We start from the raw sequence: 56,234 nt of genomic DNA on the forward strand, positions 1-56,234 counted from the left end.
CACGCCGTGGCCCGCATTGGCGGCGCTGGTCGTCGCGCTGGCCGCCGTCGTGCCCGTCGCGCCCCAACTCAACGTGATGTTGCGCGGCGAGGCGGCGGCGCACGCGCTCGGCGTTCCCGTCGTGCCGTTGCGCTTGCGCGTCTATCTGACGGCCTCGCTCGCCGCGGCCGCGGCGGTGACGACCGCAGGCACGATCGGCTTTGTCGGCCTGGTCGTGCCGCATGCACTGCGGCTCTGTTGCGGCAACGACCAGCGCATGCTCTTGCCCGCATCGGCGCTGGCGGGCGGGACCGCGGTGATGGCGGCCGACCTCGTCGCGCGCACGGCTGTCGCGCCCGCGCAATTGCCGGTGGGCGTCGTCACGGTCTTGATCGGCGTGCCGGTGTTCCTGTGGATGCTGCTTGCGAGGCCGCGATGACGATGCGCACCGACGATGCAAGCCGCGCGCCGCGCGTGTCGGCGCAACATCTCACGCTGCGCGCCGGCACGCGCACGCTGCTCGAAGACTTCACGCATACGTTCTATCCCGGCGAAATCTGGTGCATCGCCGGACCGAACGGCGCAGGCAAGACGACGCTGATCTCGACGCTCGCAGGCGTGATGAAAAGCACGCACGGGCACGTCGAAATGGACGGCGTGCGCATTGCGGATTGGCCCGGCGTCGAGCTTGCGCGGCGACGCGCGCTGATGACGCAGAGCACGCGCGATGCGTTCAGCGCCCGCGTGCTCGATATCGTCTTGCTCAACCGCTTCCCGCATCTTGCGGGCTGGGGATGGGAGCGCGGCGGCGATCGCGCGGCGGCGCATGCGGCGCTCGACACGCTCGGCCTCGCGCCCCTGGCGGCACGCGATGTGCTGTCGCTTTCGGGCGGCGAGCGGCAGCGGGTGGCGCTTGCCGCCGTGCTGTGTCAGGATGCGCCGCTGCTGCTGCTCGACGAGCCGCTTGCGCATCTCGATCTTCATCATCAGATCGATTGTCTCGAGGTGCTCGTGCGCTGGGTCGAGGCGGCGCCGCGCACGGTCATGTTCTCGTGCCACGATCTGAACCTCGCGCGCCGCTTCGCTACGCACGCGTTGCTGATGGACGGCAACGGCGCGGCGCATGCGGGCCCGGTGCGCGATGTTCTGACGCCGCGGCTGGCAAGCCGCGCATTCGGCTACCCGCTCGTGCAGATCGAAGACGGAAGCGGGCACGAAGCACTGGTGCCCGCGCTGCGGACCGGACCCGGGAGCGCGTCGAAACCTTTGTAAGCAAGGACGCCGGGCATGCATGCGAAAGCGCGATGAATTATGTCGCGCAACAATCGCACGATCGATCGTGTGATGCGTAACAGTGGGCATCGACGGCGAAGCTCCGGCCCGTGCCGCATGCGGTTTTACCGAATTAACAATTGGCGCGACTCCCGGTAAGGTGACCCGGCGTGATACGAGCCGTTTCCGCGCGGGACTGCCGGCGAGTCGGCCATTTATACAGACAACACCATGAACGCATCCATTCCTCTTCCCATCGTCGAGCCGCTCGACAACGCCTTGCGCGCCGAGCTGCAGCACATCATCGACACCAAGACGAAGCCGCCCGGCAGCCTCGGCCAGCTCGAAGCGCTGGCGCGACAGATCGGTCTGATCCAGCAGACGACGCATCCGCGCGTCGAGCGTCCGGTGATGATCGTGTTCGCGGGCGATCACGGCATCGCGCATGAAGGCGTGAGTCCCTATCCGCAAGCCGTTACCGCGCAAATGGTCGCGAACTTTCTCGCCGGCGGCGCGGCGATCAACGTGTTCAGCCGGCTTGCCGGCCTCACGCTCGAGGTCGTCAATGCAGGCGTCGCGACGCCGCTCCCCGATGCGCCCGGTCTCGTGAACATTCCGGTCGCGCACGGCACGCGCAGCTTCGCGCAAGAGCCGGCGATGACCCTCGACGAAGCGCGCACCGCGCTCGCGGCAGGCGCCGCGCGCGTGCGCCATCATGCGGCGCTCGGCACCAACGTGATCGGCTTCGGCGAGATGGGGATCGCGAACACGTCGTCCGCGGCATGCGTGATGAGCCGGCTGTGCGGCGCGCCGATCGACGAATGCGTCGGCCGCGGCACCGGCCTCGACAACGCCGGGCTTGCGAAGAAGCGCAACGTGCTGGCGTCGGCGCTGGCCTATCACCGCGCAAGCAGCGATCCGGTCGACGTGCTCGCCACGTTCGGCGGCTTCGAGATCGCGATGATGGTGGGTGCGTATCTCGCGGCGGCGGAAGCGAAGATGACGATCCTCGTCGACGGCTTCATCGCGACCGCGGCGCTCGTCATCGCCGATTCGCTCGAGCCCGCGGTGCGCGAGTATTGCGTGTTCGCGCATGCGTCGAACGAAGCGGGGCATCGCCGCATGCTCGATCATTTCGGCGCGAAGCCGCTGCTGGCGCTCGACATGCGTCTCGGCGAAGGCACGGGCGCGGCGCTCGCGCTGCCCGTCGTGCGCGCGGCGGTGGCGTTTCTCAACGAGATGGCGAGCTTCGAATCGGCGGGCGTTGCCAACCGCGACGAGCGATGACGCATGAGGCCAATGCGCGAGCGCCGAAGCCGCCGGTGACTTCGCCGCTTGCCGAAGTCCGTTATTTCTTCACTGCGCTCGGCTATTTCACGCGCGTTCCCGTGCCCCGCTGGGTCGGCTTCGACGCGAGCTGGCTCGCCGCGGCGGCGCGCTACTTTCCGCTCGTCGGCGTGCTCGTCGGCGGCTTGGGGGCATTGACGTATCTGGTGGCGCTGCGCGTGTTTCCTTCGAGCATCGCGGTGCTGCTGTCGATGGCGGCGACGCTCGCCGTCACCGGCGCGTTCCACGAAGACGGTCTCGCCGATTGCTGCGACGCGTTCGGCGGCGGCTACACGCGCGAGGACGTGCTGCGCATCATGCATGATTCGCGCATCGGCGCCTTCGGTGCGATTGCGCTCGTCGTCGCGCTCGCGCTGAAGTGGCAGACGCAAGCCGCACTGCCGCCCTTGCGCGCGGCGTGGCTGATGATCGGGGCGCACGCGGCAAGCCGCGTCGCCGCCGTCAGCTATCTCGTCACGCTCGACTACGTGCGGCCCGAAGGCAAGGCGAAGCCGGTTGCGCAGCGGATGTCGCCGCTCGCGTTCGGATGCGCGGCGGCGTTCGGCCTGCCATGGCTCTTCTGGCCCGACTGGCGCGCGGGCTGCGCCGCGCTCGCGGCGCTCGTCGTGTTGCGCGTGCTGCTCGGCCGCTACTTCGTGCGGCGCATCGGCGGCTATACCGGCGATTGCCTCGGCTGCGCGCAGCAGGTCTTCGAACTCTCCGTCTACCTGGTCATGCTCGGATGGATCTCATCCTGATTCGCCACCCCGCGCCCGCGACCGATGCGGGTGTCTGCTACGGCAAGACCGATGTGGCGCTCGCCGAGGATGCGTCGGCGTCGGCCGTTGCGATGGCAGCGCGGCTCGCCGCTTTGCATGCGCCGCCTGCACGAGCGTTGTGGTCGAGTCCGCTCGTGCGCTGCTCGAGCGTGGCGGCGCGGCTGGCCCGGCACTTCGGCTGTGCCGAGACGCTCGACGCCCGTCTGCAGGAAATCGACTTCGGCACGTGGGAGCGCATGCGTTGGGACGAGATCGACCGCGCCGAGATCGATGCCTGGGCGGCCGATCTTCAGCATGCGCGCACGCATGGCGGGGAGAGCGTCGCGCAGTTCAACGCGAGGGTGCGCGAGTGGTTCGAGACGTGCGTCGCGCCGGCGGATGCATCGTGCCATGTGGTGACGCATGCGGGCGTGATGCGCGCGATCGCGTCGTTTGCGTTGCGCGTGCCGCACGAGCAGTGCCTGCAATGGGCGCTCGATATGGCGGGCATCGTCTGGCTGCGCCGTCACGCGGCATCGGGCGACTGGGCGCTTGTGCGCTGGAACGCTTGAGGCATTGCGCCGCCGGCCGTTCGTGGCCGCCCTGCGTTCAGCGCGCCGTGTCCTGCTGACGCCGCGAGCGCGCGAGCTCGAGGTCTTCGCACAGTTGAACTGCGCCTTGCGCGATACGCGGCGCAGGGCGGTCGATGAGGTCGCCGTCGATGGCGAAGAGGTTGTTGCGCGCGACCGCAGTCAGGTTCGGCCACTTGCGCCACTTGTCGAGGCCCGGCAGTGGCCTGGATGGCGCGGTGGCGCCGGCGCGCGCAGTCACGATCGCTTCCGGATTCGCCGCCAGCACCGCTTCGGTCGAGACTGTCGGCGCGAGGGGAGCGAGCTGCGCGAACACGTTGCGTCCGCCGCACAGCGCGATCACGTCGCTCACGATGTGATCGCCGTTGAGCGTGATGAGCGGCTCGTCCCAGACTTGATAGAACACGCTGACCGTGGGCCGCGCGGCGTAGCTTGCGCGCAGCTGAGCGATGTCCGCGCGATATTGGCCGGCCGCCGCGTTCGCGACTTGCGATGTGCCGAGCAGCGCGCCTAGCCGCACGAGATTCGTCGCGACGTCGTCGAGCTTGTGCGGCTCGCTCACGAACATCGGCACGTGGAGCTCGCGCAGCTTGTCGAGCTGCTGCTGCGCGTTGCCGTGCCGCCAGACGACGATCAGATCCGGCTTCAACGCGACGATGCGTTCGAGATCGAGCGCCCTGTTGTCGCCGACGCGCGGCACTTGTTTCGCTGCGGGCGGATAGTCGCTGTACGACACGGCGCCGACGAGCCTTGCGCCGCCGCCTGCCGCGTAGATCAATTCCGTCACGTGCGGTGCGAGGCTGATCACGCGCTGCGCGGGCGCGGCGAGCGTGACGGCGGTCCCGGCGTCGTCGGTGACGGTGGTGGCGGCGTGTGTATCGAGCGCGCATGTCAGCGCGAACGCGATGAGAAGCGGTTTGGCTGCGCGGCAGAGGGAGCCGAATCGAATCATGATCGCGAGCGGTCGTGGATTGCGTGCTCGATCTCGGCAACGCTTTCCCGAAGCGCGACGGCCAGACGCGCCCACTCTTCTTCGCTCGCCGGCAGGCCGAAGCGCACGCTCGACGGCGCCGCGAAGTAGCGCGTCCAGACGCCGCGCCGCGCGAGCGCCTCATGCAACGCGTGCGCGCGCGCATCGGCAAACCATGCGAAGAGCGGCGCCGCCTGCACCGCAAATCGTTGTGCACGCAACAGATCGGCGAGCCGCGCGCTTTCATCGGCGAGCCGCGCGCGCATCGTCCGCTGCCAGTCGCGATCGGCGAGTGCGGCCATCACGGCGTGCCGCGCCGGCCCGCTCACGGTCCACGCGCCCAGGGTGTCGCGCAGGGTCTCGATCAAGCCCGGTTCGGCCAGGACGAAGCCCGCGCGCACGCCGGCAAGCCCGAAAAACTTGCCGACTGAACGCAGCACGACGAGCCCGCGCGCGCCGGCGTGCGAGGCCAGCGATTCGCCCGGCGCGGCGTCGGCAAACGCTTCGTCGACGATCAGCGTGCCGCCGCGCCGGCTAAGCTGGGCGTGCCAATCGAGCAACCGGGCGGTGCTCAGGCGCTCCGCCGTCGGGTTGTTCGGGTTGACGGCGACGACGTGCGTGATGCTTGCGGGAAGCGTCGCGAGGCCGATGTCGAGCAGCGCCACGCGATGGCCGTTGCGCTCGAAAGCGGGCGCGTACTCTCCGTAGGTGAGCGGCGCGATCCCGGCGCTTTCGGCACTTGCGGCCGGCAACAGCGCGGGCAGGGCGCGAATCGCAGCCTGGCTGCCGGCGACGGGCAGCACGTTCTCGACGCCGGGCGCGCCGTAGTAGCGCGCCGCGCACTCGGCGAGCGCGTCGCCGTCGTCGGGCAGGCGGCGCCATGCGTCGGCGGGCACGGGCGGCACCGGATAGCCGTGCGGATTGATGCCGGTCGACAAGTCGAGCCAAGCGTCGTACGCGATGCCGTAGCGGAGTGCGGCTTCGTGCAGGTTGCCGCCGTGCGCGATGGCGCGCGCGGTGCGTTGGAGGTTGCCTTCAGCCATGGATCGATACGCCTAGCAGCGCCAGCACGATCAGCACCGCGAGCCAGAGAAAGAGCGTGCGCTGCACGAGCATCAGCGCGGCGCTGACGTGGGCGGGCGACGCCGGCCATCCTTCGCCCAGCGTCGGACGCTCCTCGATCGCGCCGTGATAGACCGCCGGCCCGCCGATCAGCACGTTCAGGCTGCCGGCGCCGGCGGCCATCACCGGGCCCGCGTTCGGGCTGTCCCACGAGCCCGCCTGATTGCGCCAGCAGCGCCACGCCGCGAACGTGTCGCCGAGCAGCGCGTAGCTCACCGCGGTGAGCCGGGCGGGAATCCAGTTCATGACGTCGTCGATGCGCGCGGCGGCCCAGCCGAAGCGCAGATAGCGCGTCGTGCGGTAGCCCCACATCGCGTCGAGCGTATTCGCGAGGCGGAACGCCAGTGCGCCCGGGCCTCCCGCGATGGCGAACCAGAACAGCGCGCCGAAGATCGCATCGTTGCCGTTCTCGAGCGCCGACTCGACGGCAGCGCGCGAGAGCGCGGCTGCGTCCGCGCTCCCGGTTTCGCGCGACACGATTCGCGCGGTCAGCTTGCGCGCTTCGGGCAGGTCCCGCGCGATGAGCGCGCGGGCGATCGGCTCGATGTGATCGCGCAGGCTGCGCGCGCCGAGCGCGAACCACAGCAGGGCGACGTGAACGAGGCAGGCGAGCGCGAACGGCAGCACGGCGGTGAGCCATGCAGCGAGCGCGACCGGCGGAACGACGGCCGCGCACCACGCGAGAAGGCCGAGCGGCCGGCCGCGGCGGCCTGTGTTCAGGCGCGCCTCGAGCCATTGCGCCGCGCGCCCGAAGCCGACGAGCGGATGCGCCGTGCGCGGCTCGCCGAGCCATTGGTCGAGCGCGACGCCGGCGACCGCGAGCGTGGCGGTGAGCGGCAGGGAGAGCGTCATGTCAGTACGCGCCGGGCCGCCCCATGCACAGCAAGCAGTGAGCGTGGGGGTTGTTTCATTTGGGGCTGCTCGCGGGTTTGACGACGAGCGGCAGGCCCGCGGCCATCAGCGTGACCTGCGTGGCGATGGCGGCGACGCGCTGGTTGAGGCGGCCCAGTTCGTCGACGTAGTGGCGCGTTTCTGCGCCGAGCGGCACGACGCCGAGTCCGATCTCGTTGCTGACGACGATGATTTTGCCGCGCGCATCGGCCAGCGCGGCTTCGAACTCGCTCAAGCGGGCTTCGCAGGCATCGCTCGAAAGCGCCGCGCCGTCGGGCGGACACAGCAGGCCCGCGAGCCACAGCGTCAGGCAATCGATGAGGACGCAACGATCGCCGCCGTCGGCGCGGCGCAGGGCGTCGGCGAGATCGTCGCCGGCCTCGATCAGTTGCCAATGCTCGGGACGCCGCGCGCGATGATGCTCGACGCGCCTCGCGAATTCGCCGTCCGCGATGTGCGCGGTCGCGACGTAGGTGACGGGCCGCGCGCTCGAGGCCGCGAGGCGTTCGGCGTAGGCGCTCTTGCCCGAGCGGGCGCCGCCGAGAACGAAGGTGAGGTCGGGCGAAATCATCGCGTGATTGTACCGGCGCGATGGGATAATGCGGGCTTCGATTCGCCTTGCGCTTCCTTCTTTCCGCTGCCTTCCCGATGTCCGCTCACCTGCCCGATCCGCTCGACCAAGTTCTTCCCGCGCCGCACGGCACGCTGATGATCCAGGGGACCACGTCGGACGCCGGCAAGAGCACGCTCGTGGCGGGCCTGTGCCGTCTCGCGCGGCGTGCGGGCGTGCGGGTGGCGCCGTTCAAGCCGCAGAACATGGCGCTCAACAGCGCGGTGACCGTCGACGGCGGCGAGATCGGCCGCGCGCAGGCGCTGCAGGCGATCGCCGCGGGCATCGACGCGCACACCGACCTCAATCCCGTGCTGCTCAAGCCGACGAGCGACAAGGGCGCGCAGGTGATCATCCACGGCAAGGCGCGCATGAATCTCGACGCGCGCGCCTATCACGACTACAAGCCGGTCGCGTTCGACGCAGTGCTGCAATCGTACGGGCGCTTGCGCGCGGGGTTCGATGCGGTCGTGGTCGAAGGGGCGGGGAGTCCGGCCGAGATCAACCTGCGCGACCGCGATATCGCGAACATGGGCTTTGCGGAGCGCGTCGACTGCCCGGTGGTGCTTGTCGCCGATATCGACAAGGGCGGGGTGTTCGCGCATCTGATCGGCACGCTGGCGTGCCTGTCGGAGACCGAGCGCAACCGCGTGCGCGGTTTCGTCATCAACAAGTTCCGCGGCGACGTGAGCCTTCTGAAGCCCGGGCTCGACTGGCTCGAGGCGCAAACCGGCAAGCCCGTGCTGGGCGTCGTGCCTTACCTTCACGGCCTCACGCTCGACGCCGAGGACATGCTGCCGCGCGAGCTGCACGCATCGTCGCTGACGGGCGGCGCGGCGCGCACCTTGCGCGTCGTCGTGCCGGCGCTGCCGCATGTCAGCAACCATACGGACTTCGACGCGCTGCGCGCGCACCCGCAAGTCGATTTCCGCTATGTGCGCGGCGGCGCGCTGCCGGCTGCGGATCTCGTGATCCTGCCTGGCTCGAAGAACGTGCAGGGCGATCTCGCGTGGCTGCGCTCGCACGGTTGGGACGACGCGCTCGAGCGCCACCTGCGCTACGGCGGGCGCGTGATCGGCATCTGCGGCGGGATGCAGATGCTCGGGCGCGAGGTGGCGGACCCGCACGGCATCGAAGGGCCGCCGGCAACGATGGCGGGCTTCGGCCTCCTCGATTACGCGACGACGCTCGCGCGCGAGAAGACCCTCGTGAACGTCGCGGGGCGCCTGGCGTTCGCGGAGGATGCGCCGGTTGCGGGCTACGAGATTCACATGGGCGAGACGCAGGGGCCGGCGCTCGCGGCGCCCGCATTGCGGCTGGCGTCGCCCGGCGATGACGGCGCCGGGCGCCCCGACGGCGCGCTTTCCGCTGACGGCCAAATCCTCGCGACCTACGTCCACGGGCTCTTCGACACGCCGCAGGCCTGCGCGGCGCTGCTCGCCTGGGCGGGGCTCGCCGACGCCGAAGCACTCGACTACCCGGCGCTGCGCGAAGCGTCGCTCGAGCGGCTGGCCGATACGCTCGCCGAGCATCTGGACTTGCCGCGCCTCTTCGCCGAGTTCCGGTAAGTCTTGAGTCGCGTTGCTTTCCGGCGTCGCGGCGGTCAATTCATTCCTATTGGGAAATAATTAAAGCGCCGCAGGCGATTTTTCGCCGCATCTGAATCGAATACAGTCCGTTCCAGCTGGTGGCGCTGCCGCCGACCTTCTTACCTCAAGGGAACCGACCATGAATTCGAACCGCTCGGCCGACTGGGCCGCCTTCATCCTCCGTATCGCGCTCGGCGTGCTGTATCTCGCGCACAGCCTGCAAAAGATCTTCGTTTTCACGCTGCCGGGCACGGCGCAATTCTTCCAGTCGCTGGGCCTGCCGGGGTGGCTCGGCTATGTGACGGCGTTCGTCGAACTGCTGGGCGGCATCGCGCTTCTGCTCGGCGTGCAGGTGCGCTGGGTGGCGATCGTGCTGCTGCCGTTCATGCTCGGCGCGATGTCGGCGCACCTGCACAACGGCTGGGGCTTCGCGTCGCCGAACGGCGGCTGGGAGTATCCGGCTTACTGGGCGGTGACGCTCGTGGTCCAGGCGCTGCTGGGCGGCGGGGCGTTCGCGGTGGCGTCGAAGCCGGCTGCCCGGGCAGCGACTGCCTGATCGTGGTCCGATGCAGTCTGGGGCGGCGTCTTGCCGGTCAGGCTGAGGCAACGGGATCTGGCGTAGGGCCAGATCCGGATCGCCAAATGTAAAAAGCGCGCGGAATCCGATTTCCGCGCGCTTTTTTCGTTTCAACCCGCGTCACCCCGCCAGGATCATCTGCGTGCACCGAAAGACTGCCATGGTGCGGCCGTTCGGATCGAACACCGTGGCGTCCCAAATCTGCGTGCTGCGGCCCAGATGGACGGCCGTCGCGACGGCCTTGATGGTGCCTTCGCGGCTCGTGCCGAGAAAGTTGCTCTTGAGCTCGATCGTCGTGAAGTTGCGGGCGTTCTCGGGCAGATGCGCAATGCATGCGTAACCGCAGCAGGTATCGGCGAGACCGATGACAGTTGCCGCGTGCAGGAAGCCGTTCGGCGCGAGCAGCTCGCTGCGCACGGTCAGCTCGCCGGTCAGCGTGCCTTGGGCGACGGCCGTGATGCGCACGCCGAGAAGGTCGGGGAGGGTGCCGCGCTGCCGCTCGTGCAGGCGCTCGATGGTCAATTCCGGACGCAATATGGACATCGGATGGGCTCTTGTTTAAAGGCCGTGGCCTGACCCTGACAGACGGGGGGCTTCGGCGGGGACGAATTTGCCGATATTATCGACAACTCCAAGCGGCTGCTGAAAGCGACTGATGCGGACGCACGGCAAACCGGCCGGCAGCGGCCCGCCCCGTCATCCGGAGCAGGCTGCGGCGTCGGCCTTCTTTCCGGGAGAGTTCATGGCGGTGATCGTGGTGGCGAATCCGAAGGGCGGCGTGGGCAAGAGCACGCTATCGACGAATCTGGCGGGTTATTTCGCGGCGAACGGCCAGTGGGTGGCGCTCGCGGACCTCGATCGGCAACTGTCGGCGCATGCGTGGCTGGACCTGCGGCCGGCCGGGATGCCGCCCATCGAGGAGTGGAAGATCGACCTCGATACGCCCGCCAAGCCGCCCCGCGGGCTCGAGCAGGCGGTGGTCGACACCCCGGCCGGCCTGCACGGCAACCGCTTCGACGTCGCGCTCGAGCTTGCGGACAAGGTCATCGTGCCGCTGCAGCCGTCGATGTTCGACATCCTGGCGACGCAGCAATTTCTCGAGCGGCTCGCGAAGGAAAAGGCCGTGCGGCGCGGGTCGATCGAGGTCGGCGTGGTGGGGATGCGCGTCGATGCGCGCACGCGCTCGGCGGAGCAGCTGCATCGATTCGTCGAAGGGTTGAAGCTGCCGGTGCTCGGCTTCGTGCGCGATACGCAGAACTACGTGCAGCTTGCCGCGCACGGCCTGACGCTCTGGGATGTGGCGAAGAGCCGGGTCGAGAAGGACTTGGAGCAGTGGGCGCCCATCATCGAGTGGGCGAGCAAGAAGTGAGGCGCGTGGCGGGTGCGTCGTCAGGTGGGACAGGCGCCCTGCCCGAAGGCGCCTGTGCTCGATCCGCCGCTCAGGTCCAGTTCTGGACCGGTACGTGATCCCGGCTTCCTTTGATCTTGTTGTTCTCGTCGACGAATACGAGGTTCGGCGTCCAGCCGGCCTTGAGCTCGGCTTCGTCGACCGTCGCGAAGGCCGCGATGATCACGAGGTCGCCCAATTGCGCGCGGCGCGCCGCCGAGCCGTTGAGCGAAATCATCCCGCTGCCGCGCTCGCCCTTGATGGCGTAGGTCGAGAAGCGCTCGCCGTTGTTGATGTTCCAGATGTCGATGCGCTCGTTCTCGACGATGTTCGCCGCTTCGAGCAGGTTTTCGTCGATTGCGCAGGAGCCTTCGTAATGGAGCTCGCAGTGCGTGACCGCGGCGCGGTGAATCTTCGATTTCAGCATATGGCGCTGCATGGTCTTTCCGTCAGATTTCGAGGTTGTCGATGAGGCGCGTCGCGCCGAGCTTCGCCGCCGCGAGCACGACGAGCGGCGCATCGGTTTCGTGCGCGGCCGGCGGCAGCAGGTTCGAGCGCTTGCGCACCGCGATGTAGTCGGGCTTCCAGCCGCGCGCGGCGAGGCTTGCCTGGGCTTGTGCCTCGATCGCCGCAAAGTCGCGGTTGCCCGCGAGCACTTCTTCGCGAACACGGCCGAGCGTGGCCGCGAGCATCGGCGCTTCGGCGCGCTCGGTTTCGCCGAGATAGCGGTTGCGCGAGCTGAGCGCGAGGCCGTCCGCGTCGCGTATGGTTTCGGCGGCGATGATGTCGGTCGGCAGCGCGAACTGGCTGCACATCTGCCGCACGATCATCAGCTGCTGGTAATCCTTCTTGCCGAACACCGCGACGCGCGGCTGCACGCACGACATCAACTTCATCACGACCGTGCACACGCCGGTAAAGAAGCCGGGCCGGAACTCGCCCTCGAGGATGTCGCCCAGGTCGTGCGGCGGATGCAGCCGGTATTCCTGCGGCTCCGGGTACATGTCACGCTCGGTCGGTGCGAACAGCACGTACACGTTTTCCTTCTGCAGCTTCTCGATGTCGGCTTCGAGCGTGCGCGGATATTTGTCGAAATCCTCGTTCGGCCCGAACTGCAGGCGGTTCACGAAGATGCTCGCGACGACCGGGTCGCCGTGCTGGCGCGCGAGCCGCATCAGCGACAGGTGCCCTTCGTGGAGATTGCCCATCGTCGGCACGAACGCCGTGCGATTCTGGCCGCGCAGCTGGTCGCGCAATTCTTGGATCGAGCTGATGACTTTCATAGTCGGCTGTGTGTTCGTCGAGCGGTGACGCGGGCGCTGCGCGCCTGCGGTTTTCGTCGTCCGTGCCGAGGCAGGGTTCGAAGCGCGGGATTGTAGTGGATTTTCGCGATCAGGCGGGTACGGGTAACTACGCGGGCAGGTACGCGAGGCGCACGTAGATCGGCGCGAACGGCTCGGCCTGCGTGATCTCGATCAGCGATTCGCGCGACAGCTCCAGCATCGCGATGAAATTGACGATCACCACGGGCACTCCGCGCAGGACGTCGAACAGCTCGGAAAACTCCACGAAGCGCACGTTCTGCAGGCGCCGCAGGATCACGCTCATGTGCTCGCGCACCGACAATTCCTCGCGCGAGATCTTGTGGTGCTGGACGAGCTTGGCCCGCTTGATGACGTCGGCCCAGGCGGCGCGCAGGTCGTTGGTGTCGACGTCGGGAAAGCGCGGCGTGATGCTTTGCTCGATGTAGACCTCGGCGCGCAGGAAATCGCGGCCGAGCTGCGGCAATTGGTCGAGACGCTGCGCGGCGAGCTTCATTCGCTCGTATTCGAGCAAACGCCGCACCAGCTCAGCGCGCGGGTCTTCCGCTTCGTCGCCGGTATCGGCCTTCTTCACCGGCAGCAGCATGCGCGACTTGATCTCGATCAGCATCGCCGCCATCAACAGGTACTCGGACGCGAGCTCGAGATTGGTCTTGCGCAACTGTTCGACGTAGCCGAGGTATTGCGCGGTCACATCCGCCATCGGGATGTCGAGCACGTTGAAGTTCTGCTTGCGAATCAGGTAGAGCAGCAGGTCGAGCGGGCCCTCGAAGGTTTCGAGGAAGACCTCCAGCGCATCCGGCGGGATGTAGAGGTCCTGAGGCAGCTTGAAGAGCGGTTCGCCGTACAGGCGTGCGAACGCGATGCCGTCGACGGTGTCGGGCGTCGTATCCGTGGGGGGCGAGGCGAGTGCGGCGCTCGACTCTTGTGCCCGACGGGCGTCGTCGGCAGTGGTCACGCTCAGAAGTTCTGGTAGTAGACGTAGGACGTCTGCTGGACGCGCGATTCCTGCTGCTCGGCACGTTCTTCGAGATCGATCGGCTGCTTGTCCCACAGCAGCGAACGGCCGCGGCGCTGTTCTTCTTCCAGCGTCGGCTTTTGTTGTTTCAGCTGGTTCAGGAATTGCGTGATGTCTGATTGATACATGGCTCGACGTTCTCGAAAATAGGGCGGCAAGCCCGTCAGGCCGCCGCCGCCGTTTGATCAGCCGCAATTTTACCGCAAGCGTGCCGCGCCCGACGCGTCATGCGGAACATCCGCTTTTTTGAGCCGTCAAAGGCGGGCGCGCGGCTTCCGGCGAGCCTGATCTTCCGCTGGCGAGGGGCGGCGGACGACGCGTAGACAAGGCGTCTGCGCTCGTGTGGTCAAATACACGGCTGCAGCCTGCCTTGCCGCAAGACCCGCAGCGTGACGCGCGGCGAAAGCGGCATTTAGGCTTTCCGGCCTCGCTGCCGCAGGTTTATCTACAGCCAGGGCCCGTGATTGGCATGAACGGGCGCTGATCCACCCAACACCATGGCCGGAGGTCCCGTTTGCCGGGGTATGTGTCCCACCCGACGCGCGGCGCGCGCGCAGCTACCGATCGCGCGGACGGCGCGAAGCCGGCGCGCCGAGCAGTGCGCGGCATGCTGCCGGCTGTCGTCGGCTGCCTGCTGATCGTTTTTGCGATGCCGGCGAGCGCGAAGTACGACGTCGATATCGACGCGCCGCGCTCGGTCAAGAAGCTGCTCAAGGAGCACCTGGATATCTCCCGCTTCGCCAAGCGAGACGACATCAGCGACGACCAGTTCACCTTCCTCGTCACCGCCACGCCGCAGCAGGTGCGCGACCTCGCCGCGACCGAAGGCTACTTTGCGCCGGTCGTGCGCACCGACGTGCGGACCACGGCCAAGGGCACGAAGGATGTGATGGTGAGCGTCGATCCGGGGCCGCGCATGATGGTGTCGTCGGTGACGCTGTCGTTCAAGGGGCCGGTGCTGACGGAAGACCCCAGGCAGGAGACCGCAACGCGCTTCGCCTTCTCCCTGCACGAGGGCGACCCGTTCACGCAATCGGACTGGGACGGCGCGAAGAACGCCGCGCTCAAGCAGCTGCAGTCGCGCCGCTACCTGGGCGCGAAGATCCAGCGCTCGGAGGCGCGGATCGATCCGCGCACGAAGAGCGCTGCGCTATCGGTCACGTTCGACAGCGGCCCGACGTTCACGCTCGGTCCGCTCGACGTCTCCGGCGTGCGCCGCTACCCGGGCGACATCGTCACCAAAGTGAACCCGCTCGGCGTCGGCGAGATCTACGATACGCAACGCATCGCCGAGCTGCAGCGGCAACTGCAGAACACGCCCTATTACGCGAGCGTCGCGATCGACGTCGACAGCGACGTCCAGAAGCCGCAGCAGACGTCCGTCCACGTGAAGGTCAGCGAGTATCCGTACAACAGCGTGCGCGGCGGCGTCGGCTATGCGACCGACACCGGCGCGCATGTGCAGGGCTCGTACACGTACCTCGATACGTTCGGCGCGGCGTGGCCGCTGTCGATCCAGGGGCGTCTCGACCAGATCCAGCAGTACGGGCAGATCACGCTCTCGATGCCGCCCGGGGCGCGCGCCTGGACCAACAGCGCGCTCGCGTCGTACACGAGCACGAACGTGTCCGGCACGACGATCTACAGTGCGCGCGCCGGCGTGCAGCGCTCGCGCACGAGCCAGAACATCGACTACACCTACTCGATCCTGTTCTACGACGACCGGCTCGACCAGAACGCCGTCGGCCCGCAGACGAGCCGGGCGCTCGTGCCCCAGTGGTCGTGGACGCGCCGCAATACCGACGACCCGCTGTTCCCGCGCGCGGGCAACTTGATCCATGCCGAGGCGGGCTTTGCGGTCAAGAACGCGCTGGCCGACCAGAGCTTCATCCGTGGCTACGCGCGCGCTCAGCAGTACCTGCCCGTTGGCAGGCGCGACCTGTTCGTGTTTCGCGCCGAAGCGGGCGGCGTGTTCACGAGCGGGCCGTCGAGCGGCGTCCCGGCATCGCTGCTGTTCCGCGCGGGCGGCTCGAACTCGGTGCGCGGCTACAGCTTTCAGAGCATCGGCAACAACGTCGACGGCTCGGTGCTGCCGACCAAGTACCTCATGACGGGCTCCGCCGAATACCAGCACTGGTTCAATCACGACTGGGGCGCGGCCACTTTCTTCGACATCGGCACGGCCACCGACACCTGGGGCGAGAAGGTCTTCTATCCCGGCCTCGGCTTCGGCGCGCGCTGGCGCAGTCCGGTCGGCCCGGTCAACGTGGACCTTGCTTACGGCCTGCGCGACAAGAGCGTGCGGCCGTACCTGACGCTCGGCATCGCCTTTTAACCAAGATCACCAAGCATGACGACGGACTCCCCCGCCAATCCGCCCGCGACGCCGCCTCCCGGCCCGCCTCCCGACGATCAGCCGGCGGGCGGCGCGCCGGGCTCGCCTGCGCCGCGCGGGACGCCGCCGAGGCGCCGGGTGCTGAAGGCGCTCGGGAGGACGGTGGTTTTCATCGTGTTTCTCGCCGTGCTCGCCATCGGCGCGCTGTACGGCGCGATCGCCACCGGGCGCGGCACGCGTCTCGCCTGGCAGGCGGCCGTGTCGGTGCTCGGCGGGCGGCTGGCCGGCACGTTCGACGGCGGCTCGCTCGCCACCGGCGTGCGTTTGTCGAACGTCCGGTGGCGCAGCAGCCTCGACGGCAAGGGCGACGAGATCCGGATCGACCGTATTGCGGGCAGTTGGGGGCTGACGCGCTCGCCGTGGCGCTTTACGGTCGGCTATCTGCGCGTCGGCACGATCGATGCGCGCCTCGCCCCGTCGCCGCCGAGCACCGAGCCGACCGTGCTGCCGCAGGACCTGCAACTGCCGATGCAGCTCGAGGTGCGCGATCTGCGCGTCGACAAGCTGGTGTTGCACGAGGGCACGTCGACGACGGAGTACGCCCGGCTGATTTTCCACGGACGCAGCGACGGGCGGCATCACGAGGCGTCGGTCGAGCGGCTCGACACGCCGTTCGGCGCCGTGACCGCGGAGGCCAAGCTGGATGGCGTGCGGCCGTTCGCGCTTTCCGGCAATGCGGGATATTCCGGCAAGGTCGCCGAGGAGCCCGTGCAGGTGCGCGCGCGCGTGTCCGGCACGCTCGAGGCGCTCGTCGCCGATCTGGACGCGACAGGGATGAAGCTGGCGGGGCAGGCGCGCGTCGAAGCCGCGCCGTTCTCCGATGTGCCGCTCACGCGTGCGACGCTCGCGTTCGATCACGTCAATCCGCAAGCCTTCAGCCAGGGCGCGCCGTTTGCCGATCTGGCGGTGCGGGCGGAGCTGGCGCCGGTGACGGGGCCGGAAGGGGCGAAGGCGGCGGGCAGCGGGACGGGTAGTGCTTCGAGCGCCTCGGGGGCCTCGCACGCTTCGACTGGCGCCTCGACTCATACCGCTGCGCCGAAACCGGCTTCCACGGCTTCCGCCGCAGGCTTCGCCGTCGCTGGCCGGGTTTCGATCGTCAACGCGAAAGCCGGCGGGATCGGCGAGCACCTGCTGCCGATCATTGACGCGCGCGCCGACGTCCGGCTCGACGCCCGCGAGCAGCGAATCTCGAACCTCAACGTGCGCCTCGTCAAGAACGCCACGCTCACCGGCGATGGCGCGTTCGCGGGCGGCAAAGGCAAGTTCGATTTGCGCGCGGCCGGGCTCGACCTCAACACGTTCGAGGCGAGCGTGCGGCCGACCGCGCTGGCCGGACCGATCGGCATCACGCTCGACGGCGCCAAGCAGGCCGTCGTGTTCGACCTCGCCGACCCGAAGGCCGCGCTGCGGGCGCAGGCGCACGTGGCCCAGGATCCGGCGCAGATCGCGTTCGACAACGTTCGCGTGAGCTCGGGCAACGGCCGCATCGATCTGTCGGGCACGCTCAAGCACGACGCGAATGCCAGCTACAGCGTGAAGGCCGCGCTGACCGATTTCGATCCGCTGTCGCTGATGGCGCCCGCGAAGCCCGCAGCCGCGGCGAAGCGTCCCATCGAAGCGCGCGTCAACGGCACCTTGAGCGCCACCGGCGCGCTCGGCCCGACGCTCACCACGAAGGCGCAGTTCAAGCTCGGCGACAGCGTCTACGACGGCATGCCGCTGACGGGCGCAGGCACCGTCCAGCTCGCCGGATCGCGGATCCTGCCGAGCAGCGTGAACCTGTCGATCGCGGGTAACCAGGTCGATCTGAACGGCAGCTTCGGCACGCCGCGCGACCGCTTGCAATTCCACGTCGACGCCCCGCAGCTCGACCGCCTCGGCTTCGGCCTGGCCGGTCTTGTGCGGGCGGACGGCGACATCACGGGCTCATTCGCGCATCCGAACGTCGCGCTCGCCTACAAGGCCGACGGCGTCGTGTTCGGCGAGAACCGCCTCGGCCATGCGGAAGGCCGCGCCGAGCTGCGCGACGGCGCCCGCGGCGCCATGGTGTTCACGGCCGACGCGCGCGATTTGAGCAGCAACGGCATCGAGCTGAAGACGCTCACCGCCCAGCTCACGGGCACGCGCGCGAAGCACGCGCTGCAAGCGGCGGCGGCCGGCACCGTGCACGGCCGCCCGGTCGGCCTGACGCTCGCCGCCGACGGCGGCCTGACCGAGACCCGCGAAGGCACGCGCTGGGACGGCACCGTCACGCGCCTGGCGAACAAGGGCATGCCCGCGCTGAATCTCGAAGCGCCGGTGACGGTGAGCGCGGGCCTTGAGCGCGCCGTGCTCGGCGCGACGCGGCTCACGCTCGAAGGCGCGGTGCTCGACTTGAAGTCGCTGGCGCTCGATCACGGCACGATCCGCTCGGCCGGGTCGCTCACGAACGTGTCGGTCGCGCGGCTTCTGGAAATCCAGCAGGAGCTGACCGGCCAGCGTCCGCCCGTCAGGACCGATCTCGTGTTCGACAGCGACTGGAACCTGAACGTCGGCCAGACGGCGAGCGGCTACTTCCAGATCAAGCGCCGCGGCGGCGACCTGACGCTCGATACCGGGCGCGGCGTGGCGGCGCTCGGCATCACCGATATCGCCGCGCGTGCCGAGTTCGGCGAGGGCCGGCGGCTTGCTGCCACGGTTCACGCGCAGGCGAGCCGCATCGGCATCGTCGAGGCGAACGTCGCCGTGCCGCTCACGCCGCGCGACGGCTTCCTCGCGATCGCCGAAGACGCGCCGCTCTCGGGCGCCGTGAACGCCGACGTGCCGTCGCTGACGACGACGGGTGGCCTGTTCGGCCCGAGCTACCTGCTTGCCGGCCATCTCGCGCTGAAGCTGACGGTCGCCGGCACGGCCAAGAAGCCGAGCCTGTCGGGGGCGCTCACGGGCGACGGCCTGTCCGCGACGCTCGTCGACCAGGGCGTGCAGCTGAAGAACGGCGTGATCCGCATCGTGCTCTCGGAGAATCTCGTCGACTTCCAGAACGTCGAGTTCCATGGCGGCGACGGCACGCTGCGCGCCACGGGGCGCGTGCGCCTCGATAGCGCCAGCGACGAGCCCGATCTCACGGCGAGCATCGTCGCCGACAAGCTCGATCTGTTCGCCTCGCCCGACCGGCGGCTGTCGCTCACCGGCAGCGCGACGGTGGCCAACGGCGGCACGGCGGGCATCGACATCAACGGCAAGTTCAAGGTCGACCGCGCGCTCTTCGACATGCCCGAGCAGGCGGCGCCGCATCTCGGCGACGACGTCGTGATCGTGCGCTCGGACGGCACCGTGCGCGGCCAAGCGCAGGAAGCCGACCCGACCAACAAGCCGGTGGGCCGCTTCGCGCCGCGCGCGAACGTCGACATCAACCTCGGCGACAACTTCCGCTTCCGCGGACAAGGCGCCGACCTCGGCTTGCGCGGCACGATCACGGCGCTGTCGGCGCCGAACATGCCGCTGCGCGCGGTCGGCAACGTGCGCGTGACCGAGGGCTCGACCTACACCTCCTTCGGCCGCAAGCTCGCGATCGAGAACGGCTTCTTCACCTTCAACGGGCCGGTCGCTAACCCCGGCATCAACATCCTCGCGATGCGGCGCAACCAGGAGGTCGAGGCCGGCGTGCAGGTGACGGGGACGATCCAGTCGCCGGTGGCGAAGCTCGTTTCGGAGCCGAACGTGCCGGACAACGAGAAGCTGTCGTGGCTGCTGTTCGGCCACGGCACCGACCAGGGCAACAACCTGGGCCAGCAGAGCACGATGACGACGGCGCTCGCGCTGCTCGGCAGCGCGACGGGCAAGCGCGTCGCGCAGACCTTCGGGCTCGACGAGTTCTCGGTCGGCCGCAGCGACGTGGGGTTGACCGATCCGCAGGTGGTGATGGTGTCGAAGGCGATCAGCGAGCGGCTCGTGCTCGGCTACGAGCAAGGGCTGCAAACGGCGAGCAATGCGTTCAAGGCGACGCTGAACCTGACGCGGTTCTGGTCGGTTTCCGCGTATGGCGGAACGTTCCAGGGGCTCGATCTGAACTATACGAAGCGGTTCGACAGTCTGTTTGGGGGGCGGTGAGGCGGGGCTGCGCCGCGCTTCCCGGCTTCGAAAACAAAAAAAGCACGCCGTTCAGAGCGTGCTTTTCTCGAAGGCGGCCCGGATGCGGCCGCCGATTTTCTGCCGCCGGACCGCCGGATCGCCGGATCGCCGGACTTACTTCACCCGCATCCCCGGTTTCGCCCCGCTATGCGGCTCGAGCACGTAAAGCCCCGGCTCGGCCTTCTCGTCCGCCGCCGACGCCGCGAGCACCATCCCTTCGGAGAGCCCGAACTTCATCTTGCGCGGCGCAAGGTTCGCGACCATCACGGTCAGCTTGCCGATCAAGTCTTCCGGACGATATGCCGACTTGATGCCCGAGAACACGTTGCGCGTCTTCTCTTCGCCGACGTCGAGCGTGAGCTGCAGCAGCTTGTCCGATCCTTCGACCGCCTTGCAGTCGATGATCTTCGCGACGCGCAGGTCGATCTTCGCGAAATCGTCGATCGAGATGCTGTCGGATTGATCGGCGCCGTCTTTCGCTTCGTTCGCTTTAGTGTCCTTGGCCTTCTTCCTGGCGTCCGCGGGGGCGGCGCTTGGCGTCGCTTGCAGCGAGTCGCGGTTGGCCGCGAGCAGCGCCTCGAGCTGCTTCGGATCGACGCGCGTCATCAAGTGCTGGTACGCGTTGATGCGGTGCTCGGCGGAGAGCGGTTTGCCGGCGTCGGCCCAGGTGAGCGGCTCGATGCCGAGAAACGCCTCGACGCCTCGCGCAAGCTGCGGCAGCACCGGCTTCAGCGCGAGCGACAGCAGGCGGAACGCCTCGATGCTGACACTGCACGTCTCGTGCAGCGCGACGGCATTGGCCGGGTCTTTCGCCTGGTCCCAGGGCTTGGCCGTGTCGACATACGCGTTGACGGCATCGGCGAGCTCCATCGTCTGGCGCAGCGCGCGGCCGTACTCGCGCGCTTCGTAGTGCGCCGCGATTTGAGGAATCGCCGTGCGCAGCGTGCCGAGCAGCGGGTGGTGCATCGCGCTCGCCTGGATGCGGCCGTCGAAGCGCTTGATGAGGAAACCCGCCGCGCGGCTCGCGATGTTCACGTACTTGCCTACGAGGTCGCTGTTCACGCGCGCCTGGAAGTCCTCGAGGCTGAGGTCGAGGTCTTCCATCGTGCTGTTGAGCTTCGCCGCGAAGTAGTAGCGCAGCCATTCGGGGTTCAAGCCGGTATCGATGTAGCTCTGCGCCGTGATGAAGGTGCCGCGCGACTTCGACATCTTCGCGCCGTCCACGGTCAAGAAGCCGTGCGCGAACACGTTGGTCGGGGTGCGGTGGCCGGAGAACTCCAGCATCGCGGGCCAGAACAGCGTGTGGAAGTAGAGGATGTCCTTGCCGATGAAGTGGTACTGCTCGGTGGTCGAGCCTTGCTTGATCCACGCGTTGAAATCCAGGCCGAGGCGGTCGGCGAGGTTCTTGAAGCTCGCGTAGTAGCCGACCGGCGCGTCGAGCCACACATAGAAGTACTTGCCGGGCGCGCCGGGGATCTCGAAGCCGAAGTAGGGCGCGTCGCGCGAGATGTCCCAGTCGGCGAGCTTCGCCTCGTCGGCCTCGCCGAGCCACTCGCGCATCTTGTTGGTCGCTTCCGGCTGCGCGAGGCCGCCTACCCAGCTGCGCAGGAAGTTCTCGCAGCGCGGGTCGGAGAGGCGGAAGAAGTAGTGTGTCGAGGTCTTGCGCACGGGCGTCGCGCCCGACACCACCGAGTACGGGTTCACCAGCTCGGTCGGCTGGTAGGTCGAGCCGCACACTTCGCAGTTGTCGCCGTATTGGTCTTTCGCGCCGCACTTCGGGCATTCGCCCTTGATGAAGCGGTCCGGCAGGAACATTTCCTTGACCGGGTCGTAGGCCTGCTCGATGTCGCGCGCCTCGATCAGCCCGGCTGCCTTGAGGGCGCCGTAGATCTCCTCGGAGAGCACGCGGGTTTCTTCGGTATCGGTCGAGTAGTAGTTGTCGAACGACACGCCGAAGCTGTCGAAATCGCGCTTGTGCTCCTTCCAGACGCGCTCGATCAGCGCCTTCGGCGTGATGCCCTCGCTTTCGGCGCGCAACATGATCGGTGTGCCGTGCGTATCGTCGGCGCCGACGTAGTAGACCTCGTGTCCGTGCATTCGCAGCGCGCGCACCCAGATGTCGGTCTGGATGTACTCGACCAGATGGCCGATGTGGATCTGTCCGTTCGCGTAGGGCAGGGCGGACGTGACGAGGATCTGGCGGCGGCTCGCGTTGCTCGCGGCCGCGCCGGCTTGCGCGTGGGAATCGGTGGAGGCTGCTGTCATGGGGATTTCGTAGGACTGCGGGGGAAAAGAGTATTCGATTCTAGCAGGCGCGCGGGCGGCGGGCGCGGGGCGGGGAGCGGCCAAAGGACCTGCCCGGGTTGGCCGGCAGGACAGGTCTCGCTCAGAAGCGATGCCGGATGCCGAGATTCGCCCGCGCCTGCGACGGCCCGCCCGCGTCGACGCTGGTCGCGCCGACCGCGCCTTGCGCCGCGCCGAGCCCGTTGCTGCCGCTCGCATGTGTGTAGCCGAGCACGCCGTAAAGGTCGGTGCGCTTGCCGAGCGCATGGGCGCCGGCCAGGCTGACCTGGCGATAGCGCGCCGACGAGTCGCCGGACGCCTTGAGGAAGTTGTCGCCGAGTTCCATCAGCACGGCTGCCGTAGCTTGCCAGACGCCGTACACCGGCGCGTTGCGGTAGACCTGCGTGCGCGTGAAGCGCGAGGCGGCGTCGGCGGCGTAGCGCGAATCGCTGTAGTAGCCGCCGAGCGTGACATCGGAGAACGCGTAGTTCGCCGCGACGCGGACGATATCGATCGATTTCGCGGACGCATACGCGGCGTTGACCGCGCTGTTGAAGAGCGAATCCGCGCTGGATGCGCCCCGCGTTTCTCGAACCACGCGAGCAGTAGCGGGCCCGCACCCAGCGCCGGCAACAGGAACATCAGCCGGCGGGTACTTGCGCGGCGAGCACGATCATGCAGATGCCGATGCACCAGATCACCTGGAGCCAGAGCGTCCTGGGCGGAAACTCGGCGGTCCAGGCGAAGCAGACGAAGGCCGGTTCGAGCACGACCAGGAACAGACCGCGCTTCAGGAGGAAGACCGAGGTTTCCCGCGGCGTGTGCCGCTGTCCGTACAGATAGGCGGACAGGCCCGTCAGGACGACGAACACGGGGTGCGGCTTATTGAGAATAGTTCTCATTGGCCGGGCGGGGGGAGATTATCCACCGCCGGTAGACAGGTCGGACTGCGGCGCATCGCCGGGAAGCGAACGGGCAAAAAAAACCGGGGCTATGGCCCCGGAGCAACAACGACAAGAGGAGAATGGTGACGCGGCCGCATCAGCAGTCGCGTACCGTATAGAAAGACAGCGAAATTTCCGCCGAGTTCGAAATTTTTTTGATCTGTCTACCGCGAGGTTTTGGACGCCTTGCCCGGCGGGCCGAGGAACCGTTTCGAATCAAGCCTTTATTGATACTGCGGCGCTTGACCGTGCTGGGCCGTCGCGCGCAGGTAGATCTCGACGCGGCGGTTCTGGGCGCGGCCGGCATCGGTGTTGTTGTCCGCGATCGGGTTGGCAGGACCCATGCCCTGCGACGAGAGCCGCGCCGGCAGCACGCCGCGCTGGTTCAGGAAGGTTATGACGCTCTGCGCGCGGTTCTGCGACAACGTCATGTTGTATTGCTGGGTGCCGGTGCTGTCCGTATAGCCGATCACTTGCGCGATCAGCTCAGGGTTCTGCTGCATCGTCTGCGCGACCGTGTCGAGCACTGGAGCGAACGACTGCTTGATCGCGTAGCTGTCCGTGTCGAACGAGATCGAGCTCGGAATGTTGACCTTGAGCGAGCCGTCCGGCTGCTCGGTGACCTGCGCACCGGTGCCCTTGGTCGCGCCCGAGAGCTTGTTGTGGATCGCCTGCCAGTTGTAGCCCGTGATGCCGCCTACCGCCGCGCCCGCGGCCGCGCCGATCGCCGCACCCTTGCCGCCGCCGAAGATCGCGCCGAGGCCGGCGCCCACGGCCGCGCCGGTACCCGTGCCGACCGCGGTGTTGGTCCCTTGCTGGGTCGCACAGCCGCCGAGCAGCGCGCCGGCTACGACGAAAACGGTCAGGCGGGTCATGATTTTTGCGTTCATATGCGAATCCTCTCCAGTGAACGTGTTGGCAAGCCGGCCCGTGCGGACTGGCTCGTATCGGGTGCTTGCCGTGATGCGCGGCAAGCACCCGGATGAAGAAAGGTCTTCCGGCGGCGCTTACCCCGAGCCACTACAATGACGAATGGCGCGGCAGCGATGCGGCCCTATAGCTTGCAGCCGGCGAAGGTTGCCCGGCAAGTCGATTTTTGGCAATGGTGAGCAACAGATTCTTTCAATTTTTCAAGTTCGCAGGCACGCGCTCCCCGCCCCTGGCGACGGCGAGCGGCAGCCGCGAACAAATCCCCTCGGAGTTTCGATGAGCATTGATCGGGCATTGGTCGACGCCGCGCTGGCCGCCGTCATTGACCCCAACACGGGCCGTTCGTTCGCGGCCGACAGAGGCGTGAAGAACGTGGCGATCGACGGCTCGACCGTCACCGTCGACGTCGTGCTCGGCTATCCCGCGGTCACTCAGTACCGGGCCGTGCGCGCGCTCGTGGAGGAGGCGCTGCGGCAGGTGCCCGGCGTCGCCGAGGCGCGCGTGGCGGTGTCGCAATCGATCGCCGCGCATACGGTGCAGCCCGGCGTGAAATTGTTGCCGAACGTCAAGAACATCGTCGCGGTCGCGTCGGGCAAGGGCGGCGTCGGCAAGAGCACGACCGCGGTCAACCTGGCGCTCGCGCTGGCGGACGAAGGCGCCTCGGTGGGCATTCTCGACGCCGACATCTATGGCCCGTCGCTGCCGATGATGCTCGGCATCGAGGGGCGCCCCGAGTCGCCGGACGGCCAGTCGATGAACCCGCTCGTCGGCCACGGCGTGCAGGCGAACTCGATCGGCTTTCTGATCGAGCAGGACAACCCGATGGTCTGGCGCGGCCCGATGGCGACCTCGGCGCTCGAGCAGCTCCTGCGGCAGACCAACTGGAAGGCCCTCGACTACCTGATCGTCGACATGCCGCCCGGCACCGGCGATATTCAATTGACGCTCTCCCAGCGCGTGCCGGTGACGGGCGCGGTGATCGTCACGACGCCGCAGGACATCGCGCTCCTCGATGCGAAGAAGGGTCTCAAGATGTTCGAGAAGGTCGGCATTCCGATTCTCGGCATCGTCGAGAACATGAGCATCCATATCTGCTCGAACTGCGGCCACGAAGAGCACATCTTCGGCGCGGGCGGCGGCGAGCGCATGGCCAAGGACTACGGCGTCGAGGTGCTCGGCAGCCTGCCGCTCGACATCGCGATCCGCGAGCAGGCGGACGGCGGGAATCCGAGCGTCGTCGCCGACCCGGGCGGACGCGTCGCCGAGATCTACCGTTCGATCGCGCGCAAGGTGGCCATCCACATCGCCGAGCGCGCGCGCGACATGTCGTCGAAATTCCCGACCATCGTGGTTCAGAACACCTGAAGCGGAGCGCGCCTCAAGCAGGCCGCAAGCTTGGCGGTCCGGCGCTCCGGGGCCCCGTCGGCGCGGGCCTGGCCGTGTTTTTCGCACGGCCTGTCGCGGTATGATGTCGGCTTCGCTAAGTCTGGCGGGGCGGTCGCAGGGGCGGCCGCCGGCCGGCCGCTTTGCATGGGATCAGAGTAAGCGCTCTGCATGGGACCAGAGTAAGCGCTAAAGCGCTAACTCTGGTCGACAGCTAAAGCGCTAACTCTGGTCGACAGCTAAAGCGCTAACTCTGATCGACAGAGGATCGCATGAAACAACGAATCGACGGGCAGGCGATGGAGCGCTTTATCGTCCTGGTTGCCGTCAGCCTGCTTGGCGTGGCGCTCTCGGGCTGCACCGCCTTCTTCGGCACCCACGAAAAACGCGCGGAGGCGCAATTGCTGCCGACCGTGGGCAACACGGCGCGCGGCACGGTTACCTTCATCGAGCGCTCGGACGGCGTCCAGGTGACCTACAACCTCGCGGGGCTCCCGCCGAACAGCGACCATGCGCTGCAAATCCATGAGCGCGGCGACTGCAATGCCGCCGACGGCTCGAGCGCGGGCCGCGTGTTCGCGCCCGCGGCGGACGAATTGAGGTCCGGTGTGCGCGTCGAGGGCGATCTCGGCAACATTCACGCGGACGCCAACGGCGTGACCTCGGGCTTCATCGTCGCCCCGGACGTCTCGCTCGACGGCGTGCGCTCGGTCCTGTCGCGCTCGGTTTTGATCCACCGCGATCCGAGCGACCCCTACGCGTTCCCCGCGCACGGCGCGGGCCCCGCGCTCGCGTGCGGGCCGATCAAGCAATGAGCCGGCGCGCCGCCTGCGCCCATCCGGCCGCAGTGCGGCTTTCACGGCAGCACCTTCGCGATCGCGTAAAATAACGGCCTTTCGTCCCCGGTTGGCCGCCAGTGCCTGATTCGACGCACAAGTGCACGCGCCGCCTTCGAACCCTTTCTCGTCACGCAGCGTTCTTCAGGTCCCTTCATGGCCATCAAATCTGACAAATGGATTCGGCGCATGGCCGAACAGCACAAGATGATCGAGCCGTTCGTGCGCGATCAGGTCCGCGCTTCCGAGGACGGCCGCAAGATCGTCAGCTACGGCACGTCGAGCTACGGCTACGACATCCGCTGCGCCGACGAATTCAAGATCTTCACCAACATCAACTCGACGATCGTCGATCCGAAGAATTTCGACGAGAAGTCGTTTGTCGATTTCAAGGGCGACGTCTGCATCATCCCGCCCAACTCGTTCGCGCTGGCGCGCACGGTGGAGTACTTCCGCATTCCGCGCAACGTGCTCACGGTCTGCCTCGGCAAGTCGACTTATGCGCGCTGCGGGATCATCGTGAACGTCACGCCGTTCGAACCGGAGTGGGAAGGCTACGTCACGCTCGAATTCTCGAATACGACACCTTTGCCTGCGAAAATCTACGCGAACGAGGGCGTGGCTCAAGTCCTCTTCTTCGAAAGCGACGAAGTGTGCGACGTGTCGTACGCGGACCGCGGCGGTAAATACCAGGGGCAGCACGGCGTCACGCTGCCCAAGACGTAACGGACCCCAACTCACCACCGGCTATTCGGGTGACCGCTGAGCAAGAGGGAGATCGACCCCGGGCCAGCGGTCCTTGTTTTTGGAGATTCGCCCCATGAAGTTTCGTTTTCCTGTCGTCATCATCGACGAAGACTTTCGCTCCGAGAACATCTCGGGTTCCGGCATCCGGGCGCTGGCGGAGGCGATCGAGAAGGAAGGCGTGGAAGTGGTCGGTCTCACGAGCTACGGGGACCTGACTTCGTTTGCGCAGCAGTCGAGCCGGGCGTCGTGCTTCATCCTGTCGCTCGACGACGACGAGCTGATGCTCGGCGAAGTCGGCGCCGACGGCGAATTGCCCGAACTGGCCACCGCGATCATCGACCTGCGAGCGTTCGTCACCGAAGTGCGCCGCCGCAACGCGGACATCCCGATCTTCCTGTACGGCGAGACGCGCACCTCGCGCCACCTGCCGAACGACATCCTGCGCGAGCTGCACGGCTTCATCCACATGTTCGAGGACACGCCGGAGTTCGTCGCGCGCCACATCATCCGCGAGGCGCGCGTCTACCTCGATTCACTGGCGCCGCCGTTCTTCAAGGAGCTCGTCAAGTACGCCGACGAAGGCTCGTACTCGTGGCACTGCCCGGGCCACTCGGGCGGCGTCGCGTTCCTGAAGAACCCGCTCGGCCAGATGTTCCACCAGTTCTTCGGCGAGAACATGCTGCGCGCCGACGTCTGCAACGCCGTCGACGAGCTCGGCCAGCTGCTCGACCACATCGGGCCGGTCGCCGCTTCCGAGCGCAACGCGGCACGCATCTTCAGCGCCGATCACCTGTTCTTCGTGACCAACGGCACGTCGACCTCGAACAAGATCGTCTGGCACGCGACGGTCGCGCCGGGCGACATCGTGCTCGTCGACCGCAACTGCCACAAGTCGATCCTGCACGCGATCATGATGACGGGCGCGATTCCCGTGTTCCTCACGCCGACGCGCAACAACTTCGGCATCATCGGCCCGATTCCGCGCGACGAGTTCAAGCCCGAGAACATTCGCAAGAAGATCGAGGCCAACCCGTTCGCGCGCGAGGCGCTCGCGAAGAACCCGAACGCGAAGCCGCGCATCCTGACGATCACGCAGAGCACCTACGACGGCGTGATCTACAACGTCGAGATGATCAAGGACCTGCTCGGCGACCTGCTGGACACGCTGCACTTCGACGAAGCCTGGCTGCCGCACGCCGAGTTCCACGAGTTCTACCAGGACATGCACGCGATCGGCGCGGGCCGTCCGCGCACGGGTGCGCTCGTGTTCGCGACGCACTCCACGCACAAGCTGCTCGCGGGCATCTCGCAGGCATCGCAGATCGTCGTGCAGGATTCGGAGAACCGCACGTTCGATAAAGACCGCTTCAACGAGGCGTACCTCATGCATACGTCGACGAGCCCGCAGTACGCGATCATCGCGTCGTGCGACGTGGCCGCCGCGATGATGGAGCCGCCGGGCGGCACGGCGCTCGTCGAGGAATCGATCGCCGAGGCGCTCGACTTCCGCCGCGCGATGCGCAAGGTCGACGCCGAATACGGCGACGAGTGGTTCTTCAAGGTCTGGGGGCCGGATAGCCTAGTCGACGAAGGCATCGGCTCGCGCGAAGACTGGATCCTGCGCGCCGAAGACAACTGGCACGGCTTCGGCCCGCTCGCACCGGGCTTCAACATGCTCGACCCGATCAAGGCGACGATCATCACGCCGGGCCTCGATCTCACGGGCGACTTCGGCGAGACCGGCATTCCGGCCGCGATCGTCACGAAGTACCTGGCCGAGCACGGCATCATCGTCGAGAAGACCGGGCTCTACTCGTTCTTCATCATGTTCACGATCGGCATCACGAAGGGCCGCTGGAACTCGATGGTGACCGAGCTGCAGCAGTTCAAGGACGACTACGACAACAACCAGCCGCTGTGGCGCGTGCTGCCGAAGTTCGTCGCGCAGCATCCGCAGTACGAGCGTGTCGGGCTCGCCGACCTTTGCCAGCAGATCCACAGCGTCTATCGCGCCAACGACATCGCTCGGCTCACGACCGAGATGTACCTGTCGAACATGGAGCCGGCGATGAAGCCGTCCGAGGCGTTCGCGAAGCTCGCGCACCGCGAGGTGGACCGCGTGGCCATCGACGAGCTCGAAGGCCGCGTGACGAGCGTGCTGCTCACGCCGTATCCGCCGGGCATTCCGCTCCTGATTCCGGGCGAGCGCTTCAACAAGACGATCGTCAACTACCTGAAGTTCGCGCGCGAGTTCAATGAGCGTTTCCCGGGCTTCTACACCGATATCCACGGACTCGTCGCCGACTCGGTCAACGGCCGTCTCGAGTATTACGTGGATTGCGTGCGCGGTTGATCCGATGATGTCGCCGGGCTTCAAACGCGGTCTGGCCGGCGCGCTGCTTGCAGCCGCCGCCCTTGCGTGCGTGGTGTGGGCTGGGGTGGCGCATGCCGAAGTCGCCGCGGCCGACCCGATCGATACCGCGATGCGGCAGTGCGCGGCGCGCGCCGACCGGTCGTCGACGGCGGGGCAGGTGCAGTGCATCGAGGCGGCCAACGATGCGTGGCAGGGGGCGATCGACGCCGCTTATCAGCCGGTGCTCGCCAATGCGCCGAGCGAGACACTGCGCCGAGGCTGGCAGGAGAGCCAGCGGCGCTGGCTCGCGTGGCGCAAGGAGGAGGCGCACCTGCTGCACGCCGTGTTCGCGACCACGGAGGGCTCCTCGTACGCGATGAGCGCGGCGAACCTGCGTCTGCAGCCGGTGCGCGATCGCGCGCTGGCGTTGCGCAAGGCGGCTGCGCAATACCAGCAAGCCGCGCTGGCGTTGCAGGCGGGCGACGCGCCGCCTGCTGCGCAACGCACACCGCGCTGTTCTGCCGATGCCGCGTGCCAGCATGCGGATTTCGACTTGAATCGCTACTACCGGAAATTGCGCGCGAAGCTGCCGGTGCGCTCGCGGCCGGTGCTGATGCGCGCCGAGCGCAGCTGGGTCGCGTTTCGCGATGCGACGGGGCCGCTCATCGGCAGCCAGGACCGGGTCGACCTGATCGGCGCGCGGATCGCGACGATCAAGCGCTTTTCGGAGACGGTCGGCAACGATTGAGCGGCGGGCCGGCGCGCGAGCTCTGAGCTTGAAACGACAACGGCGGACACGAGGTCCGCCGTTTTCTTTTGCAACGTGTAAGCGTTGGCGAGTCGAGTGAGCCGGCAGGGTCAGCCCAACGCCGCCCGCGCCGCCTTCGCCGCGGCCCGCACCTGCTCGGGCGCCGTGCCGCCCGGATGGTTGCGGCTCGCCACCGAGCCTTCGAGTGTGAGGTAGTCGAACACGTCGTCGCCGATCAGGTGCGCGACGTTCGGCAGCTCTTTACGCATTTCGTCGAGCGTGAGGTCGGCGAGGTCGCACTGGCGGTCCACGCAGATCCGCACCGCGTGCGCGACCGCTTCGTGCGCGTCGCGGAACGGCAGGCCGCGCTTGACGAGGTAGTCGGCCAGATCGGTGGCCGTCGAAAAGCCCTGCAGCGCCGCCGCGCGCATCGCCTGCGGCTTCACCGTGACGCCGGCGACCATCTCCGCGAAGATGCGCAGCGTGTCCGCGACCGTATCGACGGTGTCGAACAGCGGCTCCTTGTCTTCCTGATTATCTTTGTTGTACGCGAGCGGCTGGCCCTTCATCAGCGTGAGCAGCGCCATCAAGTGGCCGTTCACGCGGCCCGTCTTGCCGCGCGCGAGCTCGGGCACGTCCGGGTTCTTCTTCTGCGGCATGATCGACGAGCCCGTGCAGAAGCGGTCTGCGAGATCGATGAAGCCGACGCGCGGGCTCATCCACAGCACCAGTTCCTCCGAGAAGCGCGAGACGTGCGTCATCACGAGCGCCGCCGCGGCCGTGAATTCGATCGCGAAGTCTCGGTCGGAAACGGCGTCGAGCGAGTTCGCGCAGATGCCGTCGAAGCCGAGCGTCTTCGCCACCGCATGCCGGTCGATCGGATAGCTCGTGCCCGCGAGCGCCGCCGCGCCGAGCGGCAGGCGGTTCACGCGGGTGCGGCAGTCGCGCATGCGCTCGGCGTCGCGCGTGAACATCTCCACGTAGGCGAGCAGATGGTGGCCGAACGTCACCGGCTGCGCGACCTGCAAGTGCGTGAAGCCCGGCAGGATCGTTTCGGCGTTCTGCTCGGCGAGGTCGATGAGCGCGCCGCGCAGGTCCTTCAAGAGGCCGCCGATGCGGTCGATCTCGCCGCGCAGCCACAGGCGGATGTCGGTCGCGACCTGGTCGTTGCGCGAGCGGCCCGTGTGCAGGCGCTTGCCCGCATCGCCGATCAGCGCGGTCAGGCGCGCCTCGATGTTCAGGTGGACGTCCTCGAGATCGAGCTGCCATTCGAATTCGCCGCGCTCGATCTCGCCTTTGATCTGCGCCATGCCGCGCTGGATCGCAGCGAGGTCGTCGGCGCCGATGATCTTCTGCGCGGCGAGCATCGACGCGTGCGCGAGCGACCCTTCGATATCGACGAGCGCGAGGCGCTTGTCGAAGAAAACCGACGACGTATAGCGTTTGACGAGCTCCGACATCGGCTCCGAGAAGCGAGCCGACCAGGCTTCGCCTTTTTTGTGCAGTTGGGACGTCATGGTGATGGCAGTGAACGTAGTGCCGTCGCGCGACGGCGTGGGAGCACGCGTGGCGCGTGCGGGGAGAACGAGGATTCTATCATCGCGGCCCGGCGCGCCAGACGGCTGCCTGACGGCAGTCGCTGCGGCGCGGCGGGCTGACGGCGCTTCAGGCCGTGGCCATCAGCTTGCCCAAGCAGATCACCGGGCCCGTCGGGCCGTTAGGGTCGGGCGAGCCGCCACGGGGCTCCATCGATACCGCGAGCTTGAGATAGGCGCCCATCCCGTGCACCTTCATGCTGATCGTCCCACCAGGCGGGATGACGCCGAGCGAGACAGGGCGGCCGTCCGGCGACATGCCCCAGAGCTGCTCGGATTTGCCGGAATCGCCGGCCGGGCCTGTGTCGCCGCCCATCCGGTGCACGGTCATCATCGCGCTCTTCTGGTCCCACATGACGACCATCATGGTCTTGCTGGTTTGCGTGTCCGCGAGAGCGGCCATGTAGGCGACACGTTCGATGCCCTGGCCGTTCTGCTGCTCGGCGACTTGCGTGGCGGGAGCGGGCGCCTGCTCGACAAGCGGGAGCAGCGCGACGGCAAGCGCGAGCACCGCGACGGCCGTCGCCGCGACCGACCAGCCGCGCCAGAACGACAGGCTTTCGAACCAGCGCGAAGCCGTGGCCTTGGACGGCGGCACAGCCGGTCTTGCCGGCGCGGCGCGCGCCGGCTCGTCTGCTTGTGCCCCAGCCGCCGCCGCGCGCCGCGCCGCGGCAAGCTCGAGCCGCCGCTCGATCGCTTCCCACACCGATGGCGGCGGCGCCACGCGCGGCCCCAGCTCGGCCATTGCGCTCACGCGCGCCTGCCAGGTTTGCACGGCGGCGCGCAGGGCCGCATCGCGCTGCGCCATGTGCTCGAAGCGGCGGCGTGCCGAGCCGCGCAGCACGCCGAGCGCGTATTCGCCGGCGAGCCGGTCGACGAGGCCGGGATGCCGATGCAGATCCATCACAGGCCTCCCATGCAGGTCTTGAGCTTTTCGAGCCCGCGCCGCACCCACGACTTGACGGTGCCGAGCGGCACCCTCAGCACGCCGGCGATCTCACTGTGGCTCTGGTCGCGCAGGTACGCGAGCGCCACGGCCTGGCGCTGGTTCGCGTCGAGCCTTTCCAGGCAGATCGCGAGCTGCCGGGCTTCCTGGCTCAGCAGCGCAACGTCGGCGGGATCGGGGTCGGTACCTGCCAGGACTTCATCCAAGCTTTCGCTCCATTCGGTTTGCCCGGCGCTCGCCGTCTTTTGCCGGCGCAGGCAGTCGAGCGCGCGGTTGCGGACGATCGCCGCCATCCAGGTCATCGGCGCGGCCAGGCTCTGCCGGTAGTCGCCCGCGTAGCGCCAGATGTTGACGTACGCGTCCTGCAGTGCCTCCTCGGCCCATTCGCGTTTCACCAATATACGGAGCGCGACGCCGAACAGTTTCGACGCGGTCAGATCGTAAAGGGAGCGCAGCGCCGCGGCGTCCTCGCCGGCGATGCGCTCGAGGAGGGCGGCAAGGGCATCCGGCGTGGGCTCGGAAGGAAGAGAGGTCATGGTGGGTTCTTATATCATCCCCGCCGCACCAGAACCACGAGCTTGAGATCTTCCCGGTGCGCGGGCTTGAGGGTGATCTGATCGTAGACGACGCGGCCATGCCGCGGATGATCGAACTCGCGTGTGCCGCCTTCGCGTTCCCCCACGTCCTGTGACGCCCAGAAGTGCGCGAACGCCTCGCTTTCCGCGGAGAGGGCGTCGATCAGGGTGCGCGTGGGCGCATCGTTCAGGTGCCGGATCGAATCGGCGCGAAACTCCGCCGCGAGCCGGCGCGCGCGCGTCTCCCAATCGACGATCAGCGTGCGCGCAGCCGGCGACGTGAACGTGAAGCGCAGCAGGTTGCGATCGCGCGGATGGCCGCCCCGCGCGTCGTCGAGCCAGCCGACGAAGAGGTCGGCGGCCGGGGCGTTCCAGGCGAGCGCGGTCCACTGGCGATCGAGCACGTAGGCCGGCGCGTCGATGAGCTGCACGGTTTCGATGAGGGCCGCGGGGGCGTCGGCGGCCGCCTGGTCGGGCTCGGCAGGATCGCGCTGCGCGGCGAGCTCGAACAGGTAGGCGCGTTCGGCGCGCGAGAGCTGCAGCGCGACCGCGATCCGCGCGAGCGCTTCGGCCGATGCCGACACCGGCCGCCCCTGCTCGATCCACGTGTACCAGGTCGGGCTCACGCCGCATAGCTGCGCGACTTCCTCGCGCCGCAGGCCCGGCGTGCGGCGGCGCGGCCCGGGCGGCAGCCCGACGGCCTGCGGCGTCAGGCGCTCGCGGTGCGCGCGGATGAATTCGCCGAGCGCGCGCGCTGGCGAGGCGTCGAGCGATGTGGGGCTCGACGCCTCGGCGGAAGAATCGTTCGATTGCGGCTGCTTGGCCATCTTCAATGGGCAGGTGAGGCTGGGGCCCGAAGCCTGTTATCGGCGTGAGCAGACCATGGCCTAGGGGAGTAGCTTTGGTACCGGGATAACCGCTTAACTTGTACCGGTACAGCGCGGGCTCTATTGTAGCGGCATGCCCCGCTGGACAACACGCCTCCCAAGGCTCGCAAACGAGGAATTACCGATGAAACATCACGATCAGGTCGCCGACGCGTTCGGCTCGACTGCCGCCGCTTATTTGACGAGTGCCGTGCACGCGAGCGGCGCCGACCTGCAGACGCTCTCCGCGGAAATCGGCGCGACGCCAGGCGCGGCTGTGCTCGATCTCGGCTGCGGAGCGGGGCACGCGAGTTTCGCGGTCGCGCCGCACGCGCGGTCGGTCGTGGCGTACGATCTCGCGCCGCAGATGCTGGCGACGGTCGACGCCGCGGCGCGCGAGCGCGGCTTGACGAACATCCGCACTGAGCGGGGCGCGGCCGAAGTGCTGCCGTTCGCCGACGCGTCGTTCGACTGGGCGGTGAGCCGCATGAGCGCGCATCACTGGCACGACGTGCCGCGCGCGCTGGCCGAAGTGCGCCGTGTGCTGAAGCCGGGCGGGCGCGTGCTCTTCATCGATATCGCGGGCGCGGACCATCCGTTGCTCGATACGCATATTCAGGCTGTCGAACTGCTGCGCGACGGCTCGCACATTCGCGACTATCGCGCGGACGAATGGCTCGCGCTGTTCGCCGGCGCGGGTTTCACCGCGCAGGTTCGCGAGCGCTGGCGCTTGCCGATCGAGTTTGCGTCGTGGGTGGCGCGGATGCGCACGCCCGAGGTGCGCGTCGAAGCGATCCGGTCGATGTGGGCGAATGCGCCCGACGAGGTGCGGGCGTACTTCGACGTGCAGCCGGACGGGTCGTTCAAGCTCGATGCGTTGATGATCGACGCGCGGTAAGCAATGCGCTGCCTCGGGCAGCGCGGGACGATCCGATGCGTATTGTTTCGGAGTATTCCGATAGTACTTGTTGCTCGAGCGCGGCAAATTGCGCGGGGTGAGCGGTTCTTGTGCTTTTTCAAGCAAACGCGTTCGAGCGTAGTCGCCGATGGCGGCGATATCCGTTTGGGTGACGAGCATTTCCACCCATTTTCTGGCGGGGCGATCGTTTGACCGGAGTCCGACCGGGTAGGGAGCAGCGCGAGCAAAGCACAGGGACGACATCACACAGCAGGGCTTGAAGCCAATCCGCTCACGTAGCCGTTACGTGAGCGGGAACCAGGCGGCAGGCTTCGATGGAAGTTGTGTTCTGGAATCCCGCATGAAAAACAAGTTTCTCCTCTGTCCGCGCACCGTGGCTGTTGCAGTCATGGCCCTCTTTCTTGCCGCTTGTGGCGGCTCTTCCCAAAACGATGCGGCGAACGCCGCATCGAAGTCTTCGGACTCGACACCTTCGTCCGGTTCGGACACACCCTCGGGTTCGACTCCCTCTCCGGATTCGACGCCTTCTTCGGATTCGACGCCTTCGCAGCAAGCGCTGACGCTGAGCAGCGCGTCGTACGCCATACCGGTGACAGGCACGCCGTACGATTGGAGCAAGCAGAACGTGTCGTCCCTTGCGGCATCCGGGGACAACTACTACTACCGCTACGGGGTTCCGCCTGAGATGGTCTTGCGCGAAGTTCCCGGCGGCGGCTACGCGATCGCATGGACCGATTCGAGCAGCTCGTCGATCAAGGTCACCAAGGTCGACTCGACGTTTGCCAACCTTTCCAGCGACGTGTTCTCCGTCGCTCCTGGCGTATTGGCTCCGCACATGTACACCCGCTCCGATTTCGACGCGTGCAAGGGGCCGACGGTGAATGGCCTGACCGATACGCGGTGTGACAACCTTGCTGGCTTCGAAGTCTTGGGCGCGAACAGCTACTACCTGTCGTACAGCGACTATTCCAATCGATGGGGCGCCGCGGCATCGGGGGCCAACTATGCGACCACGGGCGGCCAGCTTGTCGTCAAGAAGAACGATGGCGCTACGGTGTTCCAGGATGCGATGACGGATCCGTCGTCGGGTGTTGCCGATCTGCCGCTTACCACTTCGGGCACGTTGGTGTCTCCGTTGCGGATGTCGACGATGCGCATGGTGTATGACGGCCGATATATTGCGTATTTTCTCGGCCTGGAGTCGTACCTGAGCGGCAACTACCATCAGGGCGGGTTCATCCGCTATATCCAGGACGGCGGCGCGCCTTCGCTGGTCGCCAGCAGGACAGCGGGTTACGCTTCAGACGGCTGGCTGGCAAGCCACGATTTCGATCAGCGCATTGCGCGCATCGATCGCACGAAGCCTGGAGCCGGATTCGTCATGGCGGGACTGGGCGACGCCTATCCGCGATCGGTTTTCGCGTATGACGCGCGCACCGGCACGAGGATCAACGTGCTTCCCATTCCGGGCAATACAGGTGAGAACCGCACTTACACGCTTCTTGGCGGTCTTGCCGTTCAGAATGGAAATACCGTCGCGCTTGGCTTTTCGTCGAAGTATGTGTCCAACACGGCGAGCGACAATTCCGCAAACGAGCTGAACGTGGCTGTCGCCCTCGTCAGTCTCTCCGACTTCCCCGCCATCGCGAAACTGCAGGGATCGAACTCCGGCGACGTTTCGAAAATCAAGTACGTCCATTTGACCAAGCTCAATACCGGAACGCTGGCCGTGGATCCTAAACTAGCCGCGCTCGGCAACGACAAATTTCTCGTGGCGTGGCGCGAGGTGGGCAGTTCGGCAACGAACACCGCAAACGCGGTAGCGAAGTATGCGGTGATCGACGTCAATGGCAACGTCTTGATTCCGCCGACTGTGATGCCGACGGGGTTCCAATTCCACCGTTCCGACGATTTCATTACGGCCAGCGATGGAAACGTCTATTGGGCTGTGGGCGGGGGAATCGATAAGCTCGTGGTCAATGCCCTGAAACTTCCGCAGTGAGGGAGCGGCGGCATTCGCTCCTTCGATCAAAAGAAGGAGCGGCCAGGCGGCTGGGCCGATGCCTCTCACGCGGCGCACTCAGCCCGTATTGCGCAGACCCGCGGCGATCCCGTTGATCGTCAGGTGAATCCCGCGGCGCAGCCGCGCGTTGGTGTCGCCCGCGCGGTGCCGCTTGATCAGCTCGACCTGCAGGTGATTGAGCGGATCGAGGTACGGGAAGCGGTTCTTGATCGAGCGCGCGAGGAGCGGATTGTCGGCGAGCCGTTCCTCCTTGCCGGTGATCTCGGAGAGCGCCTTCGAGGTGCGCTCCCACTCCGCGACGATGCGCTCGAACACGTGCTTGCGCAGCTTCTTGTCGGCGACGAGCTGCGCGTAGCGCGAAGCCACGGCGAGGTCGGTCTTCGCGAGCACCATGTCCATGTTCGAGAGCAGCGTGGAGAAGAACGGCCAGGTCTTGTGCATCTTCTTGAGCGCCGCGAGGCGACGGGCGCGCTCGGCGTCGTTGCCCGCGCCGTCGAGGTGTGCCGCGACCGCGCTGCCGAAGCCGTACCAACCGGTGAGCAGCAGCCGGCATTGTCCCCATGAGAAGCCCCACGGAATCGCTCGCAGGTCTTCGATCTTGCGGTGCTTCGGGTCCTGCAGCTTGCGCGACGCGGGCCGGCTGCCGATGTTGAGCTCGGCGATCTCGGCGATCGGCGTCGACGAGAAGAAGTAGTCGGTGAAGCCGGGCGTCTCGTAGACGAGCGCGCGATACGCCGCCATCGCCGCATCCGAGAGCGACTGCATCGTCTCTTCGAACGAAGCGAGGTTCGCGCCCGGCACGTTGCCCTGCGGCAGCAGCGAGGCTTCGAGCGTCGCGGCGACCACGGTCTCGAGGTTGCGCCGGCCGATCTCCGGATTGCTGAACTTGCTCGCGATCACTTCGCCCTGCTCGGTCAGGCGGATCTGGCCTTCGACGGTGCCGGGCGGCTGCGACAGGATCGCCTGGTAGGTCGGGCCGCCGCCGCGTCCGACCGTGCCGCCGCGGCCGTGGAAGAGCCGCAGTGTGATGCCGCGCTCCTTGAAGAGCGAGACGAGGGCGAGCTCGGCGCGATAGAGCTCCCAGTTCGAGGTGAGGAAGCCGCCGTCCTTGTTGCTGTCCGAGTAGCCGAGCATCACTTCCTGCTCGCCGCCCTGGTGCTCGACCAGCGCATCGACGCCGGGCAGCGCGAAGTAGTCGCGCATGATGTGCGGCGCGTTGCGCAAGTCGGGGATGGTCTCGAAGAGCGGGATCACCATCAGGCCGTTGCGCGCATTCGTGTGCGGGCTGCCGAGCACGCCTTCGAGCAGGCCCGTTTCCTTTTGCAGGAGCAGCACTTCGACGAGGTCGCTCACCGTTTCCGTGTGCGAGATGATGTAGTTGCGCACGGCGCGCGCGCCGAAGCGCTCACGCGTGGCGCGGGCCTGCTCGAGCACGCCGAGCTCGCTTTTCGCGAGATCCGAGTATTCGAGGTAGGGCGAGCGCAACAGGCGCGGCTGCGAGAGCTCGGAGATGAGCACGCGCAGCTTGTCGGCTTCCGATAGCGACGCGTAGTCGGCCTCGACGCCCGCGCGCTTGAGCAGCTCGGCGATCACCGCTTCGTGAATGTCGGAGCTCTGGCGCAGGTCGATGCTCGCCAGATGGAAGCCGAACACTTCAGACGCCCGCGCGAGCGGCGCGAGGCGCGGCGTCGCGAGCGATTCGCCGTGGTGCCCGGCGAGCGAATCGATCAGCACGTGCAGGTCGCGCGTGAGCTCGCTCGCGTCGGCGTAGGGCGTCGCGCGCACTTGCGGCCCGCTGCGGCCCGCGCCGCGCACCGGCACGACGCCTTCGCCGAGCCGCACGCGCGCGCTCGCCGCGAGCCGCGTGTAGATGCCGATCAGCGCGCGCCGGTACGGCTCGTCGACGCGATGCGGCGACTGGTCGGGCGAGGCGGCCGCGAGCGCCTTCAGCTCGTCGCTCGCGCTCGCGAGCATGTTCGACACCGACAGCTCCGCGCCCAGCTTGTGCACTTCCTCGAGGTAGTGCTCGAAGATCACGGCGGCTTGCCGGGTGATCGCTTCCTCGAGCGTCGCGCCGGTGACGTTCGGATTGCCGTCGCGGTCGCCGCCGATCCAGCTGCCCATCTGGAAGAACGGCGGCAGGCGCGTGGCCAGGCCGTGCTCGGCAAGCTCGGCTTCGATGTCGGCGTAGAGGCCGGGGATCTCGTTGAGGAACGTCGCGCGGTAGTACGACAGCGCGTTTTCGATTTCGTCGGCGACGGTCAGGCGCGAATCGCGCAGCATGCGCGTCTGCCAGAGCGAGGTCACGCGCGTGCGCAAGAGCGACTCGTTCTGCGTCCGCTCGCGCGCGGTGAGCGGCTGGTCGCGCTCGGCGAGCAGCCGCGCGATGTCGCGCTGCGCGTCGAGGATGCTCTTGCGCTGGACTTCGGTCGGGTGGGCGGTGAGCACGGGCACGATCAGCGCGTCGTGGAAGAACTGCTCCAGCACCGGCGTCGCGGCGGCGCCCGCTTGCGTCAGGCGCGCGAGCGCGTAGGCGATCGTGCCCGCCTGCGGCGCGGAGCCCGCCAGCGCATGGATGCGGCGGCGGCGGTTGTGATGGCGGTCCTCGGCGATGTTCGCGAGATGCGAGAAATAGCTGAACGCGCGCACGACGCTCACCGTCTGCTCGGGCGTGAGCGCGCGCAGCTTCTTGTCGAGCGTCTGCGCGGCGGCGGTGTCGTCCTCGCGGCGGAATTTCACGGCGTTCTTCCGGATCGTCTCTACGACGTCGAACACCGCGTCGCCTTCCTGTTCGCGCACGACGTCGCCGAGCAGGCGGCCGAGGAAGCGGATGTCCTCGAAGAGCGGCTGGTCCTTGTCTTCGCGGCTGCGGCCTGGCGCGCGCTGCGGGGCGGCGGCCTCGCGCGCGTCGTTGGCCGCGGCTTTGGCGCGGCGCTTGCCGGCGGCTTTGCGCTCCGCGAGCTGGGGGACGGCTTCGGCGCCGATGGCTTGAACGGCCTTGATCGCCTTGGCGCTCTTGGCCGATTGGGCCGCTTTCACGGTTCTCGCGGCTTTGGCCGATTTGGCCGATTTGGCCGGCTTGACGGCAGATGCGGCAGATTCGTTGGCGGGCGATGCAGCATTGCGGCGGGCAGGGCGCGCCGATCCGGAAGACGTCACGATGATTTCCTCAGTGAAGCCAGAGTCGATGAATAGATGGACGGACTGCGGGTGAAGCAACTGCGGAAACTGCGGTATCGCGTCCGACCGGACGGTCGGGCGCGCGAACTGCCGAAATCGTTACTGCTGTGGCTCGGGGGCGGGGGCTCCGCGCGGGTTGCGCCTTGACCGGCGCGGCATGGCAGCCGGAACCCGCGTGCTACCATTCTTTGTTATCCATCCCGTCATTCGAAGCCTTACGCAATGAACTCCGAGACGCTTTCCGCCACCCCGCCGCGCACGCTCGTGATTGCCTCGCGAGAGAGCCGACTCGCGATGTGGCAGGCCGAACACGTGCGCGATGCGCTGCACAAATTATATCCATCTTGCGACGTAAAAATCCTCGGGATGACGACACGCGGGGATCAGATTCTCGATCGCACCTTGTCGAAAGTCGGTGGTAAGGGGCTATTCGTGAAGGAGCTGGAGACCGCGCTCGCCGACGGCCGCGCCGATCTCGCCGTGCACTCGCTCAAGGACGTGCCGATGGAGCTGCCCGAGGGCTTCGCGCTCACCGCGATCATGGAGCGCGAGGACTCGCGCGACGCGTTCGTTTCGAACGACTATGCATCGCTAGCGGCGCTGCCGGCCGGCAGCGTGGTCGGCACCTCGAGCCTGCGCCGCGAGGCAATGCTGCGCTCGCGCCATCCGCAGCTCGTCGTGCGGCCGCTGCGCGGCAACCTCGATACGCGGCTCGCGAAGCTCGATCGCGGCGAATATGCGGCGATCATTCTCGCGGCGGCGGGCTTGAAGCGGCTCGGCCTCGGCGCGCGCATCCGCTCGCTGCTCGACGCCGGCGACAGTCTTCCCGCGGCAGGCCAGGGCGCACTCGGCATCGAGATTCGCGCCGGGCGCGCTGAGCTTGCCGCGTGGCTCGCGCCGCTGCATCACGAGGCGACCGCGCTCGCCGTGGAGGCGGAGCGGATGGTGTCGCGCGCCTTGGGCGGCAGCTGTGATGTGCCGCTCGCGGCGCATGCGGCGTGGGGCGACGGCGCGCTGCACTTGCGCGGCCGCGTGTCGACGCCCGACGGCGCGCGCGTGGTCGCGGCCGAGGCGTCCGCGCCCGTGACGAGCGTCGAGCGGGCGCTCGCGCTCGGCCGCGAGGTCGCGGCGGCGCTGGAGGCGCAGGGCGCGCTCGAGATCGTCCGCTCGCTGACCGCCGGCAACGGCGGCCAGCCGACTGCATGATGGCGGGCGGACCGGGCGCCGCGCGCGGCCGCGAGGCGCCGCGCGCATTCACGGCAGTCGTGACGCGGCCGGCCGGACAGTCGGCCGCGCTCTTCGCGCAGCTTGCGGCACAAGGCATCGAAACGCTCGAATTTCCTCTGATCGATATCGCGCCCGTCGAGGACGCCGCGCCGCTCGCCGCCGCCTTGGCATCGCTCGAGAGTTACGCGCTCGTCGTGTTCGTGTCGCCGAATGCGATCGATCATGCGTTCGCCAGCCACGGCGCGATCTGGCCGCATGCGCTGCCGATCGGCGTGGTCGGCCCCGGCAGCGTCGCGGCGCTGGCCCGGCACGGCGTCGCGGCGCCAGCGTATCGCGTGGTGAGCCCGTCGTCTTCCGCCGACGGCGATGACAACGGCGCGCGCTTCGATTCGGAAGCGCTCTACGCCGCGCTCGAGAGCGAACTTGGCGAGGGCGCGTTCGAAGGCAAGCGCGTCCTGATCGTGCGCGGCGACGGCGGCCGCGAATGGCTCGCCGATCGCCTGCGCGAGGCGGGCGCGCAGGTCGAGGCGGTCGCCGCGTACCGGCGCATCGTGCCGGATCCGTCGATCGGCGCCTGGGCGCGCGTGCATGCGCTGCTCGCGGGCGCGCCGCACGCGTGGCTCGTCACCAGCTCCGAGGGCGTGCGCAATCTCAACGACCTCGCGCACGAGCACCTGACCGCGGCCGAAATCGCCGCGCTCAAGCGCGCGACCGTCGTCGCGCCGCATCCGCGCATCGCTGAGACCGCCCGCGGATTGGGTTTTGATAGCATTACGATGTCCGGCGCGGGCGACGAGCGCATCGTCCGCGCGCTTGCCGCCTGCGCGGAGGCAATGCGCCCGGCGCCCGCCGCACCCCTCGATCAACCGGCTTCGCCCAACCCGGCCCCTACACGCATGAGTGCTTCCAACGATACCAACAACGTGACTCCCCAGCCGGCCGTGGCGCCTCCGCCGTTGCCGCCGAACCAGCCGTTCACGCCTTACGAAGCGCAAAAGCGCGGCAGCATGGGCGTCGCCGCCCTCTGGTTCGTCGTGATCGTGTTCCTCGCGGCGGCCGGTGTCGGCGGCTTTGCGCTGAACCGCAAGGTCGAGCGCATGGACGCCCGGCTTGGAGTACGCCAGCAGGCGAACGACGCGCAAGTGTCCGAGCTGCGCGGCAAGACCGATCAGGCGCTCGCGACCGTGCGCGAGGTCGATTCGCAGTTCTCGCAGCTCGAAGGCAAGCTCGCCGATGCGCAGAACGCTCAACTGGCGCTGCAGCAGCAATACGCGGATCTTGCGCGCAACCGCGACGACTGGACGCTCGCCGAGGTCCAGCAGATGCTGTCGAGCGCGAGTGAGCAGCTGCAGCTCACGGGCAACACGCAGCTCGCGCTCTTCGCGCTGCAAAGCGCGGACTCGCGGCTCGCGGCCTCCGACAGCGCGCAGGCGCTGGCCGTGCGCAAGGCGATCGCGCAGGACATCGACAAGCTGAAAGCCGCGCCGTCCACCGACCTGACCGGTCTAGCGATCAAGCTCGACAACGCGATCGAGCAGGCCGACACGCTGCCGCTCACGGGCGAGGCGCCGATCGCGCACGCGACGCCGCACGCGCCCACGCCGGCCGATACCGCGAAGGTCGCGGCCGCGACTGGCGAGCCGCGCTGGAAAGTCTGGTGGCATGAGTTCTCGGCGGGCATCGGCCAGCAGCTGACGAGCCTCGTGCAGGTGCGCCGCATCGACAACGCCGATGCGATGCTGAACTCGCCCGAGCAAGGCTATTTCATTCGCGAGAACCTGAAGCTGCGCCTGTTGTCGGCGCGTCTGTCGCTGCTCTCGCGCAACCAGGCGACGCTCAAGTCCGACCTCGCCGCCGCCGATGCCGCGCTGGGCCGCTACTTCGACGCCTCGTCCAAACGCACGCAGACCGTGCGCGAGCTCGTCAGGGAGGTCGACCAGGGCTCGGCGGCCGTCGCGCTGCCGAATCTCGACACGAGCCTGCAGGCCGTGCACCAATACAAGAGCCGGAGCTGACGATGGCGATCCGAGGACTCTTGTGGCTCGCGCTTCTCTTTGTGATCGCCGTGGCGCTGGCGACGGTGGGGCGCTTCGATGCCGGCCAGGTGATGCTCGTCTATCCGCCGTATCGCGTGGATATTTCGCTGAACCTCTTCGTCGTTGCACTCATCGTGCTGTTCATCGTCGTCTACGCGCTGATGCGCATCGTGCGCAACGTCTGGAAGATGCCGCAGCGCGTCGCCGCGTATCGCGTGCGTTCGCGCGAGGCGAAGGCCCATGCCGCGCTGCGTGACGCCGTGGGCAATCTGTTCGCCGGACGTTTCTCGCGCGCCGAGAAAGCCGCGCGCGATTCGCTGACGCACAACGCCAACAAGGGCGCCGCCGGCCTGATCGCGGCGGCGGCCGCGCATCGCATGCACGAATATGCGCGCCGCGACGAATGGCTCTCGCAAATCGACGCCGCCGACTGGCAGGACGCGCGCCTGATGGCGAGCGCCGACATGCGCGCCGACGGCCGCGATGCGGACGGCGCACTCGCCGCGCTGACCGAGATGCAGTCGCAAGGCGGCCGGCGCATCCAGGCGCAGCAGATCGCGCTGCGCGCGCAGCAGCAGCTGAAGAACTGGGCGGAAGTGCTGAAGCTCGTGAAGTCGCTCGAAAAGCGCGAGGCGATCCATCCCGCGGCGGCGGTGCGGCTGCGCCAGCAGGCGGCGGAGAACCTGCTGCGCGACCGCCGCCACGACGCGGACGCGCTGCTCGAACTGTGGAACTCGCTGCCGGCGACCGAGCGGCAGTCGCCGCGTCTGGCCGATTTGGCGGCGGAACTGCTGGTCGCGCTGAACAAGCACCAGGCGGCGCGCAAGATCGTCGAGGATGCGCTCGCGCACAACTGGGACGCGCGCTTGCTGCGGCGCTATCCGGATACGGCGGGCGGCGATGCGCTGCCGCTGATCCAGAGGGCCGAGGCGTGGCACAAGGAGCGCCCCGAGGACGCCGATCTGCTGTTCTCGCTGGGCCGCCTGTGCCTGCATCAGCAGCTTTGGGGCAAAGCGCAGTCGTTCCTCGAACAGGCGTTGAAGATGGCGGGCGACAACGAAGCGCTGACGATCCGCACGCACCGCGCGCTCGCGCGGCTGTTCGAGCAGCTCGGCGACGCGGGCCGAGCGAACCAGCATTACCGCGCCAGTGCGCTGGCGATGAACGTGGTTTGATGCTTTGGCAGCTTGCGGCGCGATCCGGCTGATTGGCGCCGCCGCTGCGTCTTCATCGGTGATCGATGAGCCGGGCGCTCGTCGATCATTGCTTCAGCATGCCGCATGATGTGACTGCGCGGTCCGGTTGCACCGAATTTTTCCAATCCGGCAGGTCACGTTTTTGGTACGCCTCGACCGAGGGGTAGCCTTTGACGTCCCAGACCGCGCCATCGTAGTGCGTCAGAGCAATCACGGCGTTCCGGCACTGCTTCGAGCGCTCCACGAGACGGTATGCGATCCGGGGATGCTCGCTCACCATATCCTGATCGAGGATTTCGTAGCGGACAGGGCCGCACTTGCTGAAGCTGGATGTCCATTCGATTGTCTTCGAACGGACAAACAGCCCGCCGAAACAGGCACGGCCCTCGCCTTGAAACACTCCGGTAAATGGAGCGCCCGCGGCATTCGAAAAAAAGGGCGTCGCAGATGCCGCCAAAAGCAGAGCAAGTTTCACGGCGCGCATGTGATTTCCTTCTGTTTAGATATCACTGATAACGCGTAGTCCAGCTTTTGTGCGTACATCGGATCGCCAACGTTGTAGTAGGCGGCGATATTGCCTGTCGTAATCGGCTTCCAGCCAACGATGGCTTTACGGACCGCCCCTTTGCGGTATTTGAGGGTTTGCCCTGGCATTAGCAGGTGGGTACCGGGGTTCAGGTGTCGAAGCAGTTCTGAAGTGGAGCCTTGAACCCTGGCGATCTTCTCCAGCCTATCGCCCGGCTTGACGGTCACCTCACCACCCTCGTTGCCGTTGAGAAGCGCCGTGAGGCCTGGGTCACCAGGATTGCCAATTTGAATCGGACTGGAGTTCCACTCAGGCTTTCCGGCTCCCGTTTCTACCCAGGTCATGGCCTTGATGAGGTGCCAATCCAACGGCATGTAGCCCGCAACGGTACCCAAATGACTGTTGTACTCGTGGACAGCTGTCTGAATCTCGCAGTCGTATTGGTTCCATTTTTCTGGCTGCGAAGCGGCGTTGTTTACGTAGTTCTGCCAACTCTCAAATCCCGTCTTTTTCGTACTCGTTGCTGGTTTCATGCCTTCCCTCTCCTTTCGGTTGAATGTAATTGATTTGAGGGGGAGGGTACTTCATTGCTCTGTTGCCGCGAGGATATCCGTGTAGTTCTTGAGCAAGATCATTGCGCAATGGGTCGGCCTTGGCGAGGTTTCATCGAATTCTCCGAATACCCCTAGCCAATTGCCGCTCGCTGGCTAGCAAGCGGCAATCAGTTTCACGACGCTATTTGTTCACCATCCGCCCCGGCACGCTCAACACCAGCAACCCACCGAGCACCATGAACGCCGCGAGCATGTACATGCCCGAGTCGTTTGCGCCGGTGGCCTGCTTGAGCCAGCCCACCGCATAGGGACTGAGGAACCCCGCAAGGTTGCCGATCGAGTTGACCATCGCGATGCCGGCCGCCGCGCCCGCGCCGGCCAGGAACGAGGTCGGCAGGCTCCAGAAGAGCGGCAGCGTCGTCACGATGCCCGCGGTCGCGAGCGTCAGCGCCGTCATCGCCAGCGCCGTGTTGTGCGCCCACGTCACCGACAGCACCAGCCCCACGGCCCCCGCCGCCGCTGGCAGCGCGACGTGCCAGCGCCGCTCGCGCTTACGGTCGGCGCTGCGCGCGATCAGCAGCATCGCGACTACCGCCGCCGCGAACGGAATCGCTGACAGGAGCCCGATCGCGAGCGCATCGGTGACGCCCGTCGCCTTGATGATCGTCGGCAGCCAGAAGCTCACGCCGTAGAGCCCCATCACGAACGAGAAGTAGATCAGGCTCATCAGCAGCACGCGTGGGCTCGTCAGCACTGCGCCGAGCGGCGGATCGTCCTTCTCGGCGTCCTCGGCCTTGATGTTGCGCTCGAGCAATTGCTTTTCCTCGCCGGTAAGCCACTTGGCCTTGCCGATCCGGTCGTCGAGCACGAAGAACACCAGCACGCCGACGATGATCGACGGCAGCCCTTCGAGCAGGAACAGCCACTGCCAGCCGTGCCAGCCGTTCACGCCGTTGAAGGTCTTCAGGATGTAGCCGGAGATCGGCCCGCCGATCACGCCGGACAGCGCGATCGCCGTCATGAACCAGGTCGTCATGCGCCCGCGCCGGTTGGCCGGATACCAGTAGGTGAGGTAGAGGATGATGCCTGGGAAGAAGCCCGCTTCGGCGAGGCCGAGCAGGAAGCGCATCACGTAGAACATCGTCGGCGTCGTGACGAACATCGTCAGCGCGGAGATGATGCCCCACGTGACCATGATCCGCGCGATCCAGATGCGCGCGCCCACGCGGTGCAGGATCAGGTTGCTCGGCACCTCGAAGAAGAAGTAGCCGATGAAGAAGATGCCCGCGCCGAGGCCATAGACGGCGTCGCTCAACTGCAGGTCGGCGGCCATTTGCAGCTTCGCGAAGCCGACGTTGACGCGGTCCAGGTACGCGACCACGTAGCACAGCAACAGGAGCGGCGTGAGTCGGCGCGCGACTTTGCGGTAGGTCGCCTCCTCGAACGTCGAAGGCGCGCCGGCGCCGGGAAGCGGAAGATGGTCTGTTGGACTTGCCATGATGTCTCCTGTCGATCGGAGTTGGCGCTTTGGCGCCTACTCTGATCCCATGCAAAGCTCGTTTTTATGTGGAAAGCTGGCCGCCGGATCGACGGCGCAGGTACTGCCGCTCGTGCTGCCGAAGGCGCCGCGACGATGATCGCTCATTCGCCCGGCGCCGTCATCCTTGCCTTGAATGCCACGCGCCGCGCGACTTCAGACGCAGCGTCCGCCATCCACCTCGAGGCAGACGCCGGTGACGAACTCGGCGTCGTCCGACGCCAGATAGAGCGCGGCGTTGGCGATGTCCTGCGGCGTCGAAAAGCGCCCGAGCGGGATGCCGGCGAGAAAGCGCTGGCGATTCTCGGGCGTGTCCTCCATGCCCATGAACTCGGTCAGCAAGCCTGTCTCCCCGATGACCGGATTCACGCAGTTCACGCGAATCCGGTCGGGGCCGAGCTCGGCGGCGAGCGCCTTGCTGGCGACGATCAGCGCGCCTTTGCTGCCGTTGTACCAGACGAGGCCGGGGCGCGGCCGCACGCCCGCCGTCGACGCGATGTTGACGAACACGCCGCCGCCTTGCGCGCGGAAATACGGCACGAACTCCTGGACGCTCCAGTAGAGCCCTTTCACGTTCACGGCATAGACGCGATCGAACTCCGCTTCGCTCACTTCGAGCACCGGCTTGTTGCGGTGCGTGGCGCCCGCGTTGTTGACGACGATCTGCACGCTGCCGAAGTCCTCGATCGCGGCCGCGCGCAGCGCGTGCCAATCGGCTTGACTCGTGACGTCGCCCGCGACGGCGATCGCTTTGCCACCCGCCAGCGCGATCTCGCTCGCCACTCGCTCGGCCGCGGCGGCGTTCAGGTCGTTGACGACGACGTTCGCGCCTTCGCGCGCATAGGTCTTGGCGATGCCTTCGCCGAAGCCCGAGCCGCCACCGGTGACGATGGCCGTTTTGCCTTGTAGTCGCATGCTGTCTCCTTGTCTTTATTTGGATTGGTGCGTTGTGTCAGGTGCGCCTGCTGTCTGCCGGTTTTCCGAGCGACGCGAGATCACCCGTGCTTGATCGCGATCGTCTTCAGCACGGTGAATCCATACAGCGCCTCGAAGCCCTTCTCGCGCCCATGGCCCGAATGCCCGACGCCGCCGAACGGCAATTCGACGCCACCGCCCGCGCCATAGTTGTTGATGAACACTTGTCCCGACCGCACGCGCCGGGCAAGACGCAGCTGGCGCGCGCCGTCGCGCGTCCAGATGCTCGCGACGAGCCCGTATGGCGTGCCGTTGGCCAGCGCGACAGCTTCGTTTTCGTCGTCGAAGGGCAGGGCGGCAAGCACCGGCCCGAACACCTCTTCGCGAGCGAGACGATGGCCGGGCGGCACGTCGCGCAGCAGCGCCGGCGCTTGATAAAAGCCGCTCTCGGGCGCATCGGCGGCGATTTCACCTTGCGCGGCCATCGGAATGCCGTCGTGCTGCGCGTCCGACAGGAAATCCCATACGCGCCGCTGCTGCTTCGCGTTGATGAGCGGCCCGCAATCGAGGTCGGCGCGGCTCGGCCCGACACGCAGTTCGCGGAACCGCGCGGCGAGCCGTTCGAGCAGCGGCTCATACGCGGCGCGCTCGATCAGCACCCGGCTGCCCGCCGAGCAGGTCTGCCCGGCGTTCTGCACGATCGCGGACACGAGCGTCGGCAGCGCGGCATCGAGATCGGCATCGGCGAACACGATTTGCGGCGACTTGCCGCCCAGCTCGAGCGTGACCGGCACGTGGTTTTCGGCGGCCATCTGCGCGACGAGCTTGCCGGTCTCCGGCGAGCCGGTGAAGGAGATGTGGTCGATGCCCGGATGGCGCGCGAGCGCCGCGCCCGCTTCGTGTCCGAAGCCCGTGACGACGTTGAGTGCCCCTGGCGGCAGCCCCGCCTCGGCGGCGAGCGCCGCGACGCGCAGCACCGACAGGCACGCATCTTCCGCCGGCTTGACCACGCAGGCATTGCCCGCCGCGAGCGCCGCGCCGGCGCTGCGCCCGAAGATCTGCATCGGGTAGTTCCAGGGCACGATGTGGCCCGTCACGCCGTGCGGCTCGCGGATCGTCAGCACCGTGTAGCCGGCTTGATAGGGCAGGGTCTCGCCATGGAGCTTGTCGGCGGCGCCCGCGTAGAACTCGAAATAGCGCGCAAGCGCGGCGGCGTCGGCGCGCGCCTGCTTGAGCGGCTTGCCGGTGTCGCGCGCCTCGATCTGCGCGAGCTCTTCGTGGCAGGCGGTCACGAGCATCGACAGCCGGTACAGCACACGCCCGCGCTCGGCGGCGCTCGACTGCCCCCATGCGCCTTCGAACGCGGCGCGCGCGGCGGCGACCGCGCTGTCGATATCGGCCGCGTTGCCGCGCGCGATCTGCGCAAACGTCTCGCCATCGGACGGATCGATGACAGCGATCGTCTCGCCGCCCGAGGCGGCCGCCCAGCCGCCTCCGATGAAATGCTTCGCGTCTTCCATGCACACTCCTCGCCGGCTTGCGCCGTGATTCGATCGAGAGGGAAACGAGCGTCGATTATCGCGCCGATCGGCGGTCAGGTCAGCATGGCCGATTGGCTATAATGGCGCATTCTTCCTGTCCGGTCTGCCGGGCGCGTCATTCCGGCAGCAGCGCGGCGCCGCGGCGGCAGGGCCGTGTTTCACGAATTTCCTTCCTCTTTCTTCAGAGAACGTCATGAGCTTCAATCACGTCCCCGCAGGCAAAGACATCCCCAACGACTTCAACGTCATCATCGAAATCCCGGCGCAAAGCGATCCGGTGAAGTACGAGGCGGACAAGGACCTGGGCCTGCTCGTCGTCGACCGCTTCATCGGCACGGGCATGCGCTATCCGGCGAACTACGGCTTCATTCCGCAGACGCTGTCGGGCGATGGCGACCCCGTCGACGTGCTCGTCGTCACGCCGTTCCCGCTGGTGCACGGCTGCGTCGTGCGCTGCCGCGCGCTGGGCATGCTGCAGATGACCGACGAATCGGGCGTCGACGCGAAGCTCGTCGCCGTGCCGCAAGACAAGCTGTGCCCGATGACGGCGCACATGAAGTCGATCGACGACGTGCCCGAGTACCTGAAGGACCAGATCAAGCACTTCTTCGAGAACTACAAGGCGCTCGAGAAGGGCAAGTGGGTGAAGGTCGAGGGCTGGGTCGGCCTGGAAGCCGCGCAGAAGGAAATCACCGACGGCGTTGCGAACTTCAAGAAGTAAGCGGTTGGGCGGCGAGAGCCGCCGCCTAGCCTTGCGATAGAGAAAAACCGCGCGAGCCCGCAAGGGCCGCGCGGTTTCTCATTGGGCCCGGCTTTTCAGGCGGCCTCGTCTTCCACCGGCGGCTCAGGCGGCACCGGAGGAAGCACCGATTCGAGGGTCCGCGCCCCCGCCGCCAGCGCACGCTTTTCCTTCGGCGCCAGCCGCTTCACCCAATATTCGGCGCGCAAGGCGCTGGAGCGATCGGCCACCTCGAACGACGCCAGCAGCGCCACCGGTTTGCGCGAGCGCGTATAGCGCGCGCCGGCGCCGCTCGCGTGCTTGTCATAGCGCGCCGCGACATCGGTGGCGATGCCCGTGTAGACGCTGCCGTCCGAGCATTCGATCAGGTAGAGAAACCAGGGCGTCGATCGCATCAAGTCTTGAACGGATTGTGCTCGCGCAGCTCGTCGACATGAGCGTGAATCAGGTTCGCCTCGTTCGCGAGAAAGCGCCCGACAGCATCCTCGAAGGCGGGATGCGCGAGCCAGTGCGCCGAGCGTGTGATGGTCGGCAAAAAGCCGCGCGCCATCTTGTGCTCGCCTTGCGCGCCGCCTTCGAAGCGGTCGAGCTTCTCCTCGATGCAGAATTCGAGCGGCTGGTAGTACGCGGTCTCGAAGTGCAGGCACGGCACGTGTTCGAGCGCGCCCCAGTAGCGGCCGTAGAGCGTGCCGCCCGTCGCGTCGTTGCGCTCGTAGACGACGAGCGAGCTCGCGATCGGCTTGCCTTCGTACTCGGCGATAACGAGCAGCAGGTTCTCGGGCATCGTCGCGCCGATCGTCCGGAAGAACTCGAGGTTTAGATATGGCGACGAATAGTGCTCTCGGTAGGTTTGCCGGTAGCACTTGCTGAAGAAGCGCCAGTCGGCGTCGGTGGCGTCCTCGCCGCGCACGCGGCGGAACGTGATGCCTGCCTCGCGCACCTTGCGGCGCTCCGCGCGGATGTTCTTGCGCTTTTTTTGCTCGAGCGTCGAGAGGAAATCGTCGAAATCGCGGTAGCCGTCGTTCAGCCAGTGGAACTGGATGCCCTCGCGCTGCATCATGCCGAGCTCCGTCAGCGCGTGCGTTTCGGTTTCGGTCGGAAACAGCACGTGCAGCGACGACACGTCCATCTGCCTGGCCAGCGCGACCAGCGTGGCCGCGAGCTGGCGGCGCGCGTGGTCGTCGGCGGCGAGCATGCGGTTGCCCTGCACCGGCGTGAACGGCACCGCGCAGACGAGCTTCGGGTAGTAGGCGAGCCCGTGGCGCTGGTAGGCGTCGGCCCAAGCCCAGTCGAACACGTATTCGCCGTACGAGTGGCTCTTCAGGTAGAGCGGCGACGCTGCGGCGAGCTGCCCGGTGCGAGTGTCCGTCAGCGTGACGAAGCGCGGCGCCCAGCCTGCGTGCTCGCTCGCGCACTGCGCGGTCGTGAGCGCGCTCAGGAATTCGTGCCTGAGGAACGGCGTGGGCTGCGCTTGGCGCGCGAGCAGGCCGTTCCATTCCGCCGCGTCGACCTCGAGAGGAGACGCGAGAAGGCCCATGCGATAATCGAAGCGTTCTTGTTTCAACGGTGTGACTGTTCCACTTGGTCCGGCGACGCGGCGCCCGTTGCCTCTCATGTTGCTTGCCGCCGCGGCGTTTCGCAATCGCGAGCAATCGCCAGGAAGCCGGCTCCAGCTATCGAACTGATATGAGACTACCCCCACGCTCTCTGCGTTCGCTGCCCCCCGAGGGGGCGGTCAGTACGTTTGGGGCGGCCCTGCACGTACTGACATGAAAACCCGAATCGCACTTGCTCAAATCAATGTCACCGTCGGCGATTTTGCCGGCAACGTCGCGAAGATCGTCGCCGCCGCGCGCGCCGCGCACGCCGACGGCGCGAAGCTGCTCGTCGCGCCCGAGCTCGCGCTCTCAGGCTATCCGCCGGAAGACCTGCTGCTGCGCCCGGCGTTCTACGCCGCCAGCGCGGCTGCGCTCGCCGACCTCGCCGAGCAGCTCGAGCCGTTTGCCGGCCTGCATGTGATCGTCGGCCATCCGCATCGCGAGGGTGCGGGCGGCGCCAGCGGCCATGGTAATGCAAACCGGCCCATCGAGCGCGGCCTGCCGCCCGTCGATACGTACAACGCGGCGTCGCTGATCGTCGACGGCAAGATCGCCGGCACCTACGTGAAGCAGGAGCTGCCGAACACCGAAGTGTTCGACGAAAAGCGTTACTTCGCGGCCAGCCCCGCGCCGTTCGTGTTCACGCTCGACGGCGTCAAGTACGGCGTCGTGATCTGCGAGGACGCGTGGCACGCGTCGGCCGCGCAGATCGCGAAGGCCGCGGGCGCACAGGTCATCGTGATCCCGAACGGCTCGCCGTATCACCTGAACAAGGAGGCGGTGCGCGTCGACATCCTGCGCGCGCGGATCGCCGAGACCGGCCTGCCGATGATCTACGTGAACATGGTCGGCGCGCAGGACGAGCTCGTGTTCGACGGCGGCTCGTTCGTGCTCGACGCCAACGGCGAGATGGTCGCGAAGATGCCGCAGTTCGTCGAAGGCCATGCGATCGTCGAGTTCGACGGCGCGACGCCGCTGCCCGGCGAGATCGCGCCGGAGCTGCCGCTCGAGGCGCAGGTCTACGCGGCGCTCGTGATGGGCGTGCGCGACTACATCGGCAAGAACGGCTTTCCGGGGGCGATCATCGGGCTTTCGGGCGGGGTCGATTCGGCGCTCGTGCTGGCGGTGGCCTGCGACGCGCTCGGCGCCGACCGCGTGCGCGCCGTGATGATGCCGTCGCGCTACACGGCGGATATCTCCACTACCGACGCCGCCGAGATGGCGCGGCGCGTCGGCGTGCGCTACGACGAAATCGCGATCGCGCCGATGTTCGACGCGTTCCGCGGCTCGCTCGCGAAGGAGTTCGAGGGCCGCGCCGAAGACGCCACCGAGGAGAACATCCAGGCGCGCATCCGCGGCACGCTCTTGATGGCGCTGTCGAACAAGTTCGGCTCGATCGTGCTGACGACCGGCAACAAGAGCGAGATGGCGGTCGGCTACTGCACGCTATATGGCGACATGGCGGGCGGCTTCGCCGTCATCAAGGACATCGCGAAGACGCTGGTCTACCGCCTCTGCCGTTACCGCAACGCCGCCACGGCGTTCGAAAAGGGCGACATCATCCCGGAGCGGATCCTGACGCGCGCGCCGTCGGCCGAGCTGCGCGAGAACCAGACCGACCAGGACAGCCTCCCGCCGTACGACGTCCTCGACGAAATCATGCGGCTCTACATGGAAGAGGACAAATCGCTGGGCGAGATCGTCGCGGCGGGCTTCGCGGCCGACGACGTGAAGCGCGTCACGCGCCTCATCAAGATCAACGAATACAAGCGCCGCCAGGCGCCGATCGGCATTCGCGTCACGCACCGCGCGTTCGGGCGGGATTGGCGCTATCCGATCACGTCGCGCTACACCGAACCCGTAGAATGACGCCGGCTTGGCTCGCGCCGTGTGCTGCCGCTCGCATCGCGGCACACGGCGCGGCGTAGAATCGAACTCATACCATTATTTCCATTCGCTTGCGAGGAGGCACGCCATGAAACGCATCACCGCCGTCATCAAACCGTTCAAGCTCGACGAAGTGCGCGAGGCGCTGGCCGAGGTCGGGCTCACCGGGCTCACCGTGACCGAGGTCAAGGGCTTCGGGCGCCAGAAAGGTCACACGGAGCTGTACCGCGGCGCCGAATATGTCGTCGACTTCCTGCCTAAGGTGAAGATCGAAGTGGTGGTGGCAAGCGCGCAGTGCGATCAGGTCATCGACGCGATCATCGGCGCGGCGCGCACCGGCAAGATCGGCGACGGGAAGATCTTCGTGACGGACGTGGAGCGTGTCATCCGCATCCGGACCGGGGAGGAGAACGAAGCGGCGGTGTGATGGCGGTGTAGTTGCCGGAATGTACGGGCGCGCTGCCTTCGGGCGGCGCGCCCGTGGCGTTTCTGGGCCTCGCGTTCACGTCTCGTGCCGGGCGCCGTAAACGAAAAAACGGTGCGATGCCCTTGTCGGACACCGCACCGATACGCGCCTCTCGCAGCAGCGTGAAACTTGTAGTGAAGCTGTTCTGATTACACCGTTCGATTAGAACGAGTGCTGGATGCCTGCGTACACGCCCGATTGGCTGTGGCCAACCAGCGGGTTGTCGTTGGACGAGCTGCCCGCGCCCGCGCTGTTTGCCTCGAGTCCGAAGTTGGCAGTCTTGCTGTTGCGAACCGTCGCGGCCTGGAAGTCGAGCAGCGTGCGCTTCGACAGGTTGTACGTGCCGCCGATCGTGTAGATCGTCGCGTTGCCGCCGCCGTTGTTGGCGTTGACGTGATAGACGGCGCCGATCAGCGCGGCTGCCGGCGTGGCTTGCCACGTCAGGCCGCCCCATTCCTGGTCGAGCGAGCTCGGTTGCACCGAACTCGTCTGGCCAGACGAGCGGACCGCGTTGTAGCCGGCTTGCACCTTGAACTGGCCGAGGAACACGTTCGCCATCGCCATGTACTCACGCGAATAGTTGAACGCGCCGCTCGTCGAACCGCCGTTCAGCGAGCCGTTCGCCGGGTTGCGGATTTCGTCATAGAGGCCGCGAACCTGGAAGAGCGAGGCGGTGTAGGTCAGTTGCAGGCCGTCTTCGCGCCCTTGCGCCGCGCCGTTGCCGCCGTTCCAGCTTGTCGAGTTCGACAGCGAGTACTGGCCGTAGACGTCGAAGCCGTTCCACTTCGGCGACTGATACGAAAGGTTGTTGCTCGACTGCGGCCAGTTGCGGCCGCGCACGAGCGAAGCCGTCGACCAGGCCGACTGGCCCATCGGGTCGAAGTCCCAAATGCCGTTCGAGATGAAGAGCTCGCGGCCCAGCAGGAACGTACCGTAGTTGTCGTTCGCGAAGCCGATGGTTGCCCAGCGATTCCAGATCTGGCCGACGTTGTTAGTGCCGTTCATCGTGTTGAAGGAGCCTTCCAACTGGAACACCGCCTTCGTGCCGCCGCCGAGGTCTTCAGCGCCCTTCAAGCCCCAGAGGCTGGTGCCCCAGTCGCCGCTCTCGGCACGCCAACGGCTTACCGAACTGCTGCCGTTCGACAGACCGCTCATATATTCAATGCCTGCGTCGAGGCGCCCGTACAGCGTCACGCTGCTTTGTGCGTGTGCGATTACGCCTGCAGACATGAGCGCCGCGGCGAGCAAAGCTTTCTTCATCATCTCCTCCATTACCCTGTCAAAAGTCAAGCCACTACTGCGATAGCGCCCGGCGCGCAAACGCCGGGCGGGAATTTTTATCCAGGGAGATCTGCGAAAGGCCGACGCGCTGTGCCGTGTGGCGGTTGTCCCCGAGCACGGCGCGTGTAGTGGGCCAGGCGTCCGTCGCAGTTCCCGATCTTCGAGCGACCGGTGTCCCCTCTGCGCTTTGAAGTAAAACTACATTTCAAGAACTTTGTTTTGCTACTTTGGTTACTAATTTAGCAAAAATACACTTCTGTGGCGAAGAAAATCGTAGTTCGGCTAGCTGGTGTCTCTAAATTGCAATACCAGTGTGGTCAGGGCGCCGCAGTGGGCACGCTAAGGGTGCCGAAAATCCTTGTCTGACAAGGGATGGGCAATTCACAGACAGGTGGGTCAAGGAATTTCACTATTGACGGTGGGATTAGCCGGGAGTAGGCGGCTAATCGCGCCTGTTTGGCGGGGGTGGCTCGGCTAAAAGGCCGGA

The 56,234-nt window shown here is 67.1% G+C and carries 49 protein-coding genes (1 of these 49 running past the window's edge); 23 read left to right on the plus strand and 26 right to left on the minus strand.

Annotation, left to right across the window (positions count from 1 at the left end; translation table 11 throughout):
• The 5 genes from FAZ69_RS25325 to cobC form a co-directional block, all read left to right on the plus strand.
• A protein-coding gene (locus FAZ69_RS25325; protein WP_136897837.1) for a FecCD family ABC transporter permease crosses the window boundary here: on the plus strand, nt 1–418 show its 3' portion. The gene continues 617 nt to the left of window position 1, outside the view; 418 of the gene's 1,035 nt are visible here — the last part of the coding sequence; the start codon falls outside the window, past its left edge; its stop codon occupies nt 416–418.
• Nucleotides 419–420: 2 nt separating this feature from the next.
• Nucleotides 421–1,251, plus strand: a complete 831-nt coding sequence (locus tag FAZ69_RS25330; RefSeq protein ID WP_136898011.1) for an ABC transporter ATP-binding protein — start codon at nt 421–423, stop codon at nt 1,249–1,251.
• Nucleotides 1,252–1,482: 231 nt separating this feature from the next.
• Nucleotides 1,483–2,538, plus strand: a complete 1,056-nt coding sequence (gene cobT / locus FAZ69_RS25335; RefSeq protein WP_136897838.1) for a nicotinate-nucleotide--dimethylbenzimidazole phosphoribosyltransferase — start codon at nt 1,483–1,485, stop codon at nt 2,536–2,538.
• Nucleotides 2,535–3,335, plus strand: coding sequence for an adenosylcobinamide-GDP ribazoletransferase (locus tag FAZ69_RS25340; RefSeq protein ID WP_136897839.1), 801 nt, complete (start codon nt 2,535–2,537; stop codon nt 3,333–3,335). Before cobT ends, FAZ69_RS25340 begins: the two co-directional genes overlap by 4 nt.
• Nucleotides 3,320–3,907 carry an alpha-ribazole phosphatase gene (gene cobC, locus FAZ69_RS25345; protein WP_136897840.1) on the plus strand — a complete coding sequence of 196 codons (588 nt, stop codon included), beginning with the start codon at nt 3,320–3,322 and terminating at the stop codon, nt 3,905–3,907. The genes FAZ69_RS25340 and cobC overlap by 16 nt, the downstream gene beginning before the upstream one ends.
• Before the next feature lie 37 nt (nt 3,908–3,944).
• On the opposite strand, the gene FAZ69_RS25350 is transcribed toward cobC, so the two are convergent.
• From FAZ69_RS25350 to cobU, 4 genes are read right to left on the minus strand one after another with little or no spacing between them, the layout of a single operon-like run.
• Nucleotides 3,945–4,877 (minus strand): cobalamin-binding protein, encoded by a 933-nt coding sequence (locus FAZ69_RS25350; protein WP_136897841.1) that lies wholly within the window; start codon nt 4,875–4,877, stop codon nt 3,945–3,947.
• Nucleotides 4,874–5,938, minus strand: a complete 1,065-nt coding sequence (cobD, locus tag FAZ69_RS25355) for a threonine-phosphate decarboxylase CobD (RefSeq protein ID WP_136897842.1) — start codon at nt 5,936–5,938, stop codon at nt 4,874–4,876. The genes FAZ69_RS25350 and cobD overlap by 4 nt, the downstream gene beginning before the upstream one ends.
• Nucleotides 5,931–6,869, minus strand: coding sequence for an adenosylcobinamide-phosphate synthase CbiB (gene cbiB, locus FAZ69_RS25360; protein WP_136897843.1), 939 nt, complete (start codon nt 6,867–6,869; stop codon nt 5,931–5,933). Before cbiB ends, cobD begins: the two co-directional genes overlap by 8 nt.
• A gap of 55 nt (nt 6,870–6,924) precedes the next feature.
• Complete coding sequence (cobU, locus tag FAZ69_RS25365; RefSeq protein ID WP_136897844.1) at nt 6,925–7,479, minus strand: bifunctional adenosylcobinamide kinase/adenosylcobinamide-phosphate guanylyltransferase; 555 nt, start codon at nt 7,477–7,479, stop codon at nt 6,925–6,927.
• A gap of 77 nt (nt 7,480–7,556) precedes the next feature.
• Here cobU and FAZ69_RS25370 point away from each other — a divergent pair, with 77 nt between their 5' ends.
• Together FAZ69_RS25370 and FAZ69_RS25375 are read left to right on the plus strand one after the other, a co-directional pair.
• Nucleotides 7,557–9,086 carry a cobyric acid synthase gene (locus FAZ69_RS25370; protein WP_240702461.1) on the plus strand — a complete coding sequence of 510 codons (1,530 nt, stop codon included), beginning with the start codon at nt 7,557–7,559 and terminating at the stop codon, nt 9,084–9,086.
• A gap of 160 nt (nt 9,087–9,246) precedes the next feature.
• Complete coding sequence (locus FAZ69_RS25375; protein ID WP_136897845.1) at nt 9,247–9,663, plus strand: DoxX family protein; 417 nt, start codon at nt 9,247–9,249, stop codon at nt 9,661–9,663.
• 141 nt (nt 9,664–9,804) lie between these two features.
• Here the strand turns inward: FAZ69_RS25375 and FAZ69_RS25380 are convergent, their stop codons facing one another.
• Nucleotides 9,805–10,227 (minus strand): PaaI family thioesterase, encoded by a 423-nt coding sequence (locus tag FAZ69_RS25380; RefSeq protein WP_136897846.1) that lies wholly within the window; start codon nt 10,225–10,227, stop codon nt 9,805–9,807.
• A 199-nt stretch (nt 10,228–10,426) separates the two neighbouring features.
• On the opposite strand from FAZ69_RS25380, the gene FAZ69_RS25385 reads away from it, so the two are divergent.
• A complete protein-coding gene (locus FAZ69_RS25385) occupies nt 10,427–11,053 on the plus strand; it encodes a ParA family protein (protein ID WP_136898013.1) in 627 nt (208 codons plus the stop codon).
• A 70-nt stretch (nt 11,054–11,123) separates the two neighbouring features.
• Here FAZ69_RS25385 and panD read toward each other — a convergent pair whose 3' ends face one another.
• The 4 genes from panD to FAZ69_RS25405 all read right to left on the minus strand — a co-directional run bounded on the left by panD (nt 11,124) and on the right by FAZ69_RS25405 (nt 13,539).
• Nucleotides 11,124–11,510, minus strand: a complete 387-nt coding sequence (panD, locus tag FAZ69_RS25390) for an aspartate 1-decarboxylase (protein ID WP_136897847.1) — start codon at nt 11,508–11,510, stop codon at nt 11,124–11,126.
• 10 nt (nt 11,511–11,520) lie between these two features.
• Nucleotides 11,521–12,354, minus strand: coding sequence for a pantoate--beta-alanine ligase (gene panC / locus FAZ69_RS25395; protein ID WP_136897848.1), 834 nt, complete (start codon nt 12,352–12,354; stop codon nt 11,521–11,523).
• A 127-nt stretch (nt 12,355–12,481) separates the two neighbouring features.
• Nucleotides 12,482–13,351: a segregation and condensation protein A gene (locus FAZ69_RS25400; RefSeq protein ID WP_136897849.1), complete on the minus strand. Its 870-nt coding sequence runs from the start codon at nt 13,349–13,351 to the stop codon at nt 12,482–12,484.
• A gap of 2 nt (nt 13,352–13,353) precedes the next feature.
• A complete protein-coding gene (locus FAZ69_RS25405) occupies nt 13,354–13,539 on the minus strand; it encodes a DUF3460 family protein (RefSeq protein WP_136897850.1) in 186 nt (61 codons plus the stop codon).
• A 398-nt stretch (nt 13,540–13,937) separates the two neighbouring features.
• Between FAZ69_RS25405 and FAZ69_RS25410 the strand changes: the two genes are divergently transcribed.
• On the plus strand, nt 13,938–15,746 hold the full coding sequence (locus FAZ69_RS25410) for an autotransporter assembly complex protein TamA (protein WP_439654796.1): 1,809 nt from the start codon (nt 13,938–13,940) through the stop codon (nt 15,744–15,746).
• Nucleotides 15,747–15,761: 15 nt separating this feature from the next.
• Nucleotides 15,762–19,895 carry a translocation/assembly module TamB domain-containing protein gene (locus FAZ69_RS25415; RefSeq protein WP_136897851.1) on the plus strand — a complete coding sequence of 1,378 codons (4,134 nt, stop codon included), beginning with the start codon at nt 15,762–15,764 and terminating at the stop codon, nt 19,893–19,895.
• A gap of 135 nt (nt 19,896–20,030) precedes the next feature.
• Here the strand turns inward: FAZ69_RS25415 and metG are convergent, their stop codons facing one another.
• The 4 genes from metG to FAZ69_RS25435 all read right to left on the minus strand — a co-directional run bounded on the left by metG (nt 20,031) and on the right by FAZ69_RS25435 (nt 24,033).
• On the minus strand, nt 20,031–22,181 hold the full coding sequence (gene metG, locus FAZ69_RS25420) for a methionine--tRNA ligase (RefSeq protein ID WP_136897852.1): 2,151 nt from the start codon (nt 22,179–22,181) through the stop codon (nt 20,031–20,033).
• A gap of 121 nt (nt 22,182–22,302) precedes the next feature.
• Complete coding sequence (locus FAZ69_RS25425; protein ID WP_136897853.1) at nt 22,303–22,797, minus strand: porin; 495 nt, start codon at nt 22,795–22,797, stop codon at nt 22,303–22,305.
• A 43-nt stretch (nt 22,798–22,840) separates the two neighbouring features.
• Nucleotides 22,841–23,101 carry an acetyltransferase domain-containing protein gene (locus FAZ69_RS25430; protein WP_206171235.1) on the minus strand — a complete coding sequence of 87 codons (261 nt, stop codon included), beginning with the start codon at nt 23,099–23,101 and terminating at the stop codon, nt 22,841–22,843.
• A 266-nt stretch (nt 23,102–23,367) separates the two neighbouring features.
• Entirely contained in the window at nt 23,368–24,033 is a 666-nt protein-coding gene (locus tag FAZ69_RS25435; protein WP_136897854.1) for a YiaD family glycine zipper/OmpA-like lipoprotein, read from the minus strand.
• Nucleotides 24,034–24,349: 316 nt separating this feature from the next.
• Between FAZ69_RS25435 and apbC the strand changes: the two genes are divergently transcribed.
• The 5 genes from apbC to FAZ69_RS25460 all read left to right on the plus strand — a co-directional run bounded on the left by apbC (nt 24,350) and on the right by FAZ69_RS25460 (nt 30,140).
• Entirely contained in the window at nt 24,350–25,438 is a 1,089-nt protein-coding gene (apbC, locus tag FAZ69_RS25440) for an iron-sulfur cluster carrier protein ApbC (RefSeq protein ID WP_136897855.1), read from the plus strand.
• Between the two features lie 290 nt (nt 25,439–25,728).
• The gene (locus FAZ69_RS25445) at nt 25,729–26,271 is read left to right on the plus strand and encodes a superoxide dismutase family protein (protein ID WP_136897856.1); all 543 of its coding nucleotides are present in this window, start codon (nt 25,729–25,731) and stop codon (nt 26,269–26,271) included.
• Nucleotides 26,272–26,448: 177 nt separating this feature from the next.
• Nucleotides 26,449–27,018 (plus strand): dCTP deaminase, encoded by a 570-nt coding sequence (dcd, locus tag FAZ69_RS25450; RefSeq protein ID WP_136897857.1) that lies wholly within the window; start codon nt 26,449–26,451, stop codon nt 27,016–27,018.
• Between the two features lie 94 nt (nt 27,019–27,112).
• Entirely contained in the window at nt 27,113–29,392 is a 2,280-nt protein-coding gene (locus FAZ69_RS25455; protein ID WP_136897858.1) for an arginine/lysine/ornithine decarboxylase, read from the plus strand.
• A 4-nt stretch (nt 29,393–29,396) separates the two neighbouring features.
• Nucleotides 29,397–30,140 carry a lysozyme inhibitor LprI family protein gene (locus FAZ69_RS25460; RefSeq protein ID WP_240702462.1) on the plus strand — a complete coding sequence of 248 codons (744 nt, stop codon included), beginning with the start codon at nt 29,397–29,399 and terminating at the stop codon, nt 30,138–30,140.
• A gap of 110 nt (nt 30,141–30,250) precedes the next feature.
• On the opposite strand, the gene argH is transcribed toward FAZ69_RS25460, so the two are convergent.
• From argH to FAZ69_RS25480, 4 genes are all read right to left on the minus strand, one after another.
• Nucleotides 30,251–31,657, minus strand: a complete 1,407-nt coding sequence (gene argH / locus FAZ69_RS25465; RefSeq protein ID WP_136897860.1) for an argininosuccinate lyase — start codon at nt 31,655–31,657, stop codon at nt 30,251–30,253.
• Between the two features lie 148 nt (nt 31,658–31,805).
• A complete protein-coding gene (locus tag FAZ69_RS25470) occupies nt 31,806–32,639 on the minus strand; it encodes an anti-sigma factor (protein ID WP_136897861.1) in 834 nt (277 codons plus the stop codon).
• Complete coding sequence (locus tag FAZ69_RS25475; protein WP_136897862.1) at nt 32,639–33,217, minus strand: sigma-70 family RNA polymerase sigma factor; 579 nt, start codon at nt 33,215–33,217, stop codon at nt 32,639–32,641. The genes FAZ69_RS25470 and FAZ69_RS25475 overlap by 1 nt, the downstream gene beginning before the upstream one ends.
• Nucleotides 33,218–33,231: 14 nt before the next feature.
• The gene (locus FAZ69_RS25480) at nt 33,232–34,083 is read right to left on the minus strand and encodes a helix-turn-helix transcriptional regulator (RefSeq protein WP_136897863.1); all 852 of its coding nucleotides are present in this window, start codon (nt 34,081–34,083) and stop codon (nt 33,232–33,234) included.
• A 184-nt stretch (nt 34,084–34,267) separates the two neighbouring features.
• Here FAZ69_RS25480 and FAZ69_RS25485 point away from each other — a divergent pair, with 184 nt between their 5' ends.
• Entirely contained in the window at nt 34,268–35,020 is a 753-nt protein-coding gene (locus FAZ69_RS25485) for a class I SAM-dependent methyltransferase (RefSeq protein WP_136897864.1), read from the plus strand.
• Between the two features lie 361 nt (nt 35,021–35,381).
• Nucleotides 35,382–37,043 (plus strand): hypothetical protein, encoded by a 1,662-nt coding sequence (locus FAZ69_RS25490; protein WP_136897865.1) that lies wholly within the window; start codon nt 35,382–35,384, stop codon nt 37,041–37,043.
• Between the two features lie 78 nt (nt 37,044–37,121).
• On the opposite strand, the gene ppc is transcribed toward FAZ69_RS25490, so the two are convergent.
• On the minus strand, nt 37,122–40,283 hold the full coding sequence (gene ppc / locus FAZ69_RS25495; protein WP_439654797.1) for a phosphoenolpyruvate carboxylase: 3,162 nt from the start codon (nt 40,281–40,283) through the stop codon (nt 37,122–37,124).
• A 183-nt stretch (nt 40,284–40,466) separates the two neighbouring features.
• Between ppc and hemC the strand changes: the two genes are divergently transcribed.
• Genes hemC through FAZ69_RS25510 form a run of 3 tightly spaced genes read left to right on the plus strand, consistent with a single transcriptional unit; the run spans nt 40,467 to nt 44,682 of the window.
• Entirely contained in the window at nt 40,467–41,450 is a 984-nt protein-coding gene (hemC, locus tag FAZ69_RS25500; protein ID WP_136897867.1) for a hydroxymethylbilane synthase, read from the plus strand.
• On the plus strand, nt 41,447–43,486 hold the full coding sequence (gene hemDX, locus FAZ69_RS25505; RefSeq protein ID WP_136897868.1) for a fused uroporphyrinogen-III synthase HemD/membrane protein HemX: 2,040 nt from the start codon (nt 41,447–41,449) through the stop codon (nt 43,484–43,486). The genes hemC and hemDX overlap by 4 nt, the downstream gene beginning before the upstream one ends.
• 2 nt (nt 43,487–43,488) lie before the next feature.
• A complete protein-coding gene (locus FAZ69_RS25510; protein ID WP_136897869.1) occupies nt 43,489–44,682 on the plus strand; it encodes a heme biosynthesis protein HemY in 1,194 nt (397 codons plus the stop codon).
• A gap of 85 nt (nt 44,683–44,767) precedes the next feature.
• On the opposite strand, the gene FAZ69_RS25515 is transcribed toward FAZ69_RS25510, so the two are convergent.
• The 5 genes from FAZ69_RS25515 to FAZ69_RS25535 all read right to left on the minus strand — a co-directional run bounded on the left by FAZ69_RS25515 (nt 44,768) and on the right by FAZ69_RS25535 (nt 49,755).
• Nucleotides 44,768–45,187: a hypothetical protein gene (locus FAZ69_RS25515; RefSeq protein ID WP_240702463.1), complete on the minus strand. Its 420-nt coding sequence runs from the start codon at nt 45,185–45,187 to the stop codon at nt 44,768–44,770.
• The gene (locus FAZ69_RS25520; protein ID WP_136897870.1) at nt 45,175–45,762 is read right to left on the minus strand and encodes a LysM peptidoglycan-binding domain-containing protein; all 588 of its coding nucleotides are present in this window, start codon (nt 45,760–45,762) and stop codon (nt 45,175–45,177) included. The genes FAZ69_RS25515 and FAZ69_RS25520 overlap by 13 nt, the downstream gene beginning before the upstream one ends.
• Before the next feature lie 202 nt (nt 45,763–45,964).
• Nucleotides 45,965–47,281 (minus strand): MFS transporter, encoded by a 1,317-nt coding sequence (locus FAZ69_RS25525; protein ID WP_136897871.1) that lies wholly within the window; start codon nt 47,279–47,281, stop codon nt 45,965–45,967.
• Nucleotides 47,282–47,476: 195 nt separating this feature from the next.
• The gene (locus tag FAZ69_RS25530) at nt 47,477–48,235 is read right to left on the minus strand and encodes an SDR family oxidoreductase (protein WP_136897872.1); all 759 of its coding nucleotides are present in this window, start codon (nt 48,233–48,235) and stop codon (nt 47,477–47,479) included.
• A gap of 80 nt (nt 48,236–48,315) precedes the next feature.
• The gene (locus FAZ69_RS25535; RefSeq protein WP_136897873.1) at nt 48,316–49,755 is read right to left on the minus strand and encodes an aldehyde dehydrogenase family protein; all 1,440 of its coding nucleotides are present in this window, start codon (nt 49,753–49,755) and stop codon (nt 48,316–48,318) included.
• 214 nt (nt 49,756–49,969) lie between these two features.
• On the opposite strand from FAZ69_RS25535, the gene ppa reads away from it, so the two are divergent.
• On the plus strand, nt 49,970–50,497 hold the full coding sequence (gene ppa / locus FAZ69_RS25540) for an inorganic diphosphatase (RefSeq protein WP_136897874.1): 528 nt from the start codon (nt 49,970–49,972) through the stop codon (nt 50,495–50,497).
• Between the two features lie 95 nt (nt 50,498–50,592).
• Here ppa and FAZ69_RS25545 read toward each other — a convergent pair whose 3' ends face one another.
• Both FAZ69_RS25545 and FAZ69_RS25550 read right to left on the minus strand, forming a co-directional pair.
• On the minus strand, nt 50,593–50,910 hold the full coding sequence (locus FAZ69_RS25545) for a GIY-YIG nuclease family protein (protein ID WP_136897875.1): 318 nt from the start codon (nt 50,908–50,910) through the stop codon (nt 50,593–50,595).
• Nucleotides 50,910–52,079, minus strand: a complete 1,170-nt coding sequence (locus FAZ69_RS25550; RefSeq protein WP_169708759.1) for a GNAT family N-acetyltransferase — start codon at nt 52,077–52,079, stop codon at nt 50,910–50,912. The genes FAZ69_RS25545 and FAZ69_RS25550 overlap by 1 nt, the downstream gene beginning before the upstream one ends.
• 205 nt (nt 52,080–52,284) lie before the next feature.
• On the opposite strand from FAZ69_RS25550, the gene FAZ69_RS25555 reads away from it, so the two are divergent.
• On the plus strand, nt 52,285–53,982 hold the full coding sequence (locus FAZ69_RS25555) for an NAD+ synthase (RefSeq protein ID WP_136897877.1): 1,698 nt from the start codon (nt 52,285–52,287) through the stop codon (nt 53,980–53,982).
• 106 nt (nt 53,983–54,088) lie between these two features.
• The gene (locus FAZ69_RS25560; protein ID WP_124150032.1) at nt 54,089–54,427 is read left to right on the plus strand and encodes a P-II family nitrogen regulator; all 339 of its coding nucleotides are present in this window, start codon (nt 54,089–54,091) and stop codon (nt 54,425–54,427) included.
• 201 nt (nt 54,428–54,628) lie between these two features.
• Here FAZ69_RS25560 and FAZ69_RS25565 read toward each other — a convergent pair whose 3' ends face one another.
• Nucleotides 54,629–55,726 carry a porin gene (locus tag FAZ69_RS25565; RefSeq protein ID WP_136897878.1) on the minus strand — a complete coding sequence of 366 codons (1,098 nt, stop codon included), beginning with the start codon at nt 55,724–55,726 and terminating at the stop codon, nt 54,629–54,631.
• Nucleotides 55,727–56,234 lie beyond the last annotated feature (508 nt).

Origin of the sequence: Trinickia terrae (genome assembly GCF_005144415.1) — a bacterium.
Taxonomy (GTDB): Bacteria; Pseudomonadota; Gammaproteobacteria; order Burkholderiales; family Burkholderiaceae; genus Trinickia_A; species Trinickia_A terrae.

What these genes read in the sequence shown, in the direction of transcription:
- FAZ69_RS25330 (WP_136898011.1), top strand. Translation starts at nt 421, where the DNA reads ATGCGCACCGACGATGCAAGCCGCGCGCCGCGCGTGTCGGCGCAACAT.
- cobT (WP_136897838.1), top strand. Translation starts at nt 1,483, where the DNA reads ATGAACGCATCCATTCCTCTTCCCATCGTCGAGCCGCTCGACAACGCC.
- FAZ69_RS25340 (WP_136897839.1), top strand. Translation starts at nt 2,535, where the DNA reads ATGACGCATGAGGCCAATGCGCGAGCGCCGAAGCCGCCGGTGACTTCG.
- cobC (WP_136897840.1), top strand. Translation starts at nt 3,320, where the DNA reads ATGGATCTCATCCTGATTCGCCACCCCGCGCCCGCGACCGATGCGGGT.
- FAZ69_RS25350 (WP_136897841.1), bottom strand. Translation starts at nt 4,877, where the DNA reads ATGATTCGATTCGGCTCCCTCTGCCGCGCAGCCAAACCGCTTCTCATC.
- cobD (WP_136897842.1), bottom strand. Translation starts at nt 5,938, where the DNA reads ATGGCTGAAGGCAACCTCCAACGCACCGCGCGCGCCATCGCGCACGGC.
- cbiB (WP_136897843.1), bottom strand. Translation starts at nt 6,869, where the DNA reads ATGACGCTCTCCCTGCCGCTCACCGCCACGCTCGCGGTCGCCGGCGTC.
- cobU (WP_136897844.1), bottom strand. Translation starts at nt 7,479, where the DNA reads ATGATTTCGCCCGACCTCACCTTCGTTCTCGGCGGCGCCCGCTCGGGC.
- FAZ69_RS25370 (WP_240702461.1), top strand. Translation starts at nt 7,557, where the DNA reads ATGTCCGCTCACCTGCCCGATCCGCTCGACCAAGTTCTTCCCGCGCCG.
- FAZ69_RS25375 (WP_136897845.1), top strand. Translation starts at nt 9,247, where the DNA reads ATGAATTCGAACCGCTCGGCCGACTGGGCCGCCTTCATCCTCCGTATC.
- FAZ69_RS25380 (WP_136897846.1), bottom strand. Translation starts at nt 10,227, where the DNA reads ATGTCCATATTGCGTCCGGAATTGACCATCGAGCGCCTGCACGAGCGG.
- FAZ69_RS25385 (WP_136898013.1), top strand. Translation starts at nt 10,427, where the DNA reads ATGGCGGTGATCGTGGTGGCGAATCCGAAGGGCGGCGTGGGCAAGAGC.
- panD (WP_136897847.1), bottom strand. Translation starts at nt 11,510, where the DNA reads ATGCAGCGCCATATGCTGAAATCGAAGATTCACCGCGCCGCGGTCACG.
- panC (WP_136897848.1), bottom strand. Translation starts at nt 12,354, where the DNA reads ATGAAAGTCATCAGCTCGATCCAAGAATTGCGCGACCAGCTGCGCGGC.
- FAZ69_RS25405 (WP_136897850.1), bottom strand. Translation starts at nt 13,539, where the DNA reads ATGTATCAATCAGACATCACGCAATTCCTGAACCAGCTGAAACAACAA.
- FAZ69_RS25415 (WP_136897851.1), top strand. Translation starts at nt 15,762, where the DNA reads ATGACGACGGACTCCCCCGCCAATCCGCCCGCGACGCCGCCTCCCGGC.
- metG (WP_136897852.1), bottom strand. Translation starts at nt 22,181, where the DNA reads ATGACAGCAGCCTCCACCGATTCCCACGCGCAAGCCGGCGCGGCCGCG.
- FAZ69_RS25430 (WP_206171235.1), bottom strand. Translation starts at nt 23,101, where the DNA reads ATGAGAACTATTCTCAATAAGCCGCACCCCGTGTTCGTCGTCCTGACG.
- FAZ69_RS25435 (WP_136897854.1), bottom strand. Translation starts at nt 24,033, where the DNA reads ATGAACGCAAAAATCATGACCCGCCTGACCGTTTTCGTCGTAGCCGGC.
- apbC (WP_136897855.1), top strand. Translation starts at nt 24,350, where the DNA reads ATGAGCATTGATCGGGCATTGGTCGACGCCGCGCTGGCCGCCGTCATT.
- FAZ69_RS25445 (WP_136897856.1), top strand. Translation starts at nt 25,729, where the DNA reads ATGAAACAACGAATCGACGGGCAGGCGATGGAGCGCTTTATCGTCCTG.
- dcd (WP_136897857.1), top strand. Translation starts at nt 26,449, where the DNA reads ATGGCCATCAAATCTGACAAATGGATTCGGCGCATGGCCGAACAGCAC.
- FAZ69_RS25455 (WP_136897858.1), top strand. Translation starts at nt 27,113, where the DNA reads ATGAAGTTTCGTTTTCCTGTCGTCATCATCGACGAAGACTTTCGCTCC.
- FAZ69_RS25460 (WP_240702462.1), top strand. Translation starts at nt 29,397, where the DNA reads ATGATGTCGCCGGGCTTCAAACGCGGTCTGGCCGGCGCGCTGCTTGCA.
- argH (WP_136897860.1), bottom strand. Translation starts at nt 31,657, where the DNA reads ATGACGTCCCAACTGCACAAAAAAGGCGAAGCCTGGTCGGCTCGCTTC.
- FAZ69_RS25470 (WP_136897861.1), bottom strand. Translation starts at nt 32,639, where the DNA reads ATGGATCTGCATCGGCATCCCGGCCTCGTCGACCGGCTCGCCGGCGAA.
- FAZ69_RS25475 (WP_136897862.1), bottom strand. Translation starts at nt 33,217, where the DNA reads ATGACCTCTCTTCCTTCCGAGCCCACGCCGGATGCCCTTGCCGCCCTC.
- FAZ69_RS25480 (WP_136897863.1), bottom strand. Translation starts at nt 34,083, where the DNA reads ATGGCCAAGCAGCCGCAATCGAACGATTCTTCCGCCGAGGCGTCGAGC.
- FAZ69_RS25485 (WP_136897864.1), top strand. Translation starts at nt 34,268, where the DNA reads ATGAAACATCACGATCAGGTCGCCGACGCGTTCGGCTCGACTGCCGCC.
- FAZ69_RS25490 (WP_136897865.1), top strand. Translation starts at nt 35,382, where the DNA reads ATGAAAAACAAGTTTCTCCTCTGTCCGCGCACCGTGGCTGTTGCAGTC.
- hemC (WP_136897867.1), top strand. Translation starts at nt 40,467, where the DNA reads ATGAACTCCGAGACGCTTTCCGCCACCCCGCCGCGCACGCTCGTGATT.
- hemDX (WP_136897868.1), top strand. Translation starts at nt 41,447, where the DNA reads ATGATGGCGGGCGGACCGGGCGCCGCGCGCGGCCGCGAGGCGCCGCGC.
- FAZ69_RS25510 (WP_136897869.1), top strand. Translation starts at nt 43,489, where the DNA reads ATGGCGATCCGAGGACTCTTGTGGCTCGCGCTTCTCTTTGTGATCGCC.
- FAZ69_RS25515 (WP_240702463.1), bottom strand. Translation starts at nt 45,187, where the DNA reads ATGCGCGCCGTGAAACTTGCTCTGCTTTTGGCGGCATCTGCGACGCCC.
- FAZ69_RS25520 (WP_136897870.1), bottom strand. Translation starts at nt 45,762, where the DNA reads ATGAAACCAGCAACGAGTACGAAAAAGACGGGATTTGAGAGTTGGCAG.
- FAZ69_RS25525 (WP_136897871.1), bottom strand. Translation starts at nt 47,281, where the DNA reads ATGGCAAGTCCAACAGACCATCTTCCGCTTCCCGGCGCCGGCGCGCCT.
- FAZ69_RS25530 (WP_136897872.1), bottom strand. Translation starts at nt 48,235, where the DNA reads ATGCGACTACAAGGCAAAACGGCCATCGTCACCGGTGGCGGCTCGGGC.
- FAZ69_RS25535 (WP_136897873.1), bottom strand. Translation starts at nt 49,755, where the DNA reads ATGGAAGACGCGAAGCATTTCATCGGAGGCGGCTGGGCGGCCGCCTCG.
- ppa (WP_136897874.1), top strand. Translation starts at nt 49,970, where the DNA reads ATGAGCTTCAATCACGTCCCCGCAGGCAAAGACATCCCCAACGACTTC.
- FAZ69_RS25545 (WP_136897875.1), bottom strand. Translation starts at nt 50,910, where the DNA reads ATGCGATCGACGCCCTGGTTTCTCTACCTGATCGAATGCTCGGACGGC.
- FAZ69_RS25555 (WP_136897877.1), top strand. Translation starts at nt 52,285, where the DNA reads ATGAAAACCCGAATCGCACTTGCTCAAATCAATGTCACCGTCGGCGAT.
- FAZ69_RS25560 (WP_124150032.1), top strand. Translation starts at nt 54,089, where the DNA reads ATGAAACGCATCACCGCCGTCATCAAACCGTTCAAGCTCGACGAAGTG.
- FAZ69_RS25565 (WP_136897878.1), bottom strand. Translation starts at nt 55,726, where the DNA reads ATGAAGAAAGCTTTGCTCGCCGCGGCGCTCATGTCTGCAGGCGTAATC.